Here is a 56514-nt window from a genome sequence, read left to right on the forward strand (position 1 = left end):
TGTTCAGCGGACCGCCCATGTCGAAGCACATCATCAGGCCGAGGATGACGCCGAGTATGATCGCGTTCGAGCCCGTCAGGCCGTTCAGCCAGTCGGTGAGGCGTTCCTGCACCCAGGCGATCGGCTTGCCGACCACCAGGAACATCAGGAAGCCCACCACCGCCGAGGAGATCAGCGGGATCACCACCACCGGCATGATGCCGCGCAGCACCGGCGGTATCGCGACCCGCTGGACCGCCATGACGACGGCGCCCGCGAGCAGGCCGGCGACCAGGCCGCCGAGGAACCCCGCGTTGATCGTCAGCGCGATGGCGCCGCCGACGATGCCGGGGACCAGCCCCGGCCGGTCCACCATCCCGAACGCGATGTACCCGGCCAGGATCGGCACGAGGAACGTGAAGGCGGTGTCGCCGATCTGGAAGAGCAGCGCCGCCCAGCTCGCGCTCTCGCCCCAGACGAAGTGCTCGGCGACGGAGGGCGCGGCGTTGATCCCGTACCCGCCGAGCGCGAAGGCGAGCGCGATCAGCAGGCCGCCCGCGGCGACGAACGGCACCATGTAACTGACGCCCGTCATCAACCACTTGCGCAACCGGGTGCCGAACCCTTCGCCGGACCCGTCGCCGTCGGCGTCCTCCCCGGCCGCCGAGCGTGCCGCGGCTGTCACCTCACCGCGTTCCGCCCTGCCCCGCGCCTCGGCGAGGAGTTCCGGGGCGCGGCTGATGCCCGCCTTCACCCCGACGTCCACCGTCGGCTTCCCCGCGAAGCGCTCCTTGTCGCGGACCTCGACGTCATGGGCGAGGATCACCGCGTCCGCCGCGTCGATCGCCGCCTTCGGCAGCTTCTTGAAGCCGGCCGAGCCCTGGGTCTCGACGGCGATCTCCACACCGGCGTCCCGGGCGGCGTTCTCCAGGGACTCCGCCGCCATGTACGTGTGCGCGATGCCCGTCGGGCACGAGGTCACCGCCACGACGCGGAACGGCCGCTGCTCCGGGACGCCGCCCGGGGCGGTCTCCGCCGCCTGGACGACGGGCTCGCCCGCGATCAGGGCCGCGGCCGCCGCCGGATCGCCGGCCGTGCGCAGAGCGGCGGTGAACTCCGGGTCCATGAGGCGGCGGGCGAGGGCCGACAGGATCGTCAGGTGGTCGGTGTCGGCCCCTGCCGGGGCCGCGATGAGGAAGACGAGGTCGGCGGGGCCGTCCGGGGCGCCGAAGTCGATGCCGGCGCCGCTGCGGCCGAACGCGAGGGTCGGCCGGACGACGTGTTCGCTGCGGCAGTGCGGGATCCCGATGCCGCCGTCGAGGCCGGTCGGCATCAGGGCCTCGCGCGCGGCCACGTCCGCGAGGAAGCCCTCCAGGTCGGTGACGCGTCCGGCGGCCACCATCCGCTCGGCGAGCGAACGTGCCGCGGCTTCCTTGCTGTCGGCGGCCAGGTCGAGATCGACCAGCTCCGCGGTGATCATTTCACTCATCGCGCGGCTCCATTGCTCGCGTCCCCGCCCGGCGGGCGGAACGGACTGTGGGTGGAACGGAATGCTGCGGCCACCGGGCCGATCGCCGCCCCGGCGGCCCGGCGGCCCTCATACCGGCTCCCGCAGCGGGCGGGAGAGGGGGACGTCCGCGGTCACGGTGACCGCCGACGGGTCGAGATCCGCCGGCGCGGGCATGACGCTGCCCGGCAGCTGCACGGCGGCTGCCCCATGGGCGACGGCCGCGGCGAGCGCCGCCTCCCCGTCGCCGCCCGCGGCGAGGAAACCCGCCAAGGACGCGTCCCCGGCCCCGACGTTGCTGCGGACCACCGCGACCCGCGCCTGCCCGAAGTACGCGCCCGAGTCGTCGACGAGCAGCTGCCCGTCGGCGCCCAGGCTGGCCAGCACCGCCCGCGCGCCCAGGGTGCGCAGCTCTCCCGCCGCCTTCAGCACGTCACCGACGGTCGCCAGCGGCCGGCCGACGGCCGTGGCCAGCTCCTCGGCGTTGGGCTTGACGACGTCCGGGCGCATCGCGAGCGCGGCGAGCAGCGAGGGGCCCGAGGTATCGAGGGCGACGCGGGCGCCCACCCGGTGCGCGCGGGCGACGAGTTCGGCGTACCACTCCGGCGGCAGCCCGCGCGGGAGGCTGCCGCAGCAGGCGATCCACCGCGCGTCGGCGGACCGGGCGCCGACCGCGTCCAGCAGCGCCTCGGACTCGGCGGGGGTGAGCGCGGGCCCGGCCGCGTTGAGCTTGGTCAGCGTCCCGTCCGGTTCGGCGACCGAGACGTTGACGCGGGTCGAGCCGGCGATGCCGACCCCCTCGACCTCGATGTCCTGCTCCGCCAGCAGCCGGCCGAGCAGCTCGCCCTCGGGACCGCCGATGGGCAGCACGGCGACCGTCCGCCGCCCAGCGGCGGCCACCGCCCGCGAGACGTTGACGCCCTTGCCGCCGGGGTCGACCCGGTCGGCGGTGGCCCGCAGCACGGCTCCGCGGTCGAGCGCGGGGATCTCGTACGTACGGTCCAGGCTCGGATTCGGGGTGACGGTCACGATCATGCGCGTACTACTTCCGTGCCCGCGCTCTCGATGTCGCGGGCCGCTTCGGGGTCGAGTCCCTGATCGGTGATGAGCAGGTCGACATGGGAGAGGTCTCCGAAGCGGGCGAAGTTCCGCTGTCCGTACTTCGAGGAGTCGGCGAGCAGCAGGACGCGGCGCGCGGCGGCGATCATCGCCCGCTTCACGGCGGCTTCCGCGAGGTCCGGGGTGGTGAGGCCGCCGTCGGCGGAGAAGCCGTTCGCGGCGATGAACAGCACGTCGGCGTGAATCTCGCTGTAGGCGCGCAGCGCCCACGCGTCCACCGCGGCGCGGGTGCGGTGCCGGAGCCGGCCGCCGACGAGGTGGAGGGTGAGGTCCGGGTACTCCGACAGGCGGGCGGCGATCGGCAGGGCGTGCGTCACCACGGTCAGCCGTGAGTCGATCGGGAGGACGGCGGCGAGCCGGGCCGCGGTGCTGCCCGCGTCGATGACGACGGTGCCCTCCGCCGGCAGTTCGGCGAGGGCGGCGCGCGCGATCCGGTCCTTCTCGTCGGCCGCCGTCGCCTCGCGCTCGGCGAGGTCGGGCTCGAAGTCGAGCCGCCCGGCCGGGATGGCCCCGCCGTGCACGCGCTGGATCACTCCGGCCCGGTCCAGCGCCTTGAGATCGCGGCGGACCGTCTCCGGCGTGACGTCGAACTCCTCGGCCAGCGAGAGGACGTCGACGCTTCCGAGCTCGCGGGCCCGCCGCAGGATCTCTTGCTGCCGTTCCGGGGCGTACATGTGGTTCTGCCTCCGACTCATGCCCGAGTGTGTTGCTATGCCGCCACCGTATCCACGGATCGGCGCGAAGTAAACACAAACAGGCAGTCGGCAGACGCATTCGGACATCGGTGGGCGCAGCGGGACCCTGAAAATGCGTCCGGGCATGGCCGAACCCCGGCGCGGGGGGGGTTGCGCCGAGGTTCGGGTCCAGGGGCGGCGGGGCGGACCCCGCCGCGGTCAGGCTGCCTCGTACTCCAGGCCCGTGTCGCGGGCCATGCGCTTGAGGTCGGCCAGGGCGTGCTTCTCGATCTGCCGGATGCGTTCACGCGTCAGGCCGTGCTGCTTGCCGACCTCGGTCAGCGTCCGCTCGCGGCCGTCCTCGATACCGTACCGGGACCGGATGATCGAAGCGGTACGTTCGTCCAGGCGGCCGATGAGCTCTTCGAGCTCCTCGCGGCGCAGCATGACGAGCACCGACTGCTCGGGAGAGGCGGCGGCGCCGTCCTCCACGAGGTCACCGAACTCGGTCTCGCCCTCCGCGTCCACCGACATGTTCAGGCTGACCGGGTCACGGGCCCAGTCGAGCACGTCGTGCACGCGGGACGGCGTCGAGTCCAGCTCGGCGGCGATCTCCTCGTGCTCCGGGTCGCGCCCGTGCTCACGGTTGTACTCCCGCTGCACCCGCCGGATCCGGCCCAGCTCCTCCACGAGGTGGACGGGGAGCCGGATGGTGCGGGACTGGTCGGCGATGGAGCGGGTGATGGCCTGGCGGATCCACCAGGTCGCGTACGTGGAGAACTTGAAGCCCTTGGCGTAGTCGAACTTCTCGACGGCGCGCACCAGGCCGGCGTTCCCCTCCTGGATCAGGTCGAGCAGCGGGAGACCGCTGCGCGGGTAGCGGCGGGCGACCGCCACGACGAGGCGCAGGTTGGAGCGGATGAAGACGTCCTTGGCGCGCTCGCCGTCGGCGACCAGCGCTTCCAGCTCCTCGCGGTCGGCACCGGATCCGGCACCTTCGACAAGCTGCGCGTCGTCGGAGAGTATGCGTTCGGCGTAGACGCCAGCCTCGATCTCCCGGGACAGTTCGACTTCCTGCGCAGCGTCGAGCAGCGGGGTGCGGGCGATCTCATCGAGGTACATTCCGACGAGATCGCGGTCTGCGGCTTCCCCGCCAACGGCGCGGACGCTGCTGGTCCCGCCTGCGGAACGACGGGCGACGGCACGGGTTGCCATGCGTGCTCCCTTGCGAAGGTTCGGTCGGGTGTCGGTTGGAGCGGAACATCCAACCTTGCCTTTCGGCTGCCCGCTCTGATCTGGATAACGACTGGAATCCGGACACAATTCCCATGTCGATCACTGATTTTCGCGATCTTGCAGTACCCTGTGCCGCCACACGGGCGCGCAGAGTGTGGCGATGATCCGGGAAGTGCAGGTCAGGGCCGGTCCCGGAACGCTCCCGGGCCCTCGCGGCCATCCCCCGCCGCCCGCGTCCGTGAGATGCCGCTCACAACCCCGGGCGGGACGGTCACGCGTCCGGGCTCCCTTACCCGTGGCCGCTCTCCTACCCCGAAGACGGCCCGTACCGCTCATTGGTTGCCCAAACGGGCGAAGAAGCCCCGAACGGCCCGGTACGCCCCGTACCGGCGACCGGCCCGTACCGGAGAGCGGCAAAGGGAAGGGCCCAGCCTCCGGATTCCGGAGGCTGGGCCCTTCCCTGTGTACCGCGTACTGCCGTAGTGACTACCGACTACGTGTGGATCTTGATCAGTGGGCGATGACCGGGATCGGCAGGCCCTCGGCCAGCTCGTCCTCCAGGCTCACACCCCGGTCCTCGCTGCCGGGGACGCCGGTGTTGATGAGCACCGCCGCGATCAGGGCCGCGAGCACCAGTGCGCCGAAGGCCCACCAGATCGCGACCGAGAAGCCGTGCACGGCCGCCTCGTTCACGAAGCCGACCTTGCCGAGCTTCCCGGCGGACGCCGCGTTGGACGCGATCCAGGAGGTCGTGGCGCTGGCCGCGATGGTGTTGAGCAGCGCGGTGCCGATGGAGCCACCGACCTGCTGCGAGGTGTTGACCATCGCCGAGGCGATTCCGGAGTCGCGCGGCTGGACGCCGTGCGTCGCCATGCTCATGGCCGGCATGAACGCCGAACCCATGCCGAGGCCCATCAGGACCAGGCCCGGCAGGACGATGCCCAGGTAGTTGGGCTCGGTCTTGATCTGCGTGAGGATCAGCATGCCGACGGAGGCGAGCAGGAAGCCCGGTGCCATCAGCATGCGCGGCGGCACGCGGAGCATGAGCCGGGCGCCGATCTGCGTGGAACCGACGATCATGCCCGCGACCATGGGCAGGAACGCGAAGCCGGACTTCATCGCCGAGTAGCCCAGGATGTTCTGCAGGTAGAACGTCAGGAACAGGAACAGACCGAACATGCCGATGATCGCGATACCGAGCGACAGGTAGACGCCGCCGCGGTTGCGGTCGGAGATGACGCGCAGCGGGAGCAGCGGGGCCTTCGCCCGGGCCTCGTAGAACACGAACGCCGCGAGCAGGACGACGGACGCGACCAGCAGGGAGATGGTCTTGGTGGAGCTCCAGCCGTCCTCGGCCGCGACGGTGAAGCCGTAGACCAGGGAGACCAGACCCAGGGTGGAGAGGACCACGCCGGGGATGTCGAGGCGGTTCGGGTTGCGCGAGCCTTCCGGCTCGTGCACCACCATGTAGGCGCCGACGGCGGCGACGACCGCGAAGGCGATGTTGACGAAGAGCGTCCAGCGCCAGTTCAGGAACTCGGTGAGGACACCACCGAGGATCAGGCCGACAGCGGCACCGGCACCGGCGATGGCGCCGTAGACACCGAACGCCTTGGCACGTTCCTTGGCGTCGGTGAACAGCACCGCGAGCAGCGACAGAGCGGCCGGCGCGAGCAGTGCGCCGAACGCGCCCTGCAGGGCACGGGCGCCGAGCAGCATGCCGGTGTTGACGGCCGCGCCACCGATCGCGGACGCCGCGGCGAAGCCGAGCAGACCGACGATGAAGGCGTTCTTACGGCCGAACAGGTCGGAGATACGGCCACCGAAGAGCAGCAGTCCGCCGAAGGCCAGGCTGTAGGCCGTGATGACCCACTGCTTGTTGGCGTCCGAGATGCCGAGGTCCGTCTGGGCGGAGGGAAGGGCGATGTTCACGATGGTCGCGTCGAGCACGACCATCAGCTGAGCGATCGCGATGAATATGAGTGCTTTCCAGCGCCGGGGATCCGGCTGGAGTGCTTTCTCGGGAATAGCAGGCATGGCTGTACTCACTAAGGGTGCGGAGGGACAGGGAAATGGGGACGTTTGTGGGAGTGCGTCAGCTCTGCTGCTGCAGATCCTCCAAGGTCACGGCGGCGCCAGGCAGCGCCGACCGCGCCGGGGCGCGCAGCCCGTCGAGGAAAATCTGCAGGTGACGGTGCACGAACCGGTCCATGTCCATGCACGCCTTGCCGGGCAGCGGTCGCGTGAGCTGCGTGATCGCGACCATCAGGTCACCGACGGCGATGTCGGTGCGGAGTTGGCCAGAGGTTCGCGCTCTGTCCATTATGTCCTCGATCGAGCGATTCAGCCGGTCGCGAGCCGCAAAAATCGCCGGATGGTTGCCGTCGAAGGCCTCGGAGAGCATCGGACACAGGGCGCCGACCCGATCCTCCGCTGATTCGAAGACGAAGCGCCGCAGCGCCTCGAAGGCGTCCGGCTCCTGTGCGAGCGCCGCCTCGGTCCGCTCGGTGATCCGCGCCATCACCGACAGGACCACCTCCCGGACGAGTTCGGCCCGGTCCGCGAAGTGCCGGTAGAGCGTGGCGTTGCCGACACCGGCGCGGCGCGCGACCTCGTCCAGCGGGACCTCGGCCCCGTGCTCGACGAAGGCCTCGCGCGCGGCGGCGACGATCCGCTCCCGGTTGCGCGTGGCATCTGCCCGCAACCGGGGGGAACGCGATCTCACGGCGCTGCCGACCACCGGACACTCCTTCTGACCTCGAAGCCCTCTGGCGAAAGTGGATGGGAAGCGGGGAATCACTCCCCGCTTCGTTCTGACACCAGTCTAAACGGGGAGAGGGTCCCCAGTTATTTCGGGTGGCCGGTGTGACCTGCGGCACATTCTCGAGGAGTGCTCGAATCGCGCTCGAGATGGTTCATTGAATCTTCAAGAAGTGGACGTAGGATGGACACCATGAAATGGCTGACCGAAGAAGAGCAGGCCTCCTGGCGCGCGTACGTGCACGCCACGACGCTGCTGGAGGACCACCTCGACCGGCAGCTCCAGCGTGACGCCGGCATGCCGCACATGTACTACGCCCTGCTGACCACGCTCTCCGACGCCCCCACCCGCCGGATGCGGATGACCGAGCTGGCGCAGCAGACGAAGATCACCCGCTCCCGGCTCTCGCACGCCGTCACCCGGCTGGAGAAGAACGGCTGGATCGCCCGCGAGGACTGCCCCTCCGACCGCCGCGGCCAGATGGCCGTGCTCACCGACGAGGGCTACGAGGTGCTGGTGCGGACCGCCCCCGGACACGTCACCGCCGTCCGCTCGGCCATCTACGACCGCCTCACCCCCGAGCAGGTCCAGCAGCTCGGCGAGATCTCCCGCATCATCGCCGAGGGACTGCAGCCAGAAGGCGCCGACCTGCCCTGGCTCCGCTGAGCCAGGGCCGATCGGCGCCCAGGGGACTTCCGTCCCACCGCACTACCTCACTGCTACTCGACGACGATCTCGACGGTGATGTTCCCGCGGGTCGCCTTCGAGTACGGGCACACGCCGTGCGCCTGCTCGACCAGCTTGCGGCCGGTCTCGCCCTCCAGCTCCGCCGGGAGCTCCACGCGCAGCGTGACGTCGAGCTCGAAGCCGCCGTTCGCGGCGTCGGCGCCGATGCCGACCTCGGCGGTCACCGAGACGTCCTTGGTGTCAACCTTCGCCTCACGGCCCACCAGCCCGAGCGCGCTGGAGAAGCACGCCGCGTAACCGGCCGCGAAGAGCTGCTCGGGGTTGGTGCCCTTGCCGTTCCCGCCCAGCGCCGGCGGCATGGCCAGCTGCAGGTCCAGCTGCCCGTCCGAGCTCACGGCCCGGCCGTCGCGTCCATTGGCCGTGGCCACAGCGGTGTACAGCGCACTCATCGGAACCATCCCTCTCCACACTTCACGGCCCGGTTGCCCCGGGGCCGCCCTCGGCACTACTAGAGCACACAATTCAATTGTGCACAACTAAAGGGTACGCTGGATACATGAGGACGACCGAACCGGCACCTGCCGAGTACCTGCGCCTGGACAACCAGATCTGCTTCGCCCTGCACGCCGCGTCCAGGGCGTTCGGCACCCTCTACCGGACGGCGCTGCGCGACCTCGCCCTGACCTACCCGCAGTACCTGGTGATGCTGGTCCTGTGGGAACACGGCGATCTGCCGGTGAAGAAGATCGGCGAGTACCTGCGCCTGGACTCCGGCACCCTCTCCCCGCTCCTGAAGCGGCTGGAGGCCGCCGGCCTCGTCCAGCGCGAGCGCAGCGCGGTCGACGAGCGCTCGGTCACCGTCCGTCTCACCACCACGGGCGACGCCCTGCGCGAGCGCGCCCAGCGGGTCCCGGAGCAGATCGCGTCGGCGACCGGCCTCGCCCTCGCCGACCTGACCGACCTGCGCACCCGCCTCAACCACCTGACGGCCACCCTCGACGCGGCCACCCCCGAAGCGGCGGCCGACCCGGTCCCCGAGTAACCCCGGCCGCCCGACACCGCCACCACGGATACCCGCCAGCGCCGGGCGCCCCGAATCCGCTAACCTGTCATCACCCCGCCCCAGTAGCTCAGGGGATAGAGCACAGCTCTCCTAAAGCTGGTGTCGCAGGTTCGAATCCTGCCTGGGGCACATCATCCGGAAGGCCCTCCCGTCAGCACCGACGGGAGGGCCTTCCGTGTGCGCGGGGACTCGGCGGGCGGTCAGGACCGGCGGAGGACCAGGGCGTAGGCGCCGAGGCCCAGGACGCGGTCGCCCGCGCAGTCGCCGGTCGTCGTGCGGACGGTGAGCAGCGCGCCGGAGCCGGCGTCGAAGTCGACGTCGGAGACGGTGCCGAGCGCCTCGCCGCGCTCGTCGAGGACGCGCTTGCCCGGCAGCGCGCGGTGCTTGTCGGCGAGGGGGGCCAACTCGCCCGACGGCGTGCCGAGGGTGGCGCCGGACCGGACGATGACGGCGTCGGGGCCGATCGCGTGGATGTGGTCCCAGACGAGGGTGTCGCCGGAGCCGTCGGTCTTCTTCAGCCGCAGGGCCACGACGGAGGCCTTCGCCGGGTCGACGACGAAACCGTCGACGATGCCGACCGTGCGGGCCTCGGCGGCGCTGACCACCTGGCGGCCGACCGTTTCCGAGAAGAGCATCAGACCTCCGTTCCGCGGCGGGCGCGGTACGCCTGGACCGCTGCCGCGAACCCTGGCAGGTCGTCGGCGATGAACTCGGCCGCGGCCGCCGGGATGACGAGTGCCTCGCCCGAGACGGCGGTGGTCTCGGAGAGCGGGATGAACACCTTGCGCCCCTGCCGGTCGAGCGCGTCGGAGGAGGCGATCTCGTAGCCCACGACGTGGGCCGACGTTCCCTCGACGACCTCGACGACGACGTCGGAGATCCTGCCGAGGTCGGTGCCGCCGTCGGTCAGCACCCGCGAGCCGAGGACGTCACCGCGGCCGGCGGAACCGCGTTCCAGCACGTCGGCCTTGCTCTCGAAGACGTCGTCGGCCTTGATCATCACGGCGTCGTGGCCGAGCCCGTGCACGCCCGCCCACGGCAGGCTGTGCCGCAGGGGTCCCGAGAGCAGGCCGCGGCCGCTGAGGGTGAAGCCGGCGATACGTCCGGCCGTGCCGTCGAAGACGATGTCCTTGATCTGCGCGACGGCCTCACCGGCCAGCGTCACGACCGGCCGTTTGGTGATCTCCGACGCGAGCATCATCACCAGGGCGGGGGCGGTCATTTCACGCGTCCCTTCCCTGCCCGCCGGCCGATGGCGCCGCGACGCACCGCGATCACCCCACCGCTGCGGCGCCGTGCCTGCACGCCCGCCGCCGAGCCGGCCAGCACCAGCAGGACCGCCACCACGACGACGACCCAGATCCACCAGTCCATCGCGCACATCTCCCCTCACACCCGGGCCCCGCGACGCGGTCGCCATGTCCTTCGACTTCCCCCGTCCCCCTCTTCCACGCGCGGACCGGCACGCGGCCGGGCACGGGGAGGAGGGGCGGGGCGATGGGCGCGGTCAGCTGCCGAACGCGTGCTTGCGCGGCTGCTGCTGCGGCATCTCCGGGGCCGAGGTCCGGGCCGGGTGGTCGTTCCCGGTGCGCTGCCGTTCGACCCTGGCGGCGAGGGCGTCCCGCTCGGCGACGGCCGCGTCGGCGTCCTTGCGCGCCTCCCGCAGCCGTACGGCCTTGCGGCGGCGCAGCACCGCGCCCTCACCGGCCATCACCAGGCTGAGGCAGAAGATCAACGCCAGGGCGAGGCCCGCGCAGAAGATGGAGAGCGAGTTCATCCTGACCAGGTCATGTCCCAGCAGCACCACCGTGTAGTCGGGCCCACCGTTCAGGTTGCCCGCGATCAACAATCCCGTGAGCGTTCCGGTCGCGGCGAGAAGCACCAATCCCAGGAACAGCATCCGAGTCACCTCCGGTTGTCCGGACGTCGTCCGAAACGTGGTCCGCATCCGTCGCTGCGGCGTCTACCCGGCGCTGGGCCGCCCTAACGGCGGTCCCGTGCGACAGGCGACTTCAGGCCGCGGGTGTCCTCCTTCGCTTAATACCCTGGGGGGGTATATGGTGAAGGAGAGTGGACGGCGACAGCCGTCACCGCACGAGACGCACGAGGAGAACGCCATGTCCTGCTGCTCCCCCGAGGGAACCTGCCACACCGACGGCGCGACCGACGAGTCGCAGCCGGCCACCGTGGTGTACTCCGTCTCGGGCATGACCTGCGGGCACTGCGAATCCGCGGTGACCAAGGAGCTCGCGACGCTCCCCGGCGTGACCGTCATCAAGGTGGACGTCGCCACCGGGCTCGTCACCCTCGCGTCCGAGCGGCCGCTGGACGACGAGACGATCCGCGCCGCCGTCGACGAGGCGGGCTACGAGCTGGTCGGCCGGGCGTGACCGCACCGGTCAGACTGGGCGGCTATCTGCTGATCCTGCTGGTCGTCCTCGGCGCGGCGTTCGGCCTCGGCCGCGCGCTGCGGGGGGACGCCGGACCGGCCGTCCCGGAGCCGCGTCCGGCCTCGCACCAGGGCATGTAGCGCCGGAACAGGCAGGGCTTCCGGCCTCGATCGAAGGAGTGGAGTGGAGTGGCGATGACCACGGCGGCCGCCGGCCGCCAGGTGGAGCTGGAGATCGGTGGCATGACCTGCGCCTCCTGCGCGGCACGCATCGAGAAGAAGCTCAACCGGATGGACGGCGTCACCGCGTCCGTCAACTACGCGACCGAGAAGGCCAGGGTCAGCTTCGACGACGGCACCGTCGCCGTGGACGACCTCATCGCCACCGTCGAGGCCACGGGCTACAGCGCCGCGCTGCCCGCCCCGCCCGCGGAGACCGCCGGCTCCGGGCCGGAGGGGTCCGCGCCCGACGAGCTCACCCCCCTGCGCCAACGGCTGCTCACCGCCGTCGTGCTGGCCGTGCCGGTGATCGCGATGGCGATGGTGCCCGCGCTGCAGTTCGACAACTGGCAGTGGCTCTCCCTGACCCTCGCCGCGCCCGTCGTCGTCTACGCGGCCTGGCCGTTCCACCAGGCCGCCTGGACCAATCTGCGGCACGGCGCGGCGACCATGGACACGCTGATCTCGGTGGGCACGCTCGCCGCGTTCGGCTGGTCGTTGTGGGCGCTCTTCTTCGGCACGGCCGGTATGACCGGCATGAAGCACCCCTTCGAGTTCACGATCTCGCGCGGTGACGGCAGCGGGAACATCTATCTGGAGGCCGCCGCCGGGGTGACCGCGTTCATCCTGGCCGGACGGTACTTCGAGGCCCGCTCGAAGCGGAAGGCCGGAGCCGCGCTCAAGGCGCTGCTGCACCTGGGGGCCAAGGACGTCGTCGTCCTGCGCGACGGGCGCGAAGTGCGCGTCCCCACCGCGGAACTGGCGGTCGGCGACCTGTTCGTCGTGCGCCCCGGCGAGAAGATCGCCACCGACGGCACCGTCCGCGAGGGCGCTTCCGCCGTCGACGCCTCCCTGCTGACGGGCGAGTCCGTGCCGGTGGAGGTGGTGCCCGGTGACGGTGTCACGGGTGCCACGGTGAACGCGGGCGGCCGGATCGTCGTCGAGGCGACCCGGGTCGGCGCCGACACCCAGCTCGCCCGCATGGCACGGCTCGTCGAGGACGCACAGAACGGCAAGGCCGCCGTGCAGCGGCTGGCCGACCGGATCTCGGCGGTCTTCGTGCCCGTCGTGATCGCACTCGCCGTCGCGACCCTCGGCTACTGGCTCGGCGCCGGCGAGGGCGCCTCCGCGGCCTTCACCGCGGCCGTCGCCGTACTGATCATCGCCTGCCCGTGCGCGCTGGGGCTCGCGACGCCCACCGCCCTCATGGTCGGCACCGGGCGCGGCGCCCAGCTCGGCATCCTCATCAAGGGCCCGGAGGTCCTGGAGTCCACGCGTGCGGTGGACACGATCGTCCTCGACAAGACCGGCACGGTCACCACCGGCGTCATGACCCTCACCGACGTGCATGTCGCCGACGGCGAGGACGAGAAGACCGTGCTGCGGCTGGCCGGCGCCCTGGAGCACGCCTCCGAGCACCCCATCGCCCAGGCCGTGGCCGCCGCCGCCGAAGGCTCGGGCGAACCGCTGCCGGTCCCCGAGGACTTCGCCAACGTCCCGGGGCTCGGGGTGCGGGGCGTCGTCGAAGGGCACGCGGTGCTGGTCGGCCGCGAGAAGCTGCTCCACGAGTGGGCCCTGTTCCTGCCCGCGGACCTGGCGGCGGCGAAGGCCGCGGCCGAGGCCAAGGGCCGCACGGCGGTGGCCGTCGGCTGGGACGGCGCGGCCCGCGGCGTCCTCGTCGTCGCCGACGCCGTCAAGCCGACGAGCGCGGAGGCCGTGACCCGGCTGCGCGCCCTGGGCCTCACCCCGATCCTGCTGACCGGCGACAACGAGGCGGTGGCGCGGGCGGTGGCCGAGGAGGTCGGGATCTCCGGCGACGACGTCATCGCCGAGGTCATGCCCGAGGACAAGCTGGCCGTCATCAAGCGGCTGCAGGCCGAGGGCCGTTCCGTCGCGATGGTGGGCGACGGCGTCAACGACGCCGCCGCGCTCGCCCAGGCCGACCTGGGCCTGGCGATGGGCACCGGCACCGACGCCGCCATCGAGGCGGGCGACCTGACCCTCGTACGGGGCGACCTGCGCGTCGCGGCCGACGCCATCCGGCTGTCGCGCAGGACCCTCGGCACGATCAAGGTGAACCTCTTCTGGGCCTTCGGCTACAACGTGGCGGCCCTCCCCCTCGCCGCCGCCGGACTCCTCAACCCGATGATCGCGGGCGCCGCCATGGCCTTCTCGTCCGTCTTCGTCGTCGGCAACAGCCTCCGCCTACGAGGCTTCAAGGCCTGACCCGGGGCCCGCCGCGTCCTCGCTCCCCCCGAGCAGCGCCGCGAGATCCGCGTCCAGGTCGATGTGCCGGTGCTCCTCGCCCGGTGGCACCGCCGTGTAGGAGCGCGTGAGGAAGTCCTGGACGTCCTCCGTGTCGAGCTGGAGCAGCGCCACGCCCACCGGCGAGGAGAGTTCGATCATGGTCCGCCGCTGCCCGCAGGGCCATACGTGGACGTCGCCCTCGCCCGACGGCATCCGCAGCCCCGCCGCCAGCAGGTCGCGCGCGAAGGTCCAGACGACATCGTGGCCGTCGAGCGTCGCCGACGCCGGGAACGCCAGCCGCGCGGCCAGCGGGTCGTCGCACTGGTAGATCAGGGTGGCGGCGATGACGCGGTCCCTCGCCGGGGACGCGCAGAGCCGGGCCCGGAGGGTCTGGTCGATGACGGTCAGCATGAGGTGTCTCTCTCCCGCTGGGTTGTGTCCAGTCCTCTGCAAGACCGGGAAATCACGTCGGGGATTACGCGGCTTGGGCCCTTCTCGCTGTGATGTCCGCCACGCGCAGCGCCGCGCCGCCCCGCGGCGCTGCCTGAGGCGCTGTCAGAGGTGCGTGTGAGCATGGGGGAATGACGGTCGACGGGGCAGTGCGGCGGATCGGCGGGGACGAACGGCGGGCGCGGCTGGGGGTGCGGCACCGGCTGGTGCCGGAGCTGCGCGCGCGGTCCGCGGAGGACGTCGCCCGGTCGCTGGTGGCGCTGCACGCGACGGACGCGGCGACGGTGTACCTCTCCACGGCGGCGCGGCTGGCCGAGCCCGGCTTCGCGGAGGTGGAGCGGGCGCTGTACGAGGCGGGTTCGCTGGTGCGGCTGCTGGCGATGCGGCGGACGATGTTCGTCGTCACCGGGGAATCCGCGCCGGTGGTGTACGCGGCGGCGGCCCGCGCGATTGCGGCCAAGGAGCGGGCCGGGCTGCTCAAGTACCTCGCGGAGGGCGGCGGCTGGGACGAGGCCTGGCTGTCGGAGGTCGAGGAGGCCGTGGTGGCCGCGCTGGCGGCGCACGGCGAGTCGACCGCCGCGCAGTTGGGCGGGTACGAACCGCGGCTGCGCGAGCAGGTGGTCCTGGCGGCCGGAAAACCGTACGAGGCGCGGCAGAACGTGGCGAGCCGCATCATCAGGGTGCTCGCGGCGGAGGGCCGGATCACCCGGCGCAGACCCGTGGGGTCGTGGGCGAGCAGTCAGTTCCGGTGGGCGGTGGCCGAGCCGCTCCACGAGCTGCCCGCCGCCGAGGCGAAGGCGGCGCTGGCCCGCGACTGGCTGGCGGCCTACGGCCCCGGCACCGAGGCCGACCTCAAGTGGTGGACGGGGTGGACGCTGACGGACGCCCGCAAGGCGCTGGCCGCGGTCGGCGCCCGCCAGGTCGCGCTCGACGAGGGCACCGGATACGTGCTCCCCGAGGACGTGGATCCGGCGCCGGACGCCGGCCCGTGGGCGGCCCTGCTGCCGGGCCTGGACCCGACGCCGATGGGCTGGCAGCAGCGCGACTGGTTCCTGCCGGACGAGCACCGGCCCGCGCTCTTCGACAGGACCGGCAACGTCGGACCGACGGTGTGGTGGGACGGCAGGGTCGTCGGCGGCTGGGCGCAGCGCCCGGACGGGGAGATCGTGTGGCGGCTGCTGACCGGCGCCGGGAAAGGCTCCGGAAACGGCTCCGGGAACGGCCCGGGCAAGGAGGCGGTGGCGGCGATCGCCGCCGAGGCGGAGCGGCTCGGCGGTTGGCTGGGGGAGGTCCGGGTCACGCCGCGGTTCCGTACGCCGCTGGAGCGGGAGCTGTCGGCCTGAGCGCCACGGGGCCGGTCCGGGCGCCGATGGGGGCTGCCGCCCGGGGCGCGCCGGAGGTGGCGCGGCGAAGGTAGCCAAAAGCCACTTAGCGGACACAATCCGATCGTGGACACTTTCTGGCGGTCGCGCCTCATGCCGCGTCTCAGGTCGCTCCTGCGCGCCGTGTGGTCCTGGATCCGGAGCGCCCCCGGCACGTACATCTGGCTGGCCATCCTGTTCGTGACGACCGTCGTCATGCACCACGTCTCGCCCTCCCAGCTGGACGAGATGCTCGGCGAGCGGTCGACGAACCTGCACAACCTGTCGGAGGAACCGGCCAGGGCGCTGATCAGGAGCGCCCTGTGGATCGACGGCGGCGGCTGGCTGTTCTACGCGTTCCTCTACACCGTCTTCCACGCCACCGCCGAGCGCTGGCTCGGCACCCTGCGCTGGCTCACCGTCGTCCTCATCGGCCACGTCGCGGCGACGTACATCAGCGAGGGCGTGCTGCTCTGGGCGATCCACCAGGGCCGGGCGCCCGCGACCTCCGCCGACACCCTGGACGTGGGCGTCAGCTACGGCCTGGCGGTCGTCGAGGCCGTCCTGACGTACTTCCTGGTCTTCCGCTGGCGGTTCTTCTACGGCTTCTGCGTCCTGGGCTTCTACGGTCTCGCCCTGGTGCACGGCCGTACGTTCACCGACGTCGGCCACTTCACCGCCGTGCTGCTCGGCTTCGCCTGCTACCCGCTCACACGAGGGCGGCCGGGTCACCTGGACCCGGCCGCCGTCTTCTCCCGTGCCGCCCGGCGGATCAGCCGAGACGGATGAGCTTGTCCCCGAAGGACGGTTCCGCCAGGTCCGACCGGAGTGCCACCGGCACCTTCGTCTCGCCGGTACCGGTGCCGAGGCTCAACGTGCCGACCTCGGTGCCCGCCTTCGCCGTGTGCGGAACGCCGGCCGTGCCGGCCGCCAGCTTCAGGTCCGACTTCAGGCCCGACCAGCCGATCGCCGTCAGGTCCTTGGTGGCGACCACCGGCGTCTTCCCGCCGAGACCGTCGTCCACATAGCCGACGACCTCGCCCTTCTTCACCACCACCGCCGAGGTGAGCGCGGCGCGCGCGCCCCTGACCAGCGTGTCGCTGGTGGACAGGGCGTACTCCAGCATCTGGTTGGGCGTCGAGCCCTTGCGCTGCTGCAATACCACGCCGAGGATCATCCGCGGCTTGCCGTCGACGGTCTTCTGCGCCGCCCACATCAGAGCGCCGGCCGCCGGGGTGCTGGAGCCGGTCTTGATGCCGATGACGCCCGGGGTGTGCGTCAGCAGCCCGTTGTTGTTGAAGAGCTTCGGCACGCCGGGGATGACGGCGTTCTCCATGGCCACGATGGAGCGGAAGACCTCGTCCTTCATGACCGCCCGGGCCAGCACGAGCTGGTCGACGGCGGTGCTCTTCGTCGTCTCCTCGAACCCGCTCGCCCCGGTGTACGTGGTGTTCTTCATGCCCAGGTCGGTGGCGGCCTTCTGCATCTTGGGGACGAAAGCTTCCTGCGTGCCGGAGTCCCAGCGGGCCAGCGCGCGGGCGATGTTGTTGCCGGACGGGATCAGCAGCATCTGCAGCATCTGCCGCTCGGTGAACTCCTGGCCGAGCTTGACCTGCACCGTGGACTCGTCGAGCGACGCCGCCTCGTCCGCGGCGGTCTGGTCGATCTTGATCTTCGGGCCGGTCTCCGTGCCCTTGAGGGGGTGGTCCCGGAGGATCACGTACGCGGTCATCACCTTCGTGACGCTCGCGATCGACACCGGTGTCTGCGCCCCGCGCACGCCCATGCTCCCGATGCCCTCGAGCTCAACGGCCGACTGGCCCATCGCGGGCCACGGCAGCGACAGCTGACCGCCCTCGAAGGTGTACGACGGAGCCGAGGTCAGCGTCAGCGCGGGGGCCGGCAGCGGGCGGAACGACTGCGCGACCGCGATGGCGATCAGCAGCAGCACCACCAGCGGCGTCCAGATCTTGAACCGCCTGACCACCGTCCGCAGCTTCGTCTCCGGCGGCGGCGGGGTGTTCGTCAGCTCCGCCAGCAGCTTCAGCGGCTGCGCGGGCGCCGGCGGCAGCGGGAACGGCATCTGCCGGGTGCCCTGCGGCCCGGCCTCGGACTCCTCGTCGGGAGCCGCTGTCGCCGGGGCCGAAGGGGCAGCGGGTGCGGACGGGGCTGCTGGGGCTACTGGGGCCGAAGAGTTCGCCGTGTCAGGAGCGGCGCGGCGAACCGGACGCTCCACCTCCGGCCACGCGAGGGCGTACGGAGACGCTGACTGCTCCTGTGACGCCCGCGACGGCTCCGCGGGGGATTCCGTGCGCGGGGCGGCCGAGACGTCCGCCGGGGCGCTCCTGGCGGCTTTCCACTCGGGCTTGGGGTCCGGCTCGCGGTCCGGCTCGCGGTCGGCGGGTGCTTCGGCGGGGTCCCGGACCGTCTCCGGCAGTGCCGCCGCCGGCGCGGCCGCCGGTTCCCGCACCGCTGCGTCGCGGGGCTCGTCCGCCGGCGCATCCACCGGCTCGTCGACCGGCTCGTCCGCCGGCTCCTCGGGGGCGGCGGCCGCCTCCGGCCCATCGGACGCGTCAGGCGCCCCGGACGCGTCCTCCGGCCGTGCGTCCTCGGGCTCGTCCGGTGCGCCGGCGGGCTCGTCGGCACGCTCGTCGACGGATTCGTCAACCGGCTCGCCGACGCTCGCCTCCGGTTCCGTCACGGAATCCGCCGTACTGTCCACCGCCGGAGGGACGGGTGCGTCGGCGGGCGCTGCGTCATCCGATCCGTCGTGCGCGTCCTCAGGCGCCGTAGGTTCCGCGACTACGTCGTCCGGGACGACTACGTCATCCGGCGTATTCGGGCTACTGCCGGATGCAGACGCACCGGGCTGGCGCGGCAGACTCCCGCCACCACCCCCCGCGTCCTCACCGGCGGCCCCGCCCGACGCCTCGGAGGGCACCGGGTGATCTTCCGGACGGGGGTCCGCGCCGGGGCCCGGTTCGTCGGACAGGGCGCCGTGCTCCTCGCGTGCGGCCTCAGGCACCACACGGGGCCCACGGAACACCGTCAGCCTCGGATCGAGCGCCTTCTGCTCGGCCGCCACCCCCGACGACTCCTGCTGCTGCTCCCTGCCGGGGGACTCGCCCGCCACGCAGACCTCCTCCACACATCACGAGGGGCGTCCCCGTGCACGACGCACGACGCCCCATCTCACTCCACCAGTTTCCAGTTCCCGGCCTGGAAGCCCCTATCAGACCCGCCGGAACCGATCGCGGCCCGTCTGCGACACCACCGCTCACCCCCTAGACGAGAACGACATACCAGTCGGTTCCATCCCGAACACTCCAGGCGCTCTCGACAGATGAATGTGAGAGGCGTCACCCTGTCATTCATCCACGCGGGGAGGCATGGATGGGCAAGAGCCGCAGAACGATTCCGGAAGAGCTGTTGCTGCTCGCTCTGGACCCGACGACCGGGACCACAGCGCAGCCGCAATCGCTCGACCTCGGCCTCGCCGGGGCACAGCTCGTCGAGCTGGCCCTGGCTGGACGGATAGCCCCTGATGGGGATCGTATCGCCGTGGTACACCCACGGCCGACAGGAGATCCGACACTGGACTCCGCGCTCGAACTGCTGCGCCGTCGTGGCAGTCCGGTTCGCGCTGTCCACTGGATCGGCGGGCCCCGCCTGGGGCTGCGCCAGACGTATCTCGCGCATCTGGAGCGGTGCGGCATGGTGCATGCCGTGGCGGGACAGATGTGCGGGGTGCTGCCGACGACTCGCTACCAGGCGAGCGACAGCGAGGTCAGCCGGGACATCAGAGCCCGGCTCGACAACGCGATCCGCACCGGCGTCCCGCCGGACCCGCGGACCGCGGCTCTCGCTGCCCTCGCCCACGCGGTGGGCCTCGGCAAGCACCTGTATCCGGGTAACGAGGGCCGGTCATCGCGATCGCGCCTGCGGGACCTGATCAGATACGACCCGATGGGCGGTCTCGTCGCGCACGCCGTCATGGACGTGCAGAACGGCGCCGCGGCACAGCCGAAGCGGGCTCCCGTGCAGGGACGGCCCGCTCCGGTGGGACCTGCCGGGCACAGCAGCATGGCCCGGGCCGGAGCGCGATAGCGGCGCTACGGAGCGGTGACCCGCGGCAGTGCGCGGGGCGAAGTCCGCAGTACCCAGCATGAGCAGCACGCAGGCGGCAGTACCCGGACAGCGAGGGCGGTGGGCAAGGGCACGGTGTCCGGCGGCAGGGGCCGGACAGCGCAGCTCCACCCTCCTCGACGACCCGTTCCCCGGTCTTCGGCCCGGGGACGACGGAGCCGCTGTGACGCGCGGGGCGGGGGACCGGTCAACACCGGTCCCCCGCCCCGCGCGTTGCGTTTGCGCAGTTCGTACGACCAATCGCCAGCGCGGTGATGACCGGTAGTGGCAGGCTGCTGACCAGCAGTACGCACGCACTAGGAAAAACGTTCAGACAGTGCGGAAAAGAAGAAGTACGAGAAGCAGTCCGGAGCCGGAGGTGCACCACCCGTGGCGGCCAACGTTAATCCCACCGTCAGGCGACGCCGACTTGGATCGGAGTTGCGAAAACTCCGCGAGACCAAGGGAATGACCGCGGAGGAGGTGGCGGCTCGGCTGCTGGTCTCCCAGTCCAAGATCAGCAGGCTGGAGAACGGCCGCCGCAGCATCAGCCAGCGCGATGTCCGCGACCTCTGCGGGGTCTACGGCGTCGAGGACCAGCGGATCGTCGATTCGCTCATGCACATGGCGAAGGAGTCCCGTCAGCAGGGCTGGTGGCACGCGTTCGGCGATGTGCCGTACAGCGTCTACATCGGCCTGGAGACCGAAGCGGAATCACTCCGGGTGTACGACTCGCTCGTGGTTCCGGGTCTTCTGCAGACCCGCAACTATGCCGAGGCGGTCATCGAGGGCACGCTCCCCGAGGCCACCCCCGAGCAGGTCGACAAGCGCATCGACATCCGGTTGCGGCGCCAGGAGCGGATCACCGACCCGGCCTCGCCGCTGCGCTTCTGGGTCGTCATGGACGAATCCGCGCTGCGCCGGGTGGTCGGCAGCAAGGACGTCATGCGCGAACAGCTGGAGTACCTCGTGCAGATGGGCTCGCAGGCGCACGTCACCGTGCAGGTGCTCCCGTACGAAGCCGGCGCACACCCCGGCATGTCGGGGAACTTCGCGATTCTCGAATTCCCGGATGCGACGGATTCCAGTGTGGTGTACATCGAAGGCGTGACTTCCGACCTGTACCTGGAGAAGCCGGTCGATGTCCACGGATACAGCGTGATGTACGAGCATCTCCGTGCCCAGGCACTGAGCGCGGAGGCGAGCCGGCAGTTCATCGCGGACGCCGCGAAGGAATACGCGCGCTGAACGGAGTTGTCCCGCGGCGAGGCCCCAACTCGGCTCTGCGACGCGTCCCGGCAGGGAAAGGCGGGAGACTACACCCCCGCCCGGTCAATACGGAAGAGCCACATGGAATATGCCATCCGGTCGAGTGAATAGACCCTGCGCTAGGTGATGTTGGCGAGTAGCTTCAATCGCGTCAGAGCTGCACCACCGAAAAGCTCGGAGCGATCATGGCTATTCAGCTGGGCAACACCAAGGCATGGACGAAGTCCTCGCGGTCTCAGGGAAACGGCGCGTGCGTCGAGGTGGCCTCGCCCACCCTCAGCGCCGTCGCCGTCCGTGACTCCAAGGATCCCTGCGGGCCGACCCTCGACTTCTCGCCGGAGTCCTGGGCCGCGTTCGTCACCGATGTCGGCCGGGGTTCGTACGACCTCGACTGATCCCGGTGGGGGCGGTCGAAGCGTTACGTAGTACCGAAGAGCCCTCTCGTCCGGCCCGCCGTCCTGGCCGAGAGGGCTCACCGCGGACCGGGAGCGGCCCGCGGCCGGCTTCACTGGCGGAGCCGGTCCACGTAGGTGTCCGTACCGGGGACGGTGGGGACGAAGGGCGCGACCAGCTCGACGCGGCCCAGGCCGGAGGCGGCGACCTCGTCGTCCAGGCCGGCGAAGTGGGCATCCCACGCCTCGCGCGGATCCTGCTGGAGGAACCAGAGCAGCGTCAGACGGGTGTCCACCCCCTCGACCTGCTTCACGTACGTCATCCGGTCGCCGGGCAGCGGCGTCGGCTTGAAGATCGTCACCATCGCGGCCGGTGAGCCCGTGAGGCGCTTGGGCAGGTGCCGGGAGCGCAGCCACTCCAGCAGTTCCTCCCGCTGCTCGGCCGACTCGGCGTCGATGACCTCCACCACGAGACCGGCATAGGGGTGGTCGAGCGCGTGGAAGTCCCGGGGGCCGGCGGCGCCGTCGCGGTAGACGGTGGCGGCGTGGTCCTGGAACGCGGTGAAGACATGGGTGCGGTCCTGGTAGACGCGGCCGTCCCGGTTGAGGCGCTTGTTGATGCCGACGGTCCACTTCATGTGGTCGTCGTAGCGGCCGGCCGTGACCCAGTAGGTGGAGATGTAGCAGCCCGCGGTGACGGGCTGGGCCACGGCTGACTTCTCCGGGTAGCGGAGCAGCTGCAGGTCGCGGGTGGCGACCCAGCGGCGCCCGGCGTACATCCAGGGCATGGCCATCGCGCCCGCGATGAAGTGATCGTCCTCGTACCACCGGTTGTAGGCGTACTCGTGGCCCGGCTGGGGCTCCACCATGGTGATCAGGGCGTGCCCGACCCGCACCCCGTACGGCCCGACGGAGGCCAGCTCCGCGTACACCTCGCTGCGCGTCTCTTCTGTCATGCCTACAGGTGTAGCTGACGATACGTCAGATGGGGAGGGGTCGGTCACGGGCGGCCTCCGCGGGCATGTTCGCGAAATAGGTGGACAGGCCATGGATATTTCGTAGGCTTCGCGCATGACGCGTCTGAATCGAGCCACCCGAGCCGACGTCCCCGCACTGGCCGCCCGCGCCGCCTCGGTCGGCGCGTCGCCGGTACGCGAGATCCTGGCGCTCACCGCGCGCCCCGAGGTGATCTCCTTCGCGGGCGGACTGCCCGCCCCCGAGCTCTTCGACGCCGAGGGGATCCGCGCCGCCTACGACCAGGTGCTCGCCGAGGCGCCCCACCGCGTGCTCCAGTACTCCACCACCGAGGGCGACCCGGCGCTGCGCGGTGCCGTCGCCGCCCGGCTCCGCGCCCGCGGGCTCCCGACCGACCCGGACGACCTGCTGGTCACCGCCGGGTCCCAGCAGGGTCTGGCGCTCCTCGCCACCGCGCTGCTGGAGCCGGGCGACACCGTCCTCGTCGAGGACCCCACGTACCTGGCCGCGTTGCAGTGCTTCGGCTTCACGGGCGCACGGGTGCTGCCGGTGCCGTCCGACGAGGACGGGATCGACCCCGCCGCGCTGGAGGAGCTCGTCGTCCGCGAACGGCCGAAACTGCTCTATCTGATCCCGAACTTCCAGAACCCGACCGGGCGCACACTCCCGCTCGCACGCCGGCGGGCGGTGGCCGAGGTCGCCGGCCGGCACGGGCTGTGGATCGTCGAGGACGACCCGTACGGCGAGCTGCGCTTCGACGGGGAGGCCGTGCCGTGGATCGCCTCCCAGGAGGCGGCCGCCGACCGCACCGTCCTGCTGGGCTCGTTCTCCAAGATCATGGCGCCCGGCATGCGGCTCGGCTGGCTGCGGGCGCCCGAAGCGCTGCGGCGCGCCTGCGTCATCGCCAAGCAGGCCGCGGACCTCCACTCCTCCACCGTCGACCAGGCCGCGGCGGCCCGCTACCTGGCCGACCGCGACCTCGACGCCCATCTGCACCGCGTGCGTGGCGCGTACCGCCTCCGGCGCGACGCCCTGCTGGCCGGCCTGCCGGCCGCGCTCCCGGCGGGCAGCTCCTGGAACCGGCCCGACGGCGGGATGTTCCTGTGGGTCCGGCTGCCCGGCGGCTTCGACGCCACCGCCCTGCTGCCGGTCGCCGTCGCGCACGATGTCGCGTACGTGCCCGGCGCCCCCTTCTTCGCCGGCCCCGGTGACCCGGCCGCCCTGCGCATGTCCTTCACGACGCACACCCCCGCCGAGATCGCGGAGGGCCTGCGACGCCTGGCCGCCGCGCTCTCCACGGTCACGGCCACGGCCCCCGCCCTGGGCTGAACGTCCGGCCTCATGGGTGGTGTTCTTCCGGCGCGGGCCCTAACCTGACGATCCGTCAGAACTGGGCGGTCACGCCGTCGAAACTGGAACCCGCCGGAGGCACGCATGTTGCTGTCAGGAAAGACCGTGGTCGTGTCCGGGGTCGGCGCCGGGCTGGGGCAGCGCGTGGCGGCGGCCGCGGTGCGCGACGGCGCCCGGGTGGTGCTCGGGGCCCGCACCAAGGAGACCCTCGTGAAGGTCGCGGGCGAGATCGACGCGGACGGGTCGCGGACGGCGTGGCTGTCCACCGACATCGCGGACGGCGATCAGTGCGAGGCGCTCGCGGCGCTGGCGGTCGAGCGCTTCGGCGGCATCGACGCGGTCGTGCACGTCGCCGCCATGGACGGCTACTTCGGCGGCCTGGAGGACGCGGACTTCGCCTCGTGGCAGCGCGTCCTCGACGTCAACCTGCTGGGGACGCTGCGGCTCACCAAGGCGTGCCTGCCGGCGCTGAAGGCGCACGGCGGCTCGGTGGTGATCATCGGGACGCAGTCCGCGGTGGCGGCACCCTCACAGGTGCGGCAGGCGGCCTACGCGGCGTCCAAGGGCGCCCTGACGTCGGCCATGTACTCGGTGGCGCGCGAGCTGGGCCCGTACCGGATCCGGGTGAACACGGTGCTGCCCGGCTGGATGTGGGGCCCGCCGGTGCAGGCGTTCGTCCAGTTCTCGGCGCACACCGAAGGCGTGTCCGAGGACGAGGTGCTGGGCCGGCTCACCGAGCGGATGGCGCTCCCGGAGCTGGCGACGGACGGGGACGTGGCGGAGGCCGCGGTCTTCCTGGCCTCCGACCGGGCTCGGGCGATCACCGGCCAGTCCTTGCTGGTGAACGCGGGCGAGCTGATGCGGTAGCGCTCGGCGCCTGTCGGCCCGACAGGTTCCGACAGGTCCCCTCCTCTCCCTACCGCGCGGGATCCCGTTCCCGCGCGGTACTTCGTCATGCCCTGCAGGACGTCCAGCGAAGTGCCCGCTCATCGTGTGTTCGCCGTCACGTTCACGACAATGCCAAGGTTGGTCAAGAACAAGTAAAATCGTTCGGCTTTCTGATTCCTGTTCAGACTCTTGAACGCTGGGACCCTTGACCGACTGCCCCGCCAAGGGGTTCAATCCCGGAAGTCCCCACTCCCGCACGGGGGCGCCCGCCGCAGCGAACGTCACAGCGAAGTGCGATTCACGTTCACAAGGCGGACCCCCTGGAGGGGACATGAACAATCTCGACTGGGCTGTACTCATCGCCTACTTCGGCGTGATGATCGCGATCGGACTGTGGTCGCACAAGCGCATCGACGACGTCGGCGACTACTTCACCGCGGGCGGCAAGATGCCCTGGTGGCTGGCGGGCATCTCGCACCACATGTCCGGATACAGCGCGGTGATGTTCACCGGATACGCGGGCATCGCCTACAAGTACGGCGTGACGTCCTACGTCACCTGGTCCTTCCCGATCGCGATCGGGATCGCGATCGGCGCCAACCTCTTCGCGCCCCGGATCAGCAGACTGCGCTCCCGGCTGCACGTCGCCTCGCCGCTCGAATACCTCAAGAACCGGTACAACCTCACCACCCAGCAGGCGCTGGCCTGGTCCGGCGTCCTGCTGAAGATCGTCGACGTGGGCGCCAAGTGGGCCGCGATCGCGACCCTGCTCTCGGTGTTCACCGGCGTCACGATCACCCAGGGCATCGTCATCACCGGCGCGATCACCGCCGTCTACTGCACGGTCGGCGGCCTGTGGGCCGACGCGCTCACCGAGCTGGGGCAGTTCGTCATCCAGCTGCTGGCCGGTCTCGCCATGCTCGTCGCCGCCCTCAGCAAGGTCGGCGGCATCAGCGGGATCTGGACCGTCTGGGACGACCCGAAGCTGGAGGGCCACACCAGCGGCACCGCCGGCCCGTACACGATGATCTTCCTGCTGGCCTACCTGTTCATCAAGACCTTCGAGTACAACGGCGGCATGTGGAACCAGGCCCAGCGCTACATGGCCACCGCCAACGCCAAGGAGGCCGTCCGCTCGGCCCGGCTCTCCGCGGCCCTGTGGTTCGTCTGGCCGCTGGTCCTCTTCTTCCCGATGTGGATCTCCCCGCTGCTGGTGACCGCCAAGAAGCCCGACGGGTCGGACTCGTACGGCCTGATGGTCGAGCAGCTGCTGCCGCACGGGCTGCTGGGCCTGGTCGTCGTCGGCTTCTTCTCGCACACCATGGCCATGTGCTCCTCCGACGCCAACGCCATCGCGGCCGTCGTCACCCGTGACATCGCGCCGGCGTTCTCCAAGACGGCACGGGCCTGGACCCAGCGCGCCGGCCTGATCGCCGCGCGGCTCACCACGCTCGCCTTCCTCGGCCTGTCCATGGCGATCGCCACCCAGGTCAACTCGCCCACCTTCAAGGACATCATCACCATCGTCATCAAGTGGGTGGCGGGGCTGATGGGACCGATCGCGATCCCCTTCATGCTCGGCCTGCTGCGACCGTTCCGTAAGTCCGGGCCGACCGCCGCACTCACCAGCTGGGCGATGGGCCTCATTGCGTTCTACCTGCTCAACTACCCGATCAACGACGCGGTCTCGGGCGGGGTGAACCTGGAGTACCAGATCTCGGTCCCGCTCGCGGTCTCGCTCTTCCTGTACATCCTCATCGGCTACGTCAAGCCCGAGGACACCCCGGAGCGGGACGCGCTGCTGGAGAAGATCAACAACGACGGCGACGACAGCGGTTCCGCCGCGGCCGCGACCGTCCCCGGGCCGGCCAAGCCCCAGGACGTGGCGGCGGTACCCGCCACCGACTGAGGCACCGGCGCGGTGCGTGGCTGAGGTGGGGCCGCTCCTCCGGTCCCACCTCGGCCGCGTCCGGGCCGCTCCGTGTTCGGGCTGCTGTACGTTCGGGCTTCCTCGCATTTCGGGCTGCTACACGTTCGGGTAGCGCTCCAGCCAGGACGGGGACGAGCCCGCCGGGCCGTGCAGCGCCGGGGCCTGCGTCATCTCCATCGCGAAGTCGTCCGCGAGCTGCAGGATCGTGCCGCGCCCCTCGACCTCCGCTATCCACGACGGCGGCAGCGCCGTCTCGCCGTGCAGCGTGCCCAGCAGGTTGCCGCACACCGAACCGGTGGAGTCGCTGTCCCCGCCGTGGTTCACCGCCAGCAGCAGTCCGTGCCGGACGTCCTCGGCGACGAGCGCGCAGTACACGCCGATCGCCAGCGCCTCCTCCGCCGTCCAGCCCTCCCCCAGCGACTCCACCCGCTCCGGTGTCGGCATCCCCTGCCGGACGGCTCCCAGCGCCCGCTGCAGGGCGTCCGTCGTCTCCTGGTGGTCCGGGCGCTGGCCGAGCAGCGCCAGCGCGTGCTGCACGGCCCCGTCGAGCGCGTCCCCGCGCGCCAGCCCGTGCACGATGACGGCGAACGCGCCCGCCGCCAGCTGCCCGGTGGGGTGGCCGTGGGTCTGCGCCGCGCACTCGACCGCGAGCTGGAACACCAGCTCCGGCTCCCAGCCGACCAGCAGCCCGAACGGCGCGGAGCGCATCACCGTGCCGCATCCCTTGGAGCCCGGGTTCTTCGGATGCTCGACGGTGCCCATCCGGTCGTCGCCGAGCCCGTTCAGGCAGGCCCGGCCGGGCGCCCGCTGCGCGTACAGCCACTCCTCGCGCGCCAGCCAGCCGATGTCCTTGCGGCGCTCGTCGGGGCCCCAGTCGCTCTGGGTGGCCGCCCAGCGCAGATAGGCGCGGTGCACGTCGGTGGGCGGGTGCCAGGCGCCGCTGTCGCGGCGCACCTGCGCCCGTATCAGGCCCTCCGTGGTGAAAAGGGTCATCTGCGTGTCATCGGTGACCGTGCCCCGCCGGCCGAACGCGGGCACGAAGTCCGTGACGCCGTCAGGGCCGTGCGCCGCCCGTATCGCCTGGAGCGAGTCGAACTCGATGCCCGCCCCCAGCGCGTCGCCGACGGCTCCGCCGAGCAGGCAGCCGCGCACGCGGCTGCGGAAGTCCTGCTGCTGCGCACGTCCCCAAACCGCTGTCAAAGCGAGCCCCTTCGGTCAGCAGCTGTCAGTCGCAGGCAGATAGCTTTCAGTCGCAGGCACGATAGTCGACAACGTCGCTCACGTCCTGTGTGCCCGTCGCCACAGGGGGTGCACCGGCCAGGTACGCCCGGCACCCCTCCCCGCACGCTACGCGTCGAGCACCGGCAGCAGCTCCGGCAGGTGACCGTCGGAGGCGAGGCCGGCGGCCCGGCGCTCCTCGGAGACCTCGCCGTACAGTGTGGTGCGCTGGCGCGACGGCCGGCCGGCCGACTCCGCGATGGCGACCAGGTCCTGGATCGACCGGTAGGAGCCGTAGCTGGATCCGGCCATCCGCGAGATGGTCTCCTCCATCAGCGTGCCGCCCAGGTCGTTCGCCCCGGAGCGCAGCATCTCCGCAGCGCCCTCCGCGCCCAGTTTGACCCAACTGGTCTGGATATTGGGGATATGGGTGTGCAGCAGCAATCGGGCCATCGCCGTGACCGCCCGGTTGTCCCGCGGTGTCGGACCGGGACGCGCGATCCCAGCCAGGTAGACCGGCGCGTTGGTGTGGATGAAGGGCAGCGTCACGAACTCCGTGAAACCGCCGGTCTCCTGCTGGATCTCGGCGAGCAGCCGCAGATGGCCGAGCCAGTGGTGCGGCTGGTCCACATGCCCGTACATCATCGTGGAGGACGAGCGCAGACCCAGTGAGTGCGCGGCCTTCACCACCTCCACCCACGTCGCCGTCGGCAGCTTGCCCTTGGTGAGGACCCAGCGCACCTCGTCGTCCAGGATCTCGGCGGCCGTGCCGGGGATCGAGTCGAGCCCGGCCTCCTTCGCCGCCGCCAGCCAGTCGCGGATCGACATGCCCGTACGCGTCGCCCCGTTGGCGACCTCCATCGGCGAGAAGGCGTGCACGTGCATGCCCGGCACGCGCTCCTTCACCGCCCGCGCGATGTCGAAGTACGCGGTGCCCGGCAGGTCCGGGTGGATGCCGCCCTGCATGCACACCTCGGTCGCGCCGACCTCCCACGCCTGCTCGGCGCGGTCGGCGACCTGCGACAGCGACAGCGTGTACGCGTCGGCGTCGGTGCGGCGCTGCGCGAAGGCGCAGAAGCGGCAGCCGGTGTAGCAGACGTTGGTGAAGTTGATGTTCCTGGTGACGATGTACGTGACCTCGTCGCCGACCGTGTCGCGCCGCACGTCGTCCGCGATCCGGCACAGCGCGTCCAGCGCCGGGCCGTCCGCGTGCAGCAGCGCGAGGGCCTGCTCGTCGGTGAGCTTCACCGGGTCGTCCGCGGCGGTCGCGAGCGCGGACCGCACGTCCCCGTCGACCCGGTCCGGCACCATGCCGGGCGCCGCCTGCTCGCGCAGCGACTCCCAGTCGCCGTACACGTCGTCGAAGTCGTCCCTGCGGTCGCCGGTGCGCCCGGTGGTGTCGATCGTCGCGTGCAGATCGGTGCGGCCGGTCGCCGTGAACGCCTCGTCGGGCTCCTGCCAGAGCAGCCCGCTGGGCTTCGCGTTCTCGTCCGCCAGCGCCGTCACCGGGTCCGCCAGGGCCCGGACGTGCGGCAGCAGGCGCGGATCGAGCCACGGCTCGCCGCGCTGGATGAACTCGGGGTAGATCGTGAGCCGCTCGCGCAGCGCGAACCCGGCCGCCGCCGTCTGCTCCGCCAGCTCGTCGATGTGCGGCCACGGGCGCTCGGGGTTGACGTGGTCGGGGGTGAGCGGGGACACCCCGCCCCAGTCGTCGATGCCCGCCGCGATGAAGCGCGCGTACTCCCCGTCCACCAGGTTGGGCGGAGCCTGGACGCGGGCCGCCGGGCCGAGGATCAGCCGGGCGACCGCGATCGCCGCCGCCAGCTCCTCCAACTCCGCGTCCGGCATGCCGCGCATGGCCGTGTCCGGTTTGGCGCGGAAGTTCTGGATGATCACTTCCTGGATGCCGTGGTACTGCCGGGCGATCTTCCGTATCGCGAAGAGCGACTCGGCGCGCTCCGCGTACGTCTCCCCGATCCCGATCAGAATGCCCGTCGTGAACGGCACGTTGGAACGCCCCGCGTCCTCCAGCACCCGCAGCCGCACGGCGGGGTCCTTGTCGGGCGAACCGTGGTGCGGGCCGCCGGGCTCGGACCAGAGCCGGGTCGCGGTCGTCTCCAGCATCATGCCCATCGACGGCGCGACCGGCTTGAGACGCTGCAGGTCCTGCCACGACAGCACGCCGGGATTGAGGTGCGGCAGCAGCCCCGTCTCCTCCAGCACCCGGATCGACATCGCCCGCACATAGGCGAGCGTGTCGTCGTACCCGTGCGCGTCGAGCCACTCCCGCGCCTCCGGCCAGCGGTCCTCAGGACGGTCCCCGAGCGTGAACAGGGCCTCTTTGCAGCCCATTTCCGCGCCCTGCCGCGCGATCTCCAGGACCTCGTCGGGGGACAGGAACATCCCGTGCCCGTCGCGGCGCAGCTTGCCCGGCACGGTGACGAAGGTGCAGTAGTGGCACTTGTCACGGCACAGCCGGGTCAGCGGGATGAAGACCTTCCGCGAGTACGTGATCACCCCCGGCCGCCCCGCCGTCTCCAGGCCGGCGTCCCGCACCCGGGCCGCGGTCGCGGACAGGTCCACCAGGTCGTCACCGCGCGCCTGCAGCAGAACCGCCGCCTCCGCGGTGTCCAGCGCGACTCCGTCGCGGGCACGCTTCAGCGCGCGCCGCATGCCGTTGGCAGTGGGGGTCGGCTCGTCGGGGCGGGACAGGCTCATGGTCATCTCCCGAGCATAGGTCGCTGCCCCGCGGGCGCGGTCACGGCGACCGCTATGGCGTTGGCCACCCGGGCCACGGCTCCGGCCGCCCTCGAGGACGCGGCACGGATGGTGCCGCTCGGGCCCGTCACAGGAACCGCGCGTAGTCGTCCAGCACGCGCAGCACCTCGTCCTCGCCGGCCGGCGGCAGCTGGACGACGCACTCCTCGATGCCCAGCTCGGCGAAGTGCGCGAGCTTGCCCTCGGTCGGACGCACCGCCGACGGGACGATCTGCGGCCCGCCCGGCCCGCGGCCGGCTCCGTCCCACACCTCCCGCAGCCGCGGCAGCGCGTCGGCGAGGCCGCCGCCCCCGATCGGCATCCAGCCGTCCGCGTAGTCCGCGATGTGCCCGAAGAGCTTCGGCCCGGCGGCCCCGCCGACCAGCGTCCGCAGCGGGCCCACCGGCTTCGGATGGGCCTCGCTCGCCGCCACCGACGCCAACTTCCCCTCGTAAGCCGTCGGCTCGGGCGCCCACAGCGCCCGCATCACCCGCATCCGGTCCCGCACGAGGTCACGCCGGCCCGCCCACTCCACCCCGTGGTCCGCCGCCTCCTCCACGTTCCAGCCGAATCCCACCCCGAGCGTGAACCGGCCGCCCGACAGGTGGTCGAGCGTCGCGATCTGCTTCGCCAGCACGATCGGATCGTGCTGCGCGACCAGCGTGATGGCGGTCCCCAGCGTGATCCGCCGGGTGACCGCCGCGGCCGCCGCGAGCGCGGTGAACGGGTCGAGCGTCCGCCCGTACTCCCGCGGCAGCGGCTCCCCCATCGGCGCCGGCGTGGTCCTGGCGACCGGAATGTGCGTGTGCTCCGGCAGGAACAATCCGTCGAACCCGCGCTGCTCCAACTCCTCGGCGAGGCGAACGGGGCCGATGGTCTCGTCGGTCAGGAAGATGGTGGTGTTGATCCGCATGGGCAGTCTCCGTTGAGCGGGCGGACAGGACGTCGTGCGGGTGAGCGCTGGGTGCGGCGGTACGTGTTTGCACGTGATCCGGCCATCCGCCGGCCGCTCGCTGTTCCGGCCTCCGACGCTCCGGAGTAGAACAGTTCGCTGCGGCACCTCCCACCCCTCTCGCCCAGGAGGCACGACGGATGGAACGACGCGAAGTCCTCAAGTTCACGGCGCTCGCGGGAGCCGCCGGAGTGTTCACGCTGGCTCCTGTGAGCTTCGCCGGCGCCGGGTCGGCGAGTGCGTCGGACGGCGCGGGTGCGCCGGACGGGGTGCCGGCGGCCGAGGAGACCCGTACCGTCAGCGGGCATCTGCCCACCGGCGTGGCGGATTTCGTCTACCTGCCGGTGATCGTGCCGCACGGGGTCCGCGAGATCGCCGTCTCGTACACGTACGACAGGCCGGCCGTGCCCGTCGGAACCGTTGGCAACGCCTGCGACATCGGCATCTTCGACCAGCACGGCACCGCTCTCGGCGGCAGGGGCTTCCGCGGCTGGTCCGGCGGCGCCCGCACCGAGTTCGCGATCAGCGCCGAGCAGGCCACTCCGGGGTACCTGGCCGGGCCGGTCTCCCCCGGCACGTGGAACGTCGTCCTCGGCCCGTACACCGTCGCACCGCAGGGACTGGAGTACGCCGTCACCGTCACCCTGCGGTACGGGCCCCGGGGCACCACCCCGGCGCCCACCTACCCGCCGCGACACGCCAAGGGGCGCGGTCGCGCCTGGTACCGCGGCGACTGCCATCTGCACACCGTCCACTCCGACGGGAAGCGCACCCCGGCGGAGGTCACCGCCGCCGCGCGTGCCGCCGGGCTCGATTTCATCAACACCAGTGAACACAACACCACGTCCGCGCACTCCGTCTACGGGCCCCTCGCCGGCGACGACCTCCTGGTCCTGACCGGCGAGGAGATCACCACCCGAAACGGCCACTACCTGGCCGTCGGCACGGACCCCGGCGTCTGGTTCGACTGGCGCTACCGCGCCCGCGACGACGCGTACGCGCGGTTCGCGCGCAAGATCCGGGGAGCGGGCGGCCTCGTGGTGCCCGCCCACCCGTACGGGATCTTCCCCGCCAGCCAGTGGAAGTTCGGCTACGACCAGGCGGACGCCATCGAGATCTGGAACGGCCCGTGGGGCCCCGACGACGAGCTCTCCCTCAACACCTGGGACAACCTCCTCACGGCGTCCCCGCGCGACGGTCACTGGATCCCCGCCATGGGCAACTCCGACGCCCACCGCGAGCCGCAGGTCGTCGGCCTCCCCCAGACGGTCGTCCTGGCGGACCGTCTGGACCGCCCCTCCCTGCTCGCGGGCATCCGCGCGGGCCGCTCCTGGCTCGCGGAGTCCTCCGCCGTCCAGCTCTCCTTCACCGCGACCGGGCCGCACGGCGAGCACGCGGGGATCGGCGAACGGCTGGTCGTGCGGGCGCAGGACGTGGTGACGATGCGGCTGGAGGTGTCCGGGGTGCCGGATGCGGGCGGGGTGTTCGGGGCGCAGGTGCGGTTGATGACGGACGAGGGCCAGATGTACGCCACGCAACTCTCTCCCTCCGGGGTGGGTTCCGTTGAGTGGCGGACGACGGCCTCGCTGGCGGCGTACGTCCGGGCGGAGGTACGGCATCCGGTGACGGACGGTGGGGCGAGCGGGTTGCCCGGGGCTGCCGCAGCGCTGACGAATCCGATCTGGCTCGACGTCCGGTAGGACCCCGCGTCAGGTCGTCGGCACGGACGCCGTGTCGCGGCCCGACCGCAGCACCGTTCCCGGGACGGCGCCCGTGATGGCGTCGTCCCTGATCGTTTCGACGCCGTTGACGCGGACGGAGACGATGCCGATCGCGCGGGAGTCGAGGCGGGGGCTGTTGCCCGGGAGGTCGTGGACGAGGGTGGCGGTGCCGGCGTCGATGCGGGCGGGGTCGAAGAGGACGAGGTCGGCGTGGTAGCCCTCGGCGACCCTGCCGCGGCCGCGGAGGCCGAAGAGGCGGGCGGGGTCGTCGGTGAGCATGCGGACGGCCTGTTCCAGTGGGACCAGGCGGCGCCCGCGGAGGCAGTCGCCGAGGAAGCGCGTCGTGTAGGGGGCGCCGCACATGCGGTCGAGGTGGGCGCCCGCGTCGGATCCGCCGAGCAGGACGTCCTCGTGCTCCCAGGTGCGGGCGCGCAGGGCCCAGCTGTCCGGGTCGTTGTCGGTGGGCATCGGCCACAGGACGGTCCGCATGTCGTCGTTGGCGCAGATCTCGACGATGGTCTCGAACGCCTCCTGCCCGCGTTCGGCGGCGATGTCCTTGACGACGCGGCCGCCGGCACCGGCGTTGGCCTGGGAGTACGTGTCGCCGATGACGTAGCGGCCGAAGTTGGCGAGGCGGCGGAAGACGCCGGCCTCGGGGCTGTTGGCGCTGCGCAGCATCTCGGCGCGGATGTCCGGGTCACGGAGCTTGGCGATGCGTTCCGGGATGGGGAGGCTGAGGATCTCGCCCCAGCCGGGGATGAGGTTGAGGGCGCAGAACGTGCCGAGGGACATGTTCATCGGCGTGAGGATCGGCATGGTGAGGGCGACGATGCGGCCGCCGGCCTTGCGGGCGCGTTCGGACGCGGCGAGCTGGCGGGGGACGCGGGCCGGGACGGAGGCGTCGATGGTGAGGACGTTCCAGTTGAGGGGGCGGCCGGCGGCGGCGCTCATGTCGACGAAGAGGTCGATCTCCTCGTCGGCGAACTGGTCGAGGCAGCCCGCCACGATCGCCTCGATCTGGGTGCCCTCGTGCTCGCCGACGGCCCGGGAGAGCGCGATGAGTTCGTCGCGGCCCGCGTGCCGGGAGGCGACGGGCGCGCCGTCGCCGTCGGAGTGGGTGGAGGACTGGGTGGTGGAGAGTCCCCAGCCGCCGGCGGCCATGGAGTCGTGGAAGAGCTGGAGCATCTGCTCCAACTGCTTCTCGGTGGGCTGTCCGCCGACGGCGTCCGGGCCCATGACGTGCCGGCGCAGCGCGCAGTGGCCGACCATGAAACCCGCGTTGACGGCGATCCGTCCTTCGAGGGCGTCGAGGTAGTCGCCGAACGAGGACCAGGTCCAGTCGACGCCCTCCTCCAGGGCCTTGAGGGACATGCCCTCGACCTTGGACATCATGCGGCGCGTGTAGTCGGCGTCCTCGGGGCGGTCGGGGTTGAGCGGGGCGAGGGTGAAGCCGCAGTTGCCGCCCGCGATGGTGGTGACGCCGTGGTTCATGGACGGGGTGGCGAAGGGGTCCCAGAACAACTGCGCGTCGTAGTGGGTGTGCGGGTCGACGAAGCCGGGGGTCAGGACGAGGCCGGTGGCGTCCTCCTGGGTCCGCGCGGGCTGCGTGACCGTGCCGGGCTCGGCGATGGTGGCGATCTTTCCGCCGCGCAGACCGACGTCGGCGGTGTACGCGGGGGCTCCCGTGCCGTCCACCACGGTGGCGCCCTTGATCAGGTGGTCAAGCATGGTCGATCTCACCTCTCCGGGTTGTGAAGTCCTGCGGACGTGGTTGCGCCTCCGGTCCTGACAGGTCGGCAGGCCGCTGCCGTACGACACCCTGTCCCGGCCGGAGGCGCGGGGCGGCGGTCCGGGAAGACGCCGCCCCCGCTCTGGGGTCCTGTCCTTACTGGCCCGCCGCCTGGCGGAACCGGGTGGTGCGGTGCACCGGGTCCGTGTCGATCTTCGGGATGACGTGCTCGCCGATGAGCTTGATCGTGTTCATGGTGTCCTCGTACGAGATCCCGATCGGCAGCCCGAAGGAGAGCTGGTCGGCGCCGGCCTGCTCCCAGCGCTTGCACTGCGCGGTGACCTCGTCCGGGTCGCCGCAGATCATCAGCTCCTCGGCGATGAGGAGCTCGATGATCTCCTCGCTGTACTCGGGGAGCAGTTCGGGCCACTCGGGGATGCCCGCGGGCCGGGGGAAGGTGTCGTGGTAGCGGAAGACCAGCGACTGCAGCCGGTTCAGACCACCGCCGACGGCGATCTCGACCGCCTTGGCGTGCGTCTCCGCGCAGATGGCGGTGGACGTCACCATGACGTTGTCGTTGACGAAGTCGCCGATCGGCTCCGCTTCGCGGATGGCCGTCTTGTACTGCTCCAGAACCCACTCCATGTCGGAGACCTTCTGGACGCTGAAGCCGAGCACGCCCAGGCCCTTCTTGGCGGCCATCGCGTACGAGGACGGCGAGCCGGCCGCGTACCACATGGCCGGGTGGGACTTCCCGTACGGCTTGGGGAAGATCTTGCGCGGCGGCAGTGACCAGTGCTTCCCCTGGAACCCGACGTACTCGTCCTGGAGGAACATCTTGGGGAACTCGGCGATCGTCTCCTCCCAGATCTCCTTGGTGTGGTTCATGTCGGTGATGCCCGGCATGAACCCCAGGATCTCGTGGCTGCCCGCCCCGCGCCCGGTCCCGAACTCGAACCGCCCCTCGGAGAGGTGGTCGAGCATCGTCACCTTCTCGGCGACCTTCACCGGGTGGTTGACGGGGGCGAGCGGGTTGAAGATGCCGGAGCCGAGGTGGATGCGGTCGGTGGCGTGGGCGAGATAGGCGAGGAAGACCTCGTTCGCCGACAGGTGCGAGTACTCCTCCAGGAAGTGGTGCTCGGAGGCCCAGGCGTACTTGAAGCCGGACTTGTCCGCCTGGATGACGTACTCGGTCTCCTCCATCAGCACCTTGTGCTCCGCCTGGGGGTCGACCGCGGACCGCGCCACAGGCACATATCCCTGTACAAAGAGCCCGAATTCCAAGGAGGTTCACCGTCCTGAAGTATTTCTGACGCTCCGTCAGATACGAACGACTCTGGCACCGCCCCGGCGGAGCGTCAATAGCTGATGATGTGTCAGATTGCGCGGCCGTGGAGTCGGCCGGCGCGCGGCTAGAAGACCGAGACCCCGGCGAGCCAGCCGCCGTCGATCACGAACGGCTGCCCGGTGATGTACGACGAGTCGTCGCTGGTCAGGAACAGTGCGAGCTTCGCCACCTCGGCCGGCTGACCGATCCGGCCCATCGGGACGAGCTTCCTGTAGAAGTCGTCGAGCGCCGCCGAGGACGCCGCGAGGTCGGAGTCCGGGTCGAGGTGGGAGGGGTTGGACATGGGGGTGTCGATGGCCCCCGGGCACATCGCGTTCACCCGGATCCCCTTGGCCGCCACCTCCATCGCCGCCACCCGCGTCATCCCGACGATCGCGGCCTTCGTGGCGGCGTACGACGTCAGCAGCGCCATGCCGCTCAGCGCGGTGTACGAGGCGGTGTTCACGATCGTGCCGCCGCCGGCCGCCTCGATGGCGGGGATCGCCGCCCGCATCCCCAGGAACGCGCCCACCTGGTTGACCTGCACCACCAGCTGGTACTCCTCCAGCGGAGTGCTCGCCAGCTCGTTGAAGCGCAGGATGCCCGCGTTGTTGACGAGGCCGTCGAGCCGGCCGAAGGCCTCCGTGGTCGCGGTGACGGCCGCCGTCCAGTCCTCCTCGCGGCTCACGTCCAGATGGACGTAGCGGGCGCTCTCCCCTATCTCCTTGGCCAGCGCCTCGCCCTGCTCGTCGAGCACATCCGCCAGGACGACGTTCGCCCCCTCGGCGGCGAACAGCCGCGCCTCCTGCTCGCCCTGCCCGCGCGCCGCGCCGGTGATCAGCACGACGCGCCCGTCCAGCTTGCCCATGCGTGTCCCCTTAGTGAGTTTTTTGCGGTGCGAAACGGGTGTGGCTACGCGTCCAGGTGCGGCGCGACGTCGGCGGCGAACGCCTCCATCTGCTCGATCAGCTCGTCCCTGCTCCGGCTCCGGAACCGGACCTGGATCTGCCCGACCCCCATCGCCGGGTACTCCCGCAGGCTCGCCGCCAGCGCGTCCGGCTTGCCGTGCAGGGTGCGCCGCCCGACCTTCCACGTGGGCTCGCCGATGTACAGCGGCTCGGCGATGGTGCCGATCTCGATCGGCGCGGTGACGCCCGCCGCCTCGCGCAGTTCCCTGATCCGGGCGATCTGCGGCGGCAGCTTGTCGCGCGGGTCCCCCTGCGGCAGCCACCCGTCGCCCCGGACGGCGGCCCGGCGCACGGCGGCGGGCGACGATCCGCCGACCCAGATCGGCGGCCCGCCCGGCTGGGCGGGGCGGGGGCGCTGCCCGAGGTCGGCGAAGTCGAAGAACTCCCCGTGGTGCTCGGGGAACTCCTCGGCGAAGGCCGCCCGCAGCGCGTCGATCGTCTCGTCCAGCACGGGGCCGCGCCGCGCGAAGTCCGCGCCGACCGCGTCGAACTCCTCCTCCACGTGGCCCGCCCCGACGCCGAGGACCAGCCGGCCGCCGGAGAGGTGGTCGAGCGTCGCGTACGCCTTGGCGGTGATCAGCGGATGGCGCAGGCCGGCGACGGCGACGTGGCTGAGCAGTCTGACGTTCGTCGTGACGGCGGCGAGGTAGGCGAGGGTCGCCACCGGGTCGTACCAGGTGGTGCTCATCGCGTCGGCCAGGCGCCGCGGGATCGCGACGTGGTCGCACGAGGCGATGTAGTCGAATCCGCACCGGTCGGCGGCCCGCGCGATCTCCACGAGGTCGGCGGGGCCGGCCTCCCGCTCCCACGGCTCGGCGTACATCGTGCTCAGCGATTGGACGGGCAGTTGCATCCCGTAGCGCACGGCGCGGCTCTCCCTCGGTCGACGGGGCGGGCCTGGGGCCCGGGCTTCGCGGCCCATCGTCGTATCTGACGGTCCGTCAGTAAAGGGGTGCGCGGGGTTTTCCGTCACGGCCGCCCGGCGGCGACGGCTTCACGACGGCGACGGCTTCACGGCGGCAGCCCGCGGTGCCGCACTCCCGCGCGCGAGCAGCCCGCGGCGCCGCACTCCCGCACCCGGGCAGCACGGCGCGGCGGGCCGCGGTCCCGTCAGCCCGCCCAGAGGCCGTCCGGGGTGAGGCCGAGGAGGTCGATCGCGTTGCCGCGGACGATACGGTCGACGACGTCCGGGGCCAGGTGCCCCATCTGCGCCTCTCCGACCTCCTTCGACTTGGGCCAGGTGGAGTCGGAGTGCGGGTAGTCCGTCTCGTACAGCACGTTCGCCACGCCGATGTCGTCGAGGTTCTTCAGCCCGAACGCGTCGTCGAAGAAGCACCCGTAGACATGCTCGGCGAACAGCTCGGACGGCGGCCGGAAGACCTTGTCGGCCACGCCGCCCCAGGCCCGGTTCTCCTCCCAGACCACGTTCGCGCGCTCCAGGATGTACGGGATCCAGCCGATCTGGCCCTCCGCGTACATGATCTTCAGGTTCGGGAAGCGCTCGAACTTGCCCGACATGAGCCAGTCGACCATCGAGAAGCAGCAGTTGGCGAAGGTGATCGTGGACCCGACCGCCGGCGGCGCGTCCGCCGACGTGGAGGGCATCCGGCTGGACGAGCCGATGTGCATCGCGATGACGGTGCCGGTCTCGTCGCAGGCCCGCAGGAACGGGTCCCACTCGTCGGTGTGGATGGAGGGGAGCCCCAGGTGTGGCGGGATCTCCGAGAAGCAGACGGCGCGCACCCCGCGCGCCGCGTTCCTGCGCACCTCGGCGGCGGCCAGTTCGGCGTCCCAGAGCGGGACGAGGGTGAGCGGTATGAGGCGCCCGTGCGCCTCGGGGCCGCACCACTCCTCCACCATCCAGTCGTTGTACGCCCGCACCCCGAGCAGCCCCAGCTCCCGGTCCTTGGCCTCGGTGAACGTCTGGCCGCAGAACCGCGGGAAGGTCGGGAAGCAGAGGGCGGACTGGACGTGGTTGACGTCCATGTCGACCAGCCGCTCGGGCACGCTGAAGGATCCCGGACGCATCTGCTCGTAGGTGATCACCTCGAGCTTGATCTCGTCGCGGGAGTAGCCGACGGCGGTGTCGAGCCGGGTCAGCGGGCGATGCAGGTCCTCGTAGATCCACCAGTCGCCGATCGGGCCGTCGTCGCCCTGCCGCCCCATCACGGGGGCGAACTTGCCCCCCAGGAAGGTCATCTCCTTCAGGGGGGCGCGGACGACCCGCGGGCCGATGTCGCGGTACTTGGACGGGAGCCGGTCCCGCCAGACGTTGGGGGGCTCAACCGTGTGGTCGTCCACCGAGATGATCTTCGGGAAGGTCTCCATAGGCACCAAGGTAGCGCCCATCTGACGATCCGTCAGCTACGGGGACGGCGCGATCCCGCGCACCACGTGCCGCTAGAACTCCACGTGCGCCGGCAGCAGGATGCGCCAGACCGCGTCCTCCATCCCGTGCACCGCCGCGATCCACCCGACGTTCTCCTCCTCCGTACCCAGCCGCACCGCCTGCGCCAGCTCCGACACCACGTCCGCCAGATCCCCGTGCCCCATCGCCGGCTCCAGCCGTCCGCCCGCGGGGCCGTCGTCCAGGTAGCGCTGGTAGCCCGGCGCGGTGCGCAGGACGCCCACCGGGCGCCAGCTCTCGGCCAGCCGCCAGACCGGCTCACCGCCGACGAGGGTGCCGTCCGCCTCTACCACCTGGGTACGGGCGCGGTCCACCGCCAGCGCGGTCCAGCTGTCGCCACCCGTCAGCACCGCCGCCGGCGCGCAGCGCTCCACGCAGCGGCCGACCGCCGACGTCACGCCCGGCGCGGGCAGCACGAGCGGGACCGCCGTCATCCCCGCGTACAGGCAGCCGAAGAACGCCCCCGCGAGATCGGCGCCCTCCGGGTAGGCGAGCAGCACCCGGCTGCCGGGCGGCACCAGTTGCCCGAGGCGCGCGGCCACCGCCCGCGCCCGGCGGTCCAACTCCCAGTAGGTGCACCCGGCGGTCCCCGCCGAGGCACCGTCGGGGAACGGCAGCTCCGGCACCGACTGGGGCGCCCAGGCGGCCCGTCGCCGCAACCACGGCCCGGGCAGCCGGTCAACGGCCGCCTGGCCTGTCGCTCCGGCACGGGGGCGAGATCCGGACTTTGATCCGTGGCCGGAATCCGACCCCGAGCCCGATCCGGATCCTGAACCGCCTCCCGAACCCGATCCGGTCCCGGAACCGGATCCGGAGCCGCCTCTCGTCACCGCCACCGGTACGCATTGTGAACACATGACTGACCTCTCACCTCCCTCGCACCAGAAAACACAGGGGCACCACCGAAATGCACACAGCACAATCCGCGGTCATACACAGACGGAACCTCAAATTCAGCACAACTTTCCCCGTAACGCCGGGTCGGGTGCTAGCACGGGGTGACCCCGGCCCTCCGACACGGCAAACTGGCACGGGACGGCGGGCTGAGTGACTGGGCCCACCCGTCATGCGGACACTGTTCCGGTACGCGATGAACGATAGATATACGCGCGTCGGGCCGATTGACACCGCATCGGCCGGCACGCCTCAGGGGGCAGCATGGACAGCGCGACAGGGCCCGACCAGGGCCTGCGGTTCGCAGTTCTCGGTCCAGTACGGGCATGGCGCGACGAGCAGCCGATCGTGACCGGCTCCCCGCAGCAGCGCGCGCTCCTCGCCGCGCTGCTGCTGCGCGGCGGCCGGACCGCGACCGCGTCCGAACTCCTCGACGCCCTGTGGGGCGAGACGGCGCCGACCACCGCGCTGGCCGCGCTCCGCTCGTACGCGTTCCGGCTGCGCAAGGCGCTCGGCGCCGACGCGCTCATCACCGAGTCCGGCGGCTACGCCCTCCATGTGGCGCCGGACGGGCTGGACTTCGCCGCCGCGGAGCGCCTCGCCGCCGAGGCCGAGAAGGCCCGCGGCGCGGGCGACCCGGTGCGGGCCCGCGAGTTGCTCGCGACGGCGCTGGGCATGTGGAACGGCGAGCCGCTCGCCGGGCTGCCGGGACCGTACGCCGAGGCCCAGCGCAACCGGCTGGAGGAGTGGCGGCTGGCCGTCACCGAGACCCGCCTGGAACTCGATCTGGAACTGGCCGCGCACGCCGAGGCCGTCTCCGAGCTGACCGCGCTCTCCGCCGAACACCCGCTGCGCGAGCGGCTCCGCTGCCTGCTGATGCTCGCCCTCTACCGCGGCGGCCGGCAGGCCGAGGCGCTCGGTGTCTACGCCGACACCAGACGACTGCTCGCCGACGAGCTGGGCGTCGACCCCTGCGCCGAACTCATGGAGCTGCACCAGCGGATCCTGGAGGCCGACCCCGGCCTGGCCGCCCCGGCCGGGCCCGGCGGACACGTCGCCGAGATCGTCCGGCCGGCCCAGCTCCCCGCGACCGTCTCCGACTTCACCGGCCGCGCCGCCTTCGTCCGGGAACTCGGCGCCCAGCTCACCGAGGCCGACAAGGACGTCATGGCGGTCTCGGCGCTGGCCGGCATCGGCGGCGTCGGCAAGACCACCCTCGCCGTCCACGTCGCGCACGCCGCCCGTGACGCCTTCCCCGACGGCCAGCTCTACGTCGACCTCCAGGGCACCGACGCCAGGCCCGCGGAACCCGAAGCCGTCCTCGGCTCGTTCCTGCGGGCGCTGGGCCTGTCCGACAGCGCGATCCCCGACTCGCTCGCCGACCGCGCCGCGCTCTACCGCTCCACCCTCGACGGCCGCCGGGTGCTCGCACTGCTCGACAACGCCCATGACGCCGCCCAGGTACGGCCGTTGCTGCCCGGCACGCCCGGCTGCGCCGCGCTGATCACCAGCCGGGTCCGGATGGTCGACCTCGCGGGCGCGCACCTCGTCGACCTGGACGTGATGAGCCCCGAAGAGGCCCTGCACCTCTTCACCAAGATCGTCGGCGAGGAGCGTGTCACCAGCGAACGCCAGTCCGCCCTCGACGTCGTCGCCGCCTGCGGTTTCCTCCCGCTCGCCATCCGTATCGCCGCCTCCCGGCTGGCCGCGCGCCGTACCTGGACCGTCGCCGTGCTGGCCCGCAAGCTCGCCGACCAGCGCCGCCGCCTCGACGAACTGCGCGCCGGCGACCTGGCCGTCAAGGCCACCTTCGCACTCGGCTACGGCCAGCTCGAACCGCTCCAGGCCCGCGCCTTCCGCCTCCTGTCGCTCCCCGACGGCCCGGACATCTCCCTGGACGCGGCAGCCGCCATCCTGGACATGGACCCGTACTCCACCGAGGAGCTGCTCGAAGCCCTCGTCGACATCAGCCTCATCGAGTCCGCCGCCCCGGCCCGCTACCGCTTCCACGACCTGCTGCGCCTGTACGCGCGCGAGTGCGCCGACCGCGACGAGACCGACGAGGCCCGCTGCCAGGCCCTGTCCCGGCTGCTCGACTTCTACCTCTCCTCCGCCGCGTGCGCCTACGAGCTGGAGAACCCCGGCGACCGCGTCCTGGACCACCTCGCACCCACCGAACGCGCCGGCCTGGCCTTCGGCACCCGCGAAGAGGCCCTGGAATGGCTGTTCTCCGAGGCCCAGGGCCTGCTCGCCGCCGTCCAGCAGGCAGCGGGCGGCGGCTGCGAGGGCCCGATGCGGCGCGCGGTCGACCTGCTGTGGGCGTCCCAGGACCTCGTGGAATCGGGCATCTACGCGCGCCAGTACGAGCAAGGGGTGCAGGCGCTGGTGCGGACGGCGAGCGAGTGCGCCGAGCACCTGGTCGAGGGCCGGGCCCGCGTCCTGCTCGGCCAACTCCACCGGCTGTTCGGGCAGTTCGCGGCGGCGGACAACGAGGCACAGCGTTCCCTCATCCTGGGCCTCGCCGCCGAGGACCCGCTGACCTGCAGCTACGCGCCCAACCTGCGCGGCAGTGTCGCGCTGCAGGCCCTTCGGTTCGCCGAGTGCGCCGAGTACCACATGATTGCCCTGGAGGCGTTCCGGGATGACGGCAACCGGCACGGAGAAGCGGCCGCGCTCAGCAACCTCTCCCGCGCCCAGCTGGAACTGGGCGAAACGGAGGCGGCCGTCTCCACCGCGGAGCAGGCCGTAACGATCTACCGCCAACTGGGCGTCGGCTTCCGGCTCGGCAACGGCCTCTACGCCATGGCCATCGCCCTCACGGCAACCCGCCGCCTCGACGAGGCATCGGCCTGCCTGACCGAGGGTCTGGGCATCTTCCGAGAGGCGCGACAGCAGTTCTGGGAAGGCATGACGCTGTTCCGGCTCTCCAAGGTGCACCTGGCGGACGGCCAGTGGCGCCAGTCCGCGTCCCATGCCGAGCAGGCGCTGGTCATCCTGCGCGAGGTCGGCGGCGAATGGCGCACCGCGAACGCCCTGACGGTCCTGGGCCGGGCCCTCGCCGGCTTCGGCCAGACCATCCGCGCCCGCGCCTGCTGGCACGACGCCCTCGGCATCTTCACCGCCCTCGACTCCCCCGAGGCGGACGAGGTCCGCGGCCTCATCGATGACCGGCCGACTTCTGCCGTTGCCATATAGTCCCAGGTCACCGCGAGCAACGTGCTCGTTTATCGGTTGATTATCGCGGGATGCCAGGATTCCATTCATTGCACGAGCCACCCGCCCGGTGACGCACGGGGGTCGCCACCGGGCGGGTTCACCACCGGAACGACAAAACCTGGGGAGTCCATATGACCACCGAGATCCCGAAGCCGAAGAACAACGATCCCATCGTCAAGCCGGACAACTGGCACAGCGACAGCACCACGGAGCCCATCCCCGACGTCCTGCTCGGCGACGGCGGCACCGAGACCAAGCCCGACAACTGGCACAGCGACTCGGAGCCCGCCAACTAACCGGCCGAGCCGCACAGTCCGGCCCCACACGCTCGGGGGAGCGGCAGGGGCCATCGGGGGACACCGGAGCCACGGGGAAGCACGGGGGGAAAAGACGTTCAGGGGCTCGGGGGAGCCCAGGAGCGAACGGGCTCGGGGGAGCCCACGGTCCGGGGGGACCACATGGGGGAAACGCTCAGGGGTTCGGGGGAACCCAGGGGTGCACGGGGCTCGGGGGAGCCCACCGATGAACGGGTCCGGGGGGACCCCAGCACGAATCCAGGGTCCGGGGGGACTCAGCGGAAGGAACGGGACCGCACGCAGGGGGAACACGAGAGACCGACCATGGCGTGGAGGGGGCGCCGTGGCCGGTCTCTCTTTCCGTGCGGGGACGCCCTACGGGCGCCAGGGGCGGGGAATCCGACTACTCGTACCAGGTGATCGAGCAGATGTAGATCGCCTCATGACGCGGCACAGCGAGGAACGAGAAGAAGCCGCGCCCGCTGAGGATGTCGAATTCCCGGAGTCCGCCCTCCCGGTCCTCCGGTCGCCCCACCTTGATCGCATCATGCCCCAGAGCGGCGAGCTCAACTGCCAACCGCTCGACCTCCGCGACCACGCCGGTCGGCAGTCCCTGGGCCACATACGCTTCGCTCGGGTTCCACTCCCACGTCCAGCCGTTCACAGTCCGGCTTCCCTCTCCGCCGTCTCGCGGATGGACCGGATCTCGGCGATCGCCTCGGTCGGATCCATCTCGCCCTCGTCCACAACCCGCTCCAGCACGCGAAGCCGGGCGGCGCGTTCCGGATGGCGTTCGATGGCGACGAACACTGCCCACGAATGGACGAAGGCTCGCAGCGGAGCAAGGCTGCTGGTTGCCTGCGCGTTCGTGGTGGCCTCGAAAAGGTGCTGGATAAGTGCGGGGATCCTACTGGGTGCGATCTTCGCAACCGCGGCCCGAAGGGCGTCGGGCGTCAACTCCGGCATCGCGATCAGCGGCCCGTATGGGCCGCTGGGCTGCTCGGTCATCGCACACCTCCGATAGGAGCGGTCAGGACGATTCACGGTACCGGTCCTGACCCAGGTGGACAGCGCAACGAAGCCTCCCGGAGGTTCGGCGTCCGAACACGCCGGGTGCTGCGCGCGAAAACAGGGCAAAGCGGGCAGGGTAGTCCGCGTGATCAATACCTTCGAGGGGATCGTCGAGCGGTTCGTGCTGGCCGGGGACGGGTTCGGGCGGGTGCTGCGGGAGGTGCGGCCCGAGCAGTGGGGGTGGCCCACTCCCTGCGCGGAGTGGGACGTGCGCCTGCTGGCCAACCACATGACGCGGGGCAACCTCAGCTACGTCAGCCTGCTGGACGGCGGCACCGCCGCCGACTTCCTGGACCTGCGGGACGCCGACGCGCTCGGCGCCGATCCGGTCGCCGCGTACACCCGCTCCTTCCAGGAGTGCGCCACCGCCTTCAGCCGGCCGGGCGCACTGCAACAGGTCCTCGACTACCCCCTGGGCAAGGTCACCGCAGCCCAGGCGCTCGCCGTGCGCAGCACCGACAGCACCATCCACACCTGGGACCTCGCCCGCGCCACCGGCGCGGACGAGACCCTGGACCCCGGCCTGGTCGCCTGGATCGACGGCCAACTGGAGGAGATCTACGCCGGCCTGGCCGAGTCCCCCACCGCAACGGAAACCACCCACCGCTTCTTCGCAGCCCCGGCCGACACCTGCGCGCACGACGCGTCCCGCCAGAACCGCCTGCTCAACCGCATGGGCCGCACCCCGGAGCACCGCGCCTGACGCGGGCGGCTACCGCGTACGGATCTCACACCACACCCCCTCTCACCACCACTCCCGCGCTGCTCGCGCGGTTCCTCGACGGCGTCAAGGCCGGGCAGTACGACGACTGGGCCGGCTGAGGTCAGAGCAGTACGAAGTGGCTCTTCTGCGTCGCTGCGCGCCTTGACCGCGGGGAGGGGGGAGGCTCCGGCGCTGCGCGCCTGCCAGTGGGGGCGGCCCGCTGCGCGGTCCCGCGAGGTGGAGGGAGTCCGGTCCGCTGCGCTCCCCGGGGCGGGCGGGGGCTGCGCTGCCCGAAACTTCGCCAGGCGGTGTTTTGACCGTCCTTAGTGATCCACATCCGCCGAAAGTCCACCTCCTGGGTCACAACTGAACCCTCTCGTCACACCCGTCTCACCTTTTGGCAGGGAAGGTGGGCGAGAGCTCCACCCCGCTCGGGGCGCAAAGCGAGCCCGACGCACTTCCCGGACACGCCACCCGCAGCGCACCACCGGGACCGACCGACCCCCGCCCTGCCCAGGGCAGCGCAGCGGACCGCCTTCACTGGCAGGCGCACAGCGCCGGGGCCGCCCGCTCCCCGCGGTCAAGGCGCGCAGCACCGTAGAAGCACCACTCCGCACTGCTCCGACCCCAGCCCCCACTACCCCTACCGGCCCGCCGCCCCCCGCAGCTCCGCCTTCATGACCTTTCCGCTCGCGTTCCTCGGGAGCTCGTGCAGGAAGCGGACCTCCCTCGGGACCTTGTAGTTGGCCATTTCGCGGCGTGACCAGGCGATGAGGTCGTCGGCGGAGAGGGTGGAGTCGGGGCGGCGGATGACGTAGGCCTTGCCGACCTCGCCGAGGCGGGGGTCGGGGATGCCGATGACGGCGGCGTCCGTGACGTCGGGGTGGTGGCGCAGCGCCTGTTCTATCTCGGCGGGGTACGCGTTGAAGCCGCCGACGATGAACATGTCCTTGATGCGGTCGGTGATGCGCAGGTTGCCGTCGGCGTCCATGACGCCGACGTCGCCGGTGTGCAGCCAGCCGTCGGGGTCGATGGCGCGGTCCGTCTCGTCGGGGTCCTCGAAGTAGCCGCGCATGACGTTGTAGCCGCGGACCAGGACCTCGCCGGGCTCACCGGGGCCGGCGGACAGGACGCGCACCTCGGTGTCCGGGATGGCGCGGCCCGAGGTGGAGGCGATGACTTCGGCCGGGTCGCCCTGGCGGCACATCGTGACCGTGCCGCTGGCCTCGGTGAGCCCGTACGCCGTCAGGACGGTGGCGATCTTCAGCTCCGCGCGCAGCCGTTCGACGAGTTCGAGGGGGACGACCGCGGCGCCGGTGACGACGAGGCGCAGCGCGCTCAGGTCGTGCTGGGCGCGGGCCGGGTGGTCGAGGATCGACTGGTGGAGGGTGGGCGGGCCGGGGAGGACGCTGATGCGCTCGGCGGCGATGTTGGCGAGCGCGGTGTCGACGCTGAAGACCGGCTGCGGCACCATCGTGGCGCCGCGCATGAGGCAGGCGATGATGCCGGCCTTGTAGCCGAAGGTGTGGAAGAACGGGTTGACGATCAGGTAGCGGTCGCCTTCGGTCAGGCCCGCCAGTTCGCTCCAGACGCTGTAGACGCGCAGCGTCTGGGCGTGCGTGATGACGGCGCCCTTGGGGTGGCCCGTGGTCCCGGAGGTGAACGTGATGTCCGAGGGGTCGTCGGGGCTCAGCGAGTCCGCCCGGCGGCGTACCGCCTCGCGCGAGACCGTCTCGCCGCCCGCCAGGAAGTCCCGCCATGTCCGGTACCCCTCGGGAGCGGTGTCGGAGAGCACGACGACATCCCGCAGATGCGGCAGCTCGGCGTCGGCACGGCGCAGCGAGGCGACGTACGACGTGCCGAGGAAGGTGCCGGTGACGAAGAGCAGTTTGGCGCGGGTGCGCTGCAGGACGTAGGCCGCCTCGGCGCCCTTGAAGCGGGTGTTGAGCGGGACGAGGACACCGCCCGCGGACACGGCGCCGAGCGCCGCGACGATCCAGTCGAGCGTGTTGGGTGCCCAGATCGCCACGCGGTCGCCCGCTTCGACACCGGCCGCGATCGTCGCGGCGGCCGCCCGTTCGACGCGCTCACCCAGCTCGGCGTAGCTGACACGGGTCCGGCCGTCGACGACCGCCTCGCGGTCGCCGTGCAGTCGTACCGCCGCTCGTACCAGCCCCGGGATGCTGCCCCAGTCCAGGTCACCGCGCATGATGCTCCCCTCCGCCACGGACCTACAACAACCGCTCCACCTACTACCTGACTGTCCGTCAGATTAGCGGTACCCTGACTGGCTGTCAGCAGTGGTGACCATGCCGGGAGGTGTCCGTGAGCGCTGCCCTGAAGGACGCGACAGCGATCGTGGGAATAGGCCAGACCCCGTTCGCCAAGAACCTTGTGGAGTCCGAACGCACCCTGGCCTGCCGCGCGATCATCGCCGCGCTCGACGACGCCGGCATCACGCCCGCCGAGGTCGACGGCTTCGCCTCCTACACGATGGAGGAGACCGACGAGGTCGAGGTCGCGAAGTCCATCGGCGCCGGGGACGTCACCTTCTTCTCCAAGGTCGGGTTCGGCGGCGGCGGCTCCTGCGCGACGGTGGCGCACCTCGCGGCGGCCGTCGCCACCGGTCAGGCGACCGTCGGCGTGGCCTGGCGGTCACGCAAACGCGGCAGCGGCAAGCGCCCCTGGACCAACACCGCGGTCCAGCTCCCCACCCCCGGCCAGTGGACCCGCCCCTTCGGGCTGCTGCGCCCCGCCGACGAGATCGGCATGCTCGCCCGCCGCTACATGCACGAGTTCGGCGCGACCCGCGACCATCTGTTCAACGTCGCCCTCGCCTGCCGCAACCGCGCCAACCAGAACCCCGCCGCGATGATGTACGAGCGCCCGCTGACCCGCGAGATGTACATGACGTCCCGCTGGATCAGTGAACCGCTCTGCCTCTTCGACAACTGCCTGGAGACCGACGGCGCGCTGGCCTGCGTCATCGTCAGCGCCGAGCGCGCCCGCGACTGCCGGCGAAAGCCCGTCTACGTGCACTCCACCGCCCAGGGCCTGCCCGCCCAGCACCACGGCATGGTCAACTACTGGAACGACGACCCGCTGACCGGCCCGTCCTGGGCCACCGCGCGCCATCTGTGGAAGAACTCCGACCTCACCCCCGAGGACGTCGACGTCGCCCAGATCTACGACGCGTTCACCCCGCTCATCCCCCTCTCCCTGGAGGGCTACGGCTTCTGCGGGCGCGGCGAGGGCGCCGCGTTCACCGAGGGCGGCGCCCTGGAGATCGGCGGCAGGCTGCCCATCAACACCGGTGGCGGCGGCCTCAGCGAGGCCTACGTCCACGGCTTCAACCTCATCAACGAGGGCGTCAAGCAACTGCGCGGCGACTCCACCGCCCAGGTCCCCGACGCCGCGACCTGCCTGGTCACGGCAGGCGAGGGCGTACCGACATCCGCGCTGCTGCTGCGAAGCTGAGAATCCGAGGAGCTGACCGCCATGACCGCCTACGAAGAACTGCTCCTGCCCGTGGTCGACGACGACGGCGCGCCCTTCTGGCAGTACGCCCGCCGCGGGGAGCTGCGCGTCCAGGCCTGCGCCGCCTGCGGCGTCCTGCGCTTCCCGCCCCGCCCCTGCTGCCCTCACTGCCAGTCCTTCGACAGCGAGTGGCGGCGGATGAGCGGCCGCGGCCGCATCTGGTCGTACGTCTTCCCGCACCCGCCCCTGCTGCCCGCCTACGCGGCTCAGGCCCCGTACAACGCCATCGTCGTGGAGCTGCTGGACGCCCCGCAGATCCGGCTGGTCGGCAACCTCGTGACCTCGGCCGACGCGCCGCTGGACTCCGTCGAACCGTCGAAGCTCCGCATCGGCGCCGGGGTGAAGGTCGCCTTCCACGCGATGGCGGACGGCGTCACCGTGCCGCGCTGGCTGCTGGAGCGGCCATGAGCGTCACGCGTACGTCGAAGGACGGCGTCGCGGTCGTCACGTTGGACCGCCCGCGGCGGCACAACGCGATCGACCTGGACACCATCACCGAACTCACGGCTCTGTGGCGGGAGTTCCGGATGGACGACGACGTCCGCGCCATCGTCCTCACCGGCGCCGGCGACAAGGCGTTCTGCACCGGCATCGACCGCTCCGTCGACGTCCCGCAGCCGCCGTCCCCGTACTCCATCGACGACCCGCTGCTGCGCCTCGGCCCCAAATCCAACGACCTGTGGAAACCGGTCGTCGCGGCCGTCAACGGCATGGCCTGCGGCGGCGCCTTCTACCTGCTGGGCGAGGCCGAGTTCGTCATCGCCGCCGAGCACGCCACCTTCTTCGACCCGCACACGACGTACGGCATGGTCAGCGCCTACGAATCCGTCCTCATGGCGCAGCGCATGCCGTACGGCGAGGTGATGCGGATGTCGCTGATGGGCACGGCGGAGCGGATCGGCGCGCGACGGGCGTACGAGACGGGTCTCGTGTCGGAGGTCGTCCCGGCGGACGAGCTGCTCGACGCGGCCCTGCGCGCCGCCGCCGTCATCGCCTCCTACCCGACGGAGGCGGTCCAGGGCACGGTCCGCGCGGTCTGGTCCGCCCGCGAGGCGGCCCGCACGCACGCGCTGGCGCAGGCCCCGCACCTGATCGCGCTCGGCAACCTCCCGCCGGAGCGCCAGGCGGGGCTGTTCACGTCACGCAGCGCGGAGTTCAGGGTGCGCTGACCGTCCGGCAGGGTGTCAGCCGACGCGGCGGTCGGCGCTCGCGACGACGCAGTCGGTCCACTCGCCGACCTGGATAGCGGCGTCGAGGGTCCCGGTGACCTGGACCGTCTTCGTCGAGCGGGCCTTCACCAGGGTGCGGGAGAGCTTGGACGTGCCGACCTGCTCGCCCTGGATGTTGTTCAGGCGCACCACGGCGGTGAAGTAGTAGGACTTGGTGCCCCGGCTGTTGTCGATCCGCAGCTGCGACGTGGGCCGGGAGGCGTCCGAACCGGAGCTCAGGCACCGCAGGACGGTCACCTGGTCGATCGCGTTCGGCTGCGTCGTCGAGCTCGCCGAGCCGGAGGACGTCGGCGAGCTGGTGCTCCGGCGGTAGGCGGTGGTGGGCCGGGGGCTGTAGCTGGAACCGTAGCTCGGGTCAGAACTCGAACCGGAACCCGCAGTGGAACCCGAGGAGCTCGAACTTGAGTTCGAAGAACTGCTGCTGCTGTGACTGCTGCTGCAACCGCCCCCCTTGCTGTGACTCTTGCTCTTGCTCTTGCCCGAGCTGAACCCGGTGAGAGCGAGAACGACGACGGCGAGTACCGCGACAAGTCGCAGTTGGCGGAGCTGCATGGCTGACGATCCCCAGTCGTTGGCAGGAGCGCGTCAGGCTAGCAGGCCTCGTCGCCCGCCCCCGGCGCGAGTGGGCCCCGGCAGAAGGGACGCTCACGCTCGCGACCGCCCCACGTGGCGGGCCCCCGCCACCCGGCATAGCGTGGGCCGCACGGGGGCGCCGAGATTGGACGACGCACGATGTTCCGCAACATCTTCGGGTCCCTGATCGCTCTCCTCGGGGCGGCGGCAGCCGTCTGGAGCCCTTTCCGGGCCTGGTACGGCGGCCGGCACGGATCCGAGATCCGCATGGAGGACCTCTTCGACGGGATCACCGCCGACCGGGCCGCCGTCATGGGCTCCCTGTTCCTCCCCATGCTCTTCGCCGCGCTGATCACCCTCCTCGGGATCCTGCTGCGCTCCCGGCTCCTCGTCGGCTGCGCCGGCATCCTCGTCCTCGGCTTCACCATCCTGTGGATGGTCCGTCAGGGGCTGTCCGCCGGCTCCCTGACCGCCGGTGGTGACGGACTCGGCATCGGCGTCGTCAACGCCCTCGGCGGCGGCGTCCTGCTCCTGATCGGCGCCGCCACCATGTCGGGCCGCCGCCACCGCTCCGCGTACGGCCGCCGGCCGCCCCACACCGCCGAACCCGCCGCCTATGCCGAGCCCGTCAGCCACCACCCCGAGCCCGTCGAACCCGCGGCCTATGCCGAGCCCCCCGGTTCCCCCGCTCCCGCCGACCGCGCGAACGATCTCCCCACCTGGCCCCAGCCCGAGACCGCTCCCCGACCCGCGGCTCCGCCCTCCGAACCGACCGTGTACGACCAGCCGACGCTCACCGACAACCACCCTCCGCGCCCCCCGGACCAGCAGACCTGACGGGCTATCGTCTCCGGAGCCGACGACCGGCGAACCGCCCGGTCGGGGCTCCGTCGACAGGAGACCTGTGTGAGAACGTCCCGAATACGCCAGGGGATGTGCCGGGCGACCGTAATCGTCGCCGCGGCGGCGTCGCTGGCCCTGGGCCTCCCGGCATCGGCGGGGGCCGCCCCCGTCTCCACCACGGTGGAATCGGTGCGGGCGATGACATGGAACGTCTGCGGCGAGGCCGGAGGCGCGAGCCCGTCGGCGCTCGGGTACTGCCCCGACCGCAAGAGTCCGCAGAAGAAGGCGGACGGCATCACGGATGTCGTGCGGGCACGGAACCTCAACGTGGTCATGTTGCAGGAAGTCTGCGCGGGCCCTCCGCTCAACCTGCCCGGCGCCGCCACCGGACCCAGCCAGCTCGACACGATCCTGTCGGCTCTCGGCGCGGGCTGGACCTCCGCCACGGCGGTGGCCCTCCGCCCTGATGGCCGATCCGACTGTCGGGGATCGCTCTCCGGCACCCTGAGCACCGCGATCCTGGTGAAGGGGACCATCGACGACCGTCCCCAGCCGGTACCGCTGCCCGTGCCGCTGAACAGTGACGCGGACCGTGCGCAGGTGCTGTGTGCCGGGGTGGCCGGCTGGCAGACCCACGTCTGCACCACGCACCTGTCGAACAACGACGCGTTGCTCGCGGCAGGCGTCTACGAGAAGGAAGTCGCCACCCTCAAGTCGGTGATCTCGGCCTATCCCCGCGTCGTGGTGGGCGGTGATTTCAACATGGGGTACTACGGGGCGGTCCCGTCCAGACTGCAGCCGCTCTACGACCTCATGCCCGAGTGCGACCGGTCCTCGTACCTGCCCGGTGACGCCGCCAACGAGGTCACGCACTTCACCTACGCCCCCACGACGGGCACCTACACCTCGTCGAAGATCGACTACCTCTTCTCGACCGCCGGCTTCACCGGTTGCGACTCGTGGACCCAGAAGGCCGATCAGGCCGACTACCGGCTCAGCCAACAGCCTGAGTGCTACTACGTCGCGAACCAGCACGACGCGGTCTGCACGCCCACCGGGATCTCCGACCACGCCCCGCTGTACGGATACACCAAGGGCGCTCCCGACCTGTCCTGGAAGCTCACCGACGGCTCCGGCACCACCGCCGCGGACGACTCCGTGAACAGCCGTCCCGGCACGCTCGACGGCGGTGTGAGCTGGAGCGCCGCGCCTGGCGGCGGGGCGGACTTCAACGGCACCGACGGCGCCGTCACCGCGCCCGGATCCGTCGTGAACACGGCGCAGAGTTTCACCGTTTCCGCTTCGGTGAACATCCGGCCCGGTGCGCCGACCTCGGTCGTCGCGAGCCAGGACGGCACGAACATCAGCGGCATGATGCTGGTCTACGACGCGGTCGACAGCTCCTGGCGGTTCGTGATGCCTGCCGCCGACAGCTCCGGCTGGACCGTCCACCAGGTCATGGCGAACGTCGCCGCACAGACCGGCGTCTGGACCCGTCTCACCGGCGTCTTCAACGCGGCGACGGGGACGATGACGCTCTATGTGAACGGAACGGCGGCGGGTACGGCGAGCCACACCACCCTCTGGTCCGCCACCGGTCCCTTCGTCGTCGGCCGCGACAAGGTGGACGGCAGGGCGAACGCCTACCTGAGCGGCTCGGTACGGACGGTCAGAACCTTCAGCTACCCGCTGAACGCGGCCGAGGTGGCCTCGCTCACCTCATGACGACCGGCCCTGGGGTCGATACCGTTCCTGTGGTCGAGACCGGCCCTGGGGACGAGACTCGGCCCTAGGGCCGGCGTGCGGCGGCGCCCGTGCCCTTCACCGCGTCCAGGGCGTAGACGCAGCGGTCCTTGCTGCACGCGTACACGACCCCGTCCGCCGCGACCGGCGACCCCGTGATCTCGCCGCCCGTTTCGAGCTTCCAGCGGAGCTGGCCGCCGCCGGCGTCCACCGTGTAGAGGCAGTGGTCCTTCGAGCCGAAGTGGACGCGGCCGTCCGCGACGACCGGTGAACCGACGATCTCGCCCTGGGCGGCGAAGCGCCACTTCGGATTGCCCGTGACGGCGTCGAGCGTGTAGAGCGCGCTGCCCGCGCCCAGCAGGACGTCGCCGCCGGCGACGAGCACCGGTTCGAGGGACTGCCGGGGCTCCGTGGCGACGCGCCAGCGGTCGCGGCCGCTGCGCGCGTCGAGTGCGTAGACGGTGCCGAGGTGGTCGGCGATGTAGACGCCGCCGCCCGCGGCGCTCGCGCCCGGGACGTGGGCGGGCGGACCGAACATGACGGCCGGAGCGTCGAAGCGCCAGCGCTCCGCCCCCGACCTGGCGTCGAGGGCGAGCACCCGCGTGCCGGCGGTGACGTAGACGATGCCGTCGGCCACGACCGGCCGCGTCGGGACGCTGCCGGTCGCACCGGGGACGCCGGACGCGCCGACCGGGTAGGACCAGCGCTCGGCGCCGGACCCGGCGTCGATGGCGTACAGGCGGCCGCCACCTTGGAAGTACACCGTGCCCGCCGCGATCGAGGGGCCGGACTCGGGGGACTCGAATTCGGTCTGCGCGCCGCCGCGCTCCCAGCGCAGCAGGCCGCGGTCCGCGTCCCAGGCCTGGACGCCGCCGCCGCGCGTACCGGTGACGACCGTGCCGTGGTCGGCGCGCAGCGAGTAGATCCACCCCTCGACGCCCGTGCGCCAGAGATCGCCGCCGTCGACCGTGTCGAGGGCGTAGAGGCCGGGCCCGTCGGAGGCGTGGATGCGGCCGTCGGCGACCGCCATCGTCCAGGCGACGTCGCGGGTCTTGAACTGCCGCCGCCCGCTGGCGATGTCGAGCGCGTGCACCTCGAACGAGGTGACGTAGAGGCGGCCGTCGGAAACGACGGGCGTGCCCCACACGTCGTTGGACATGCGGAAGCGCCAGGGCCGCCACTCCCCCGCCGGGGTCTGCGGCTGGGGCTGCTGCGCGGGGAGCGCGCCGGGACCGTTGGCCCGGTGCGCGCCACCGCGCCGTACCCAGTCCGTGCCGGGGGCGCCGTTCGGCGGCCGCACCGTGTGGTCGGAGTCCGCGACGCGCAGGCCCGGCCCTATCGGGGCGGAGCCGGCCAGCCGGACGGGCCCGTGGGTGTGCGGCTCGGCGCCACCGCGCCCGCCGACGGGCGCGTTGGGACGGCCGGGGCCGTTGGCGCCACCCGGACCGTGCTGCCCACCGGGACCGTTCTGTCCACCAGGACCGGGGAAGGCGTCGGGATGGTTCTGCCCGCCCGCGGGCCCCTGCCGGCCTCCGGCCACGCCGTGCCGGCCCTGCCCGACCGGGTCGGGGGTGCGCGGAGGCGCGGACGGCGGCGGGGGAAGAGGAGGCGAGGTCCTGGCGTTGACGGCGACGGCCGGCCGGCCGCTGCGCCGCTGTTCTATCAGCGCGACCGCCCCGGGCGGCAGCCAGGCGGACGCCGTGCCGGTGTCGTCGCTGCCGGTGGAGAAGAGGTGCGGGGCGAGCTGTGCCTGGAGTTCCGCGGGCGTCGGCCGCTGGTCGGCCTCCATCCGCATGCAGGACTCGATGAGCGGCCGCAGCTCACTGGGCAGACCCGCCAGGTCCGGGCCCTCGCGGAGCAGCATGAAGACCGTCTCGACGGGGTTCGCGCCGTGGAAGGGGGCGTGCCCCGTCGCGGCGAACACCAGCGTCGAGCCGAGGGAGAAGATGTCGCTGGCGCCGCGCACGCTCCGCGAGTCGCGGGCCTGCTCGGGCGACATGTAGGCGGGGGTGCCGACTGCGACGTTCGTCATGGTCAGCCGGGTGTTGGACACCCCGCTGGCGATACCGAAGTCGATCACCCGGGGCCCGTCCTCGACGACCAGGACGTTGGACGGCTTCATGTCACGGTGCACGAGACCCGCGCCGTGGATGGACTGGAGCGCCTCGGCGACACCGGCGGCCAGCCAGCGGACGGCCTGGGCGGGCATCGGCCCGGCCTCGTTGATGATCTCTTCGAGGGAGGGGGCGGGAACGTACGCGGTGGCCAGCCACGGCACGGCCGCGCGCGCGTCGGCGTCCACGACGGCCGCCGTGTAGAAGCCGCTGACCGCGCGGGCCGCCTCGACCTCACGGCTGAAGCGGACCCGGAACAGCTGGTCCTCGGCGAGTTCGGCGCGCACCGTCTTGATCGCGACCCTGCGGCCGGAGGCCGACCTTGCGAGATAGACCAGCCCCATGCCGCCGGCGCCGAGCCGGGCCAGCACCTCGAAAGGGCCGATCCGTCGCGGGTCGTGCTGCGTCAGCTGCTCCACCGGTGCCCGTCCCTCCCCGTGGGGTGTTCCCCATATGAAAGCTGATTCTTCCTGGCGAAGCGTCCGGTTGCGAACCCGGGGGCGTAACGACACGACATCTGTCGATTCTGTCGGTACGGACCCCGGGTTCTGTCAGGTGTGGACGGACGGCTGACCGGAGCCGGACGGGACCCGTG

Annotated in this window: 50 protein-coding genes and 1 tRNA gene (1 of these 51 cut by a window edge); 23 read left to right on the forward strand and 28 right to left on the reverse strand. The window is 71.5% G+C overall.

Features of this window, described 5'->3' with window-relative positions; genetic code table 11:
- From O3X23_RS03655 to O3X23_RS03680, 6 genes are all read right to left on the reverse strand, one after another.
- Positions 1-1468 carry the 5' portion of a PTS fructose transporter subunit IIABC gene (locus tag O3X23_RS03655; protein WP_269269626.1) on the reverse strand. 497 nt of this gene lie to the left of the window's left edge, so only the first 1468 of its 1965 coding nucleotides appear in the window; it begins with the start codon at positions 1466-1468; the stop codon falls past the left edge of the window.
- 108 nt (positions 1469-1576) lie between these two features.
- Positions 1577-2521 (reverse strand): 1-phosphofructokinase, encoded by a 945-nt coding sequence (pfkB, locus tag O3X23_RS03660; RefSeq protein ID WP_269269627.1) that lies wholly within the window; start codon positions 2519-2521, stop codon positions 1577-1579.
- A complete protein-coding gene (locus O3X23_RS03665) occupies positions 2518-3279 on the reverse strand; it encodes a DeoR/GlpR family DNA-binding transcription regulator (RefSeq protein ID WP_269269859.1) in 762 nt (253 codons plus the stop codon). The genes pfkB and O3X23_RS03665 overlap by 4 nt, the downstream gene beginning before the upstream one ends.
- A gap of 219 nt (positions 3280-3498) precedes the next feature.
- Positions 3499-4494: a sigma-70 family RNA polymerase sigma factor gene (locus tag O3X23_RS03670; RefSeq protein WP_269269628.1), complete on the reverse strand. Its 996-nt coding sequence runs from the start codon at positions 4492-4494 to the stop codon at positions 3499-3501.
- A 531-nt stretch (positions 4495-5025) separates the two neighbouring features.
- On the reverse strand, positions 5026-6552 hold the full coding sequence (locus O3X23_RS03675) for an MFS transporter (RefSeq protein ID WP_269269629.1): 1527 nt from the start codon (positions 6550-6552) through the stop codon (positions 5026-5028).
- Positions 6553-6610: 58 nt separating this feature from the next.
- Positions 6611-7255 (reverse strand): TetR/AcrR family transcriptional regulator, encoded by a 645-nt coding sequence (locus tag O3X23_RS03680; RefSeq protein WP_269269630.1) that lies wholly within the window; start codon positions 7253-7255, stop codon positions 6611-6613.
- A 204-nt stretch (positions 7256-7459) separates the two neighbouring features.
- Here O3X23_RS03680 and O3X23_RS03685 point away from each other — a divergent pair, with 204 nt between their 5' ends.
- Complete coding sequence (locus O3X23_RS03685) at positions 7460-7942, forward strand: MarR family winged helix-turn-helix transcriptional regulator (RefSeq protein WP_443047730.1); 483 nt, start codon at positions 7460-7462, stop codon at positions 7940-7942.
- Positions 7943-7995: 53 nt separating this feature from the next.
- Here O3X23_RS03685 and O3X23_RS03690 read toward each other — a convergent pair whose 3' ends face one another.
- Positions 7996-8412: an organic hydroperoxide resistance protein gene (locus O3X23_RS03690; protein WP_269269632.1), complete on the reverse strand. Its 417-nt coding sequence runs from the start codon at positions 8410-8412 to the stop codon at positions 7996-7998.
- Positions 8413-8519: 107 nt separating this feature from the next.
- Between O3X23_RS03690 and O3X23_RS03695 the strand changes: the two genes are divergently transcribed.
- The gene (locus tag O3X23_RS03695; RefSeq protein ID WP_269269633.1) at positions 8520-9005 is read left to right on the forward strand and encodes a MarR family winged helix-turn-helix transcriptional regulator; all 486 of its coding nucleotides are present in this window, start codon (positions 8520-8522) and stop codon (positions 9003-9005) included.
- A 77-nt stretch (positions 9006-9082) separates the two neighbouring features.
- Positions 9083-9155: transfer RNA gene (locus O3X23_RS03700), tRNA-Arg, on the forward strand.
- Positions 9156-9226: 71 nt separating this feature from the next.
- Here O3X23_RS03700 and O3X23_RS03705 read toward each other — a convergent pair.
- The 4 genes from O3X23_RS03705 to O3X23_RS03720 form a co-directional block, all read right to left on the reverse strand.
- Positions 9227-9661 carry a PRC-barrel domain-containing protein gene (locus O3X23_RS03705; protein ID WP_269269634.1) on the reverse strand — a complete coding sequence of 145 codons (435 nt, stop codon included), beginning with the start codon at positions 9659-9661 and terminating at the stop codon, positions 9227-9229.
- The gene (locus O3X23_RS03710) at positions 9661-10248 is read right to left on the reverse strand and encodes a PRC-barrel domain-containing protein (protein WP_269269635.1); all 588 of its coding nucleotides are present in this window, start codon (positions 10246-10248) and stop codon (positions 9661-9663) included. The genes O3X23_RS03705 and O3X23_RS03710 overlap by 1 nt, the downstream gene beginning before the upstream one ends.
- A complete protein-coding gene (locus O3X23_RS03715) occupies positions 10245-10400 on the reverse strand; it encodes a hypothetical protein (RefSeq protein ID WP_269269636.1) in 156 nt (51 codons plus the stop codon). The genes O3X23_RS03710 and O3X23_RS03715 overlap by 4 nt, the downstream gene beginning before the upstream one ends.
- A gap of 133 nt (positions 10401-10533) precedes the next feature.
- The gene (locus tag O3X23_RS03720) at positions 10534-10926 is read right to left on the reverse strand and encodes a hypothetical protein (protein ID WP_269269637.1); all 393 of its coding nucleotides are present in this window, start codon (positions 10924-10926) and stop codon (positions 10534-10536) included.
- 217 nt (positions 10927-11143) lie between these two features.
- On the opposite strand from O3X23_RS03720, the gene O3X23_RS03725 reads away from it, so the two are divergent.
- From O3X23_RS03725 to O3X23_RS03735, 3 genes are read left to right on the forward strand one after another with little or no spacing between them, the layout of a single operon-like run.
- Positions 11144-11416, forward strand: coding sequence for a heavy-metal-associated domain-containing protein (locus tag O3X23_RS03725; RefSeq protein WP_443047766.1), 273 nt, complete (start codon positions 11144-11146; stop codon positions 11414-11416).
- The gene (locus O3X23_RS03730; protein WP_269269639.1) at positions 11413-11556 is read left to right on the forward strand and encodes a hypothetical protein; all 144 of its coding nucleotides are present in this window, start codon (positions 11413-11415) and stop codon (positions 11554-11556) included. Before O3X23_RS03725 ends, O3X23_RS03730 begins: the two co-directional genes overlap by 4 nt.
- Positions 11557-11610: 54 nt before the next feature.
- Positions 11611-13860, forward strand: a complete 2250-nt coding sequence (locus O3X23_RS03735; RefSeq protein ID WP_269269861.1) for a heavy metal translocating P-type ATPase — start codon at positions 11611-11613, stop codon at positions 13858-13860.
- On the opposite strand, the gene O3X23_RS03740 is transcribed toward O3X23_RS03735, so the two are convergent.
- Positions 13840-14292: an SsgA family sporulation/cell division regulator gene (locus tag O3X23_RS03740; RefSeq protein ID WP_269269640.1), complete on the reverse strand. Its 453-nt coding sequence runs from the start codon at positions 14290-14292 to the stop codon at positions 13840-13842. The two genes, O3X23_RS03735 and O3X23_RS03740, sit on opposite strands and share 21 nt — an antisense overlap.
- Positions 14293-14462: 170 nt before the next feature.
- Between O3X23_RS03740 and O3X23_RS03745 the strand changes: the two genes are divergently transcribed.
- Positions 14463-15674 (forward strand): winged helix DNA-binding domain-containing protein, encoded by a 1212-nt coding sequence (locus O3X23_RS03745; protein ID WP_269269641.1) that lies wholly within the window; start codon positions 14463-14465, stop codon positions 15672-15674.
- A gap of 132 nt (positions 15675-15806) precedes the next feature.
- Entirely contained in the window at positions 15807-16481 is a 675-nt protein-coding gene (locus tag O3X23_RS03750) for a rhomboid-like protein (RefSeq protein ID WP_269269862.1), read from the forward strand.
- Here the strand turns inward: O3X23_RS03750 and O3X23_RS03755 are convergent.
- Complete coding sequence (locus O3X23_RS03755) at positions 16465-18393, reverse strand: D-alanyl-D-alanine carboxypeptidase (RefSeq protein ID WP_269269642.1); 1929 nt, start codon at positions 18391-18393, stop codon at positions 16465-16467. The two genes, O3X23_RS03750 and O3X23_RS03755, sit on opposite strands and share 17 nt — an antisense overlap.
- Before the next feature lie 692 nt (positions 18394-19085).
- Here O3X23_RS03755 and O3X23_RS03760 point away from each other — a divergent pair.
- The 3 genes from O3X23_RS03760 to O3X23_RS03770 all read left to right on the forward strand — a co-directional run bounded on the left by O3X23_RS03760 (position 19086) and on the right by O3X23_RS03770 (position 21481).
- Positions 19086-19799 carry a GOLPH3/VPS74 family protein gene (locus O3X23_RS03760; RefSeq protein WP_269269643.1) on the forward strand — a complete coding sequence of 238 codons (714 nt, stop codon included), beginning with the start codon at positions 19086-19088 and terminating at the stop codon, positions 19797-19799.
- A 408-nt stretch (positions 19800-20207) separates the two neighbouring features.
- Positions 20208-21065: a helix-turn-helix domain-containing protein gene (locus tag O3X23_RS03765; protein ID WP_138353592.1), complete on the forward strand. Its 858-nt coding sequence runs from the start codon at positions 20208-20210 to the stop codon at positions 21063-21065.
- A gap of 206 nt (positions 21066-21271) precedes the next feature.
- Positions 21272-21481, forward strand: coding sequence for a DUF397 domain-containing protein (locus O3X23_RS03770; protein ID WP_269269644.1), 210 nt, complete (start codon positions 21272-21274; stop codon positions 21479-21481).
- A gap of 110 nt (positions 21482-21591) precedes the next feature.
- Here O3X23_RS03770 and O3X23_RS03775 read toward each other — a convergent pair whose 3' ends face one another.
- Positions 21592-22434 (reverse strand): hypothetical protein, encoded by an 843-nt coding sequence (locus tag O3X23_RS03775; protein ID WP_269269645.1) that lies wholly within the window; start codon positions 22432-22434, stop codon positions 21592-21594.
- A 115-nt stretch (positions 22435-22549) separates the two neighbouring features.
- On the opposite strand from O3X23_RS03775, the gene O3X23_RS03780 reads away from it, so the two are divergent.
- From O3X23_RS03780 to O3X23_RS03790, 3 genes are all read left to right on the forward strand, one after another.
- Positions 22550-23782, forward strand: a complete 1233-nt coding sequence (locus O3X23_RS03780) for an aminotransferase-like domain-containing protein (protein WP_269269646.1) — start codon at positions 22550-22552, stop codon at positions 23780-23782.
- A 105-nt stretch (positions 23783-23887) separates the two neighbouring features.
- On the forward strand, positions 23888-24670 hold the full coding sequence (locus O3X23_RS03785; protein ID WP_269269647.1) for an SDR family oxidoreductase: 783 nt from the start codon (positions 23888-23890) through the stop codon (positions 24668-24670).
- Positions 24671-25022: 352 nt separating this feature from the next.
- Positions 25023-26600 (forward strand): sodium:solute symporter family protein, encoded by a 1578-nt coding sequence (locus O3X23_RS03790; RefSeq protein ID WP_269269648.1) that lies wholly within the window; start codon positions 25023-25025, stop codon positions 26598-26600.
- A 117-nt stretch (positions 26601-26717) separates the two neighbouring features.
- Here O3X23_RS03790 and O3X23_RS03795 read toward each other — a convergent pair whose 3' ends face one another.
- From O3X23_RS03795 to O3X23_RS03805, 3 genes are all read right to left on the reverse strand, one after another.
- Positions 26718-27821, reverse strand: coding sequence for an ADP-ribosylglycohydrolase family protein (locus O3X23_RS03795; RefSeq protein ID WP_269269649.1), 1104 nt, complete (start codon positions 27819-27821; stop codon positions 26718-26720).
- 147 nt (positions 27822-27968) lie between these two features.
- The gene (locus O3X23_RS03800) at positions 27969-30563 is read right to left on the reverse strand and encodes a bifunctional FO biosynthesis protein CofGH (protein ID WP_269269650.1); all 2595 of its coding nucleotides are present in this window, start codon (positions 30561-30563) and stop codon (positions 27969-27971) included.
- A gap of 121 nt (positions 30564-30684) precedes the next feature.
- On the reverse strand, positions 30685-31509 hold the full coding sequence (locus tag O3X23_RS03805) for a TIGR03619 family F420-dependent LLM class oxidoreductase (protein WP_269269651.1): 825 nt from the start codon (positions 31507-31509) through the stop codon (positions 30685-30687).
- Between the two features lie 179 nt (positions 31510-31688).
- Here O3X23_RS03805 and O3X23_RS03810 point away from each other — a divergent pair, with 179 nt between their 5' ends.
- Positions 31689-33248 carry a CehA/McbA family metallohydrolase gene (locus O3X23_RS03810; protein WP_269269652.1) on the forward strand — a complete coding sequence of 520 codons (1560 nt, stop codon included), beginning with the start codon at positions 31689-31691 and terminating at the stop codon, positions 33246-33248.
- Positions 33249-33257: 9 nt separating this feature from the next.
- Here O3X23_RS03810 and O3X23_RS03815 read toward each other — a convergent pair whose 3' ends face one another.
- The 6 genes from O3X23_RS03815 to O3X23_RS03840 form a co-directional block, all read right to left on the reverse strand.
- A complete protein-coding gene (locus tag O3X23_RS03815; RefSeq protein WP_269269653.1) occupies positions 33258-34997 on the reverse strand; it encodes an N-acyl-D-amino-acid deacylase family protein in 1740 nt (579 codons plus the stop codon).
- A gap of 157 nt (positions 34998-35154) precedes the next feature.
- On the reverse strand, positions 35155-36282 hold the full coding sequence (locus O3X23_RS03820) for an LLM class flavin-dependent oxidoreductase (RefSeq protein ID WP_269269654.1): 1128 nt from the start codon (positions 36280-36282) through the stop codon (positions 35155-35157).
- A gap of 128 nt (positions 36283-36410) precedes the next feature.
- Positions 36411-37193 (reverse strand): SDR family NAD(P)-dependent oxidoreductase, encoded by a 783-nt coding sequence (locus O3X23_RS03825; RefSeq protein ID WP_269269655.1) that lies wholly within the window; start codon positions 37191-37193, stop codon positions 36411-36413.
- 44 nt (positions 37194-37237) lie between these two features.
- A complete protein-coding gene (locus O3X23_RS03830; RefSeq protein WP_443047767.1) occupies positions 37238-38146 on the reverse strand; it encodes an LLM class F420-dependent oxidoreductase in 909 nt (302 codons plus the stop codon).
- A 257-nt stretch (positions 38147-38403) separates the two neighbouring features.
- Complete coding sequence (locus tag O3X23_RS03835) at positions 38404-39621, reverse strand: amidohydrolase family protein (protein ID WP_269269657.1); 1218 nt, start codon at positions 39619-39621, stop codon at positions 38404-38406.
- A gap of 72 nt (positions 39622-39693) precedes the next feature.
- Positions 39694-40326 carry an AMP-binding protein gene (locus tag O3X23_RS03840; RefSeq protein WP_269269658.1) on the reverse strand — a complete coding sequence of 211 codons (633 nt, stop codon included), beginning with the start codon at positions 40324-40326 and terminating at the stop codon, positions 39694-39696.
- A 532-nt stretch (positions 40327-40858) separates the two neighbouring features.
- Between O3X23_RS03840 and O3X23_RS03845 the strand changes: the two genes are divergently transcribed.
- The gene (locus O3X23_RS03845; RefSeq protein WP_269269659.1) at positions 40859-43789 is read left to right on the forward strand and encodes an AfsR/SARP family transcriptional regulator; all 2931 of its coding nucleotides are present in this window, start codon (positions 40859-40861) and stop codon (positions 43787-43789) included.
- A gap of 152 nt (positions 43790-43941) precedes the next feature.
- Positions 43942-44106 carry a hypothetical protein gene (locus tag O3X23_RS03850; RefSeq protein WP_269269660.1) on the forward strand — a complete coding sequence of 55 codons (165 nt, stop codon included), beginning with the start codon at positions 43942-43944 and terminating at the stop codon, positions 44104-44106.
- 403 nt (positions 44107-44509) lie between these two features.
- Here O3X23_RS03850 and O3X23_RS03855 read toward each other — a convergent pair whose 3' ends face one another.
- Both O3X23_RS03855 and O3X23_RS03860 read right to left on the reverse strand, forming a co-directional pair.
- Entirely contained in the window at positions 44510-44770 is a 261-nt protein-coding gene (locus O3X23_RS03855; protein ID WP_269269661.1) for a hypothetical protein, read from the reverse strand.
- Positions 44767-45114 (reverse strand): hypothetical protein, encoded by a 348-nt coding sequence (locus O3X23_RS03860; RefSeq protein WP_269269662.1) that lies wholly within the window; start codon positions 45112-45114, stop codon positions 44767-44769. Before O3X23_RS03860 ends, O3X23_RS03855 begins: the two co-directional genes overlap by 4 nt.
- 148 nt (positions 45115-45262) lie before the next feature.
- Between O3X23_RS03860 and O3X23_RS03865 the strand changes: the two genes are divergently transcribed.
- On the forward strand, positions 45263-45880 hold the full coding sequence (locus O3X23_RS03865; protein ID WP_269269663.1) for a TIGR03086 family metal-binding protein: 618 nt from the start codon (positions 45263-45265) through the stop codon (positions 45878-45880).
- 643 nt (positions 45881-46523) lie between these two features.
- Here O3X23_RS03865 and O3X23_RS03870 read toward each other — a convergent pair.
- The gene (locus O3X23_RS03870; protein ID WP_269269664.1) at positions 46524-48089 is read right to left on the reverse strand and encodes a FadD3 family acyl-CoA ligase; all 1566 of its coding nucleotides are present in this window, start codon (positions 48087-48089) and stop codon (positions 46524-46526) included.
- Positions 48090-48205: 116 nt separating this feature from the next.
- On the opposite strand from O3X23_RS03870, the gene O3X23_RS03875 reads away from it, so the two are divergent.
- From O3X23_RS03875 to O3X23_RS03885, 3 genes are read left to right on the forward strand one after another with little or no spacing between them, the layout of a single operon-like run.
- Positions 48206-49357: a lipid-transfer protein gene (locus tag O3X23_RS03875; protein WP_269269665.1), complete on the forward strand. Its 1152-nt coding sequence runs from the start codon at positions 48206-48208 to the stop codon at positions 49355-49357.
- 21 nt (positions 49358-49378) lie between these two features.
- Positions 49379-49825 (forward strand): Zn-ribbon domain-containing OB-fold protein, encoded by a 447-nt coding sequence (locus O3X23_RS03880; RefSeq protein ID WP_269269666.1) that lies wholly within the window; start codon positions 49379-49381, stop codon positions 49823-49825.
- Positions 49822-50586: an enoyl-CoA hydratase/isomerase family protein gene (locus O3X23_RS03885; RefSeq protein WP_269269667.1), complete on the forward strand. Its 765-nt coding sequence runs from the start codon at positions 49822-49824 to the stop codon at positions 50584-50586. The genes O3X23_RS03880 and O3X23_RS03885 overlap by 4 nt, the downstream gene beginning before the upstream one ends.
- 15 nt (positions 50587-50601) lie before the next feature.
- Here the strand turns inward: O3X23_RS03885 and O3X23_RS03890 are convergent, their stop codons facing one another.
- Positions 50602-51198 (reverse strand): hypothetical protein, encoded by a 597-nt coding sequence (locus O3X23_RS03890; protein ID WP_269269668.1) that lies wholly within the window; start codon positions 51196-51198, stop codon positions 50602-50604.
- A 180-nt stretch (positions 51199-51378) separates the two neighbouring features.
- On the opposite strand from O3X23_RS03890, the gene O3X23_RS03895 reads away from it, so the two are divergent.
- On the forward strand, positions 51379-52056 hold the full coding sequence (locus tag O3X23_RS03895) for a hypothetical protein (RefSeq protein ID WP_269269669.1): 678 nt from the start codon (positions 51379-51381) through the stop codon (positions 52054-52056).
- 69 nt (positions 52057-52125) lie between these two features.
- Complete coding sequence (locus O3X23_RS03900) at positions 52126-53787, forward strand: LamG-like jellyroll fold domain-containing protein (RefSeq protein ID WP_269269670.1); 1662 nt, start codon at positions 52126-52128, stop codon at positions 53785-53787.
- A gap of 64 nt (positions 53788-53851) precedes the next feature.
- On the opposite strand, the gene O3X23_RS03905 is transcribed toward O3X23_RS03900, so the two are convergent.
- Positions 53852-56338 carry a serine/threonine-protein kinase gene (locus O3X23_RS03905; RefSeq protein WP_269269671.1) on the reverse strand — a complete coding sequence of 829 codons (2487 nt, stop codon included), beginning with the start codon at positions 56336-56338 and terminating at the stop codon, positions 53852-53854.
- Between the last annotated feature and the right edge of the window lie 176 nt (positions 56339-56514).

It is taken from the genome of Streptomyces sp. H39-S7, assembly GCF_027158205.1.
Classification (GTDB): domain Bacteria; phylum Actinomycetota; class Actinomycetes; order Streptomycetales; family Streptomycetaceae; genus Actinacidiphila.

What these genes read in the sequence shown, in the direction of transcription:
- pfkB (WP_269269627.1), bottom strand. Translation starts at nt 2,521, where the DNA reads ATGATCGTGACCGTCACCCCGAATCCGAGCCTGGACCGTACGTACGAG.
- O3X23_RS03665 (WP_269269859.1), bottom strand. Translation starts at nt 3,279, where the DNA reads ATGTACGCCCCGGAACGGCAGCAAGAGATCCTGCGGCGGGCCCGCGAG.
- O3X23_RS03670 (WP_269269628.1), bottom strand. Translation starts at nt 4,494, where the DNA reads ATGGCAACCCGTGCCGTCGCCCGTCGTTCCGCAGGCGGGACCAGCAGC.
- O3X23_RS03675 (WP_269269629.1), bottom strand. Translation starts at nt 6,552, where the DNA reads ATGCCTGCTATTCCCGAGAAAGCACTCCAGCCGGATCCCCGGCGCTGG.
- O3X23_RS03685 (WP_443047730.1), top strand. Translation starts at nt 7,460, where the DNA reads ATGGACACCATGAAATGGCTGACCGAAGAAGAGCAGGCCTCCTGGCGC.
- O3X23_RS03690 (WP_269269632.1), bottom strand. Translation starts at nt 8,412, where the DNA reads ATGAGTGCGCTGTACACCGCTGTGGCCACGGCCAATGGACGCGACGGC.
- O3X23_RS03695 (WP_269269633.1), top strand. Translation starts at nt 8,520, where the DNA reads ATGAGGACGACCGAACCGGCACCTGCCGAGTACCTGCGCCTGGACAAC.
- O3X23_RS03705 (WP_269269634.1), bottom strand. Translation starts at nt 9,661, where the DNA reads ATGCTCTTCTCGGAAACGGTCGGCCGCCAGGTGGTCAGCGCCGCCGAG.
- O3X23_RS03710 (WP_269269635.1), bottom strand. Translation starts at nt 10,248, where the DNA reads ATGACCGCCCCCGCCCTGGTGATGATGCTCGCGTCGGAGATCACCAAA.
- O3X23_RS03715 (WP_269269636.1), bottom strand. Translation starts at nt 10,400, where the DNA reads ATGGACTGGTGGATCTGGGTCGTCGTCGTGGTGGCGGTCCTGCTGGTG.
- O3X23_RS03720 (WP_269269637.1), bottom strand. Translation starts at nt 10,926, where the DNA reads ATGCTGTTCCTGGGATTGGTGCTTCTCGCCGCGACCGGAACGCTCACG.
- O3X23_RS03725 (WP_443047766.1), top strand. Translation starts at nt 11,144, where the DNA reads ATGTCCTGCTGCTCCCCCGAGGGAACCTGCCACACCGACGGCGCGACC.
- O3X23_RS03735 (WP_269269861.1), top strand. Translation starts at nt 11,611, where the DNA reads ATGACCACGGCGGCCGCCGGCCGCCAGGTGGAGCTGGAGATCGGTGGC.
- O3X23_RS03740 (WP_269269640.1), bottom strand. Translation starts at nt 14,292, where the DNA reads ATGCTGACCGTCATCGACCAGACCCTCCGGGCCCGGCTCTGCGCGTCC.
- O3X23_RS03745 (WP_269269641.1), top strand. Translation starts at nt 14,463, where the DNA reads ATGACGGTCGACGGGGCAGTGCGGCGGATCGGCGGGGACGAACGGCGG.
- O3X23_RS03750 (WP_269269862.1), top strand. Translation starts at nt 15,807, where the DNA reads ATGCCGCGTCTCAGGTCGCTCCTGCGCGCCGTGTGGTCCTGGATCCGG.
- O3X23_RS03760 (WP_269269643.1), top strand. Translation starts at nt 19,086, where the DNA reads ATGGGCAAGAGCCGCAGAACGATTCCGGAAGAGCTGTTGCTGCTCGCT.
- O3X23_RS03770 (WP_269269644.1), top strand. Translation starts at nt 21,272, where the DNA reads ATGGCTATTCAGCTGGGCAACACCAAGGCATGGACGAAGTCCTCGCGG.
- O3X23_RS03775 (WP_269269645.1), bottom strand. Translation starts at nt 22,434, where the DNA reads ATGACAGAAGAGACGCGCAGCGAGGTGTACGCGGAGCTGGCCTCCGTC.
- O3X23_RS03780 (WP_269269646.1), top strand. Translation starts at nt 22,550, where the DNA reads ATGACGCGTCTGAATCGAGCCACCCGAGCCGACGTCCCCGCACTGGCC.
- O3X23_RS03785 (WP_269269647.1), top strand. Translation starts at nt 23,888, where the DNA reads ATGTTGCTGTCAGGAAAGACCGTGGTCGTGTCCGGGGTCGGCGCCGGG.
- O3X23_RS03790 (WP_269269648.1), top strand. Translation starts at nt 25,023, where the DNA reads ATGAACAATCTCGACTGGGCTGTACTCATCGCCTACTTCGGCGTGATG.
- O3X23_RS03800 (WP_269269650.1), bottom strand. Translation starts at nt 30,563, where the DNA reads ATGACCATGAGCCTGTCCCGCCCCGACGAGCCGACCCCCACTGCCAAC.
- O3X23_RS03805 (WP_269269651.1), bottom strand. Translation starts at nt 31,509, where the DNA reads ATGCGGATCAACACCACCATCTTCCTGACCGACGAGACCATCGGCCCC.
- O3X23_RS03810 (WP_269269652.1), top strand. Translation starts at nt 31,689, where the DNA reads ATGGAACGACGCGAAGTCCTCAAGTTCACGGCGCTCGCGGGAGCCGCC.
- O3X23_RS03815 (WP_269269653.1), bottom strand. Translation starts at nt 34,997, where the DNA reads ATGCTTGACCACCTGATCAAGGGCGCCACCGTGGTGGACGGCACGGGA.
- O3X23_RS03825 (WP_269269655.1), bottom strand. Translation starts at nt 37,193, where the DNA reads ATGGGCAAGCTGGACGGGCGCGTCGTGCTGATCACCGGCGCGGCGCGC.
- O3X23_RS03830 (WP_443047767.1), bottom strand. Translation starts at nt 38,146, where the DNA reads ATGCAACTGCCCGTCCAATCGCTGAGCACGATGTACGCCGAGCCGTGG.
- O3X23_RS03835 (WP_269269657.1), bottom strand. Translation starts at nt 39,621, where the DNA reads ATGGAGACCTTCCCGAAGATCATCTCGGTGGACGACCACACGGTTGAG.
- O3X23_RS03845 (WP_269269659.1), top strand. Translation starts at nt 40,859, where the DNA reads ATGGACAGCGCGACAGGGCCCGACCAGGGCCTGCGGTTCGCAGTTCTC.
- O3X23_RS03850 (WP_269269660.1), top strand. Translation starts at nt 43,942, where the DNA reads ATGACCACCGAGATCCCGAAGCCGAAGAACAACGATCCCATCGTCAAG.
- O3X23_RS03860 (WP_269269662.1), bottom strand. Translation starts at nt 45,114, where the DNA reads ATGACCGAGCAGCCCAGCGGCCCATACGGGCCGCTGATCGCGATGCCG.
- O3X23_RS03870 (WP_269269664.1), bottom strand. Translation starts at nt 48,089, where the DNA reads ATGCGCGGTGACCTGGACTGGGGCAGCATCCCGGGGCTGGTACGAGCG.
- O3X23_RS03880 (WP_269269666.1), top strand. Translation starts at nt 49,379, where the DNA reads ATGACCGCCTACGAAGAACTGCTCCTGCCCGTGGTCGACGACGACGGC.
- O3X23_RS03885 (WP_269269667.1), top strand. Translation starts at nt 49,822, where the DNA reads ATGAGCGTCACGCGTACGTCGAAGGACGGCGTCGCGGTCGTCACGTTG.
- O3X23_RS03890 (WP_269269668.1), bottom strand. Translation starts at nt 51,198, where the DNA reads ATGCAGCTCCGCCAACTGCGACTTGTCGCGGTACTCGCCGTCGTCGTT.
- O3X23_RS03895 (WP_269269669.1), top strand. Translation starts at nt 51,379, where the DNA reads ATGTTCCGCAACATCTTCGGGTCCCTGATCGCTCTCCTCGGGGCGGCG.